Origin of the sequence: Mesorhizobium sp. M1334 (assembly GCF_040317995.1) — a bacterium.
GTDB lineage: Bacteria > Pseudomonadota > Alphaproteobacteria > Rhizobiales > Rhizobiaceae > Mesorhizobium.
In genome coordinates this window covers 1-57,671 of record NZ_JAMYLM010000017.1, presented here as the reverse complement: position 1 = coordinate 57,671, position 57,671 = coordinate 1, and the positions used below count along the sequence as shown (strand labels likewise).

Below are 57,671 nucleotides of genomic sequence, written 5' to 3'. Positions count from 1 at the left end.
GATGCGCTTGACCACGTCGCCGATGGCCGAGCTTTCGGCGCGCTCGCCCTTCATGAATTTGAGCCGCGCCGGCGTGGCGAAGAACAGGTCGCGCACCTCGACCGTGGTGCCGCGATTGGCGGCGGCCGGCCTGACGGCGGAGACGCGACCGCCGTCGATGCCGATCTCGGCGGCGTTGTCACTGGACACGGTGCGCGAGCGGATCGACAGCCGCGCCACCGAGCCGATCGAAGGCAAGGCCTCGCCGCGAAAGCCGAGCGAGCGGATGTCGTGAATGTCGTCGGCGAGCTTGGAGGTGCAATGGCGCGCGATCGCCAGCGCCAGTTCCTTTTCCGGAATGCCCGAGCCGTCATCGCTGACGCGGATCAGGTTCAGCCCGCCGCCGGCGGTGACGATCTCGACTCTGGTAGCGCCGGCATCGAGCGCGTTCTCGACCAGTTCCTTGACCACGCTTGCCGGACGCTCGATGACTTCGCCGGCGGCGATCTGGTTGATCATCGTTTCGGAAAGCTGGCGGATGGGCATGGCAGCACTATAGGCGGATTCGTGGCCGATGCGGGAGGGGGAGAATAGCGTTGATTGTTGCAAGGCAGGGAGACTGCTCCGTTGCGCTCCGTCCCACCCCCCTCTGGCCTGCCGGCCATCTCCCCCGCAAGGGGGGAGATCGGATGTCGCCTCGGCCTCCGCCAGTCTCCAATGTCTCAAAGGTTGGCGGGACGCATGAACCGCCAATCTCCCCCCTTGCGGGGGAGATGGCCGGCAGGCCAGAGGGGGGTGCTGTCCCGCCACGATGTAGAGATAGGAAAATTGTTGAAGTGAATGGGCTTGGCCCCCAATTGACTTAGTGGATTTAGTCGGGCGAAGGCCAAAATCTGAAGCGAATGGCCGTTGGAGGCGACATTTGGACGTCATCCTAGATTACTTAATGGTAAAGTTCGCTCGATGGATACAGCGTCGAAAGAGTCGTATTGCAAGAGTAATTTTGTTCACTATTTGGACGATTATTTCAATATCGCTAACAGTTGTTCTGGTTTACCTCCTGTATATTCGAAATCTTACCATATAGATTATTGTTCAATCGTCGGGTCGTTCTCGAGGAAATCCGCGCAGCTGACCGCGAGCGTGCCTTCAACTCAGGAGCTTGGGCAGCGCTGCCGCCAGTGCATCGACGGCAAGGCGGACTTTCATCGGCAGATGAGGCGTCTGCAACCAAAGGGCATGAACGTCGTAGAGAAACCGGGATTGTTCCGGCAATAGCAGGACAAGCGCGCCTGCCTGGATGCGCCGGCGAACCAGCCAGTACGGCAGCCAGGCGAGCCCCATGCCAGCGGCCGCGGCATCGGCAATGGCATCGAGATCGTCGAGCCGCAATCTGCTGACGGGCCGGATCTCCATCGCGGGCTGGCCGTTGCGCGGAAACAGCCACGGCTGAACGGCGCGCCCGGAACGGCGGTAGATGATCGCGTGATGGCGGCCCAGGTCATCTATTTCCTGCGGCTGGCCGTGCCGGTCGAGATAGGACGGCGACGCGCAGACGACCATGTGCTGGCGCGCGATGCGACGCGCCATTGCCTCGGCCTGGTCCTCCAGGTCGCCCGTTCTAATGGCAAGATCGCAGCCGTCCTCGGCGAGGTCGGCGAGGGTGTCGCTGAACGACAGATCAAGTTCCAGCGCCGGATATTGCTGCGCAAGCCCGAACAGGATCGGGGCAACGCAGCGCCGGCCGAAATGCACCGGCATGAGCACGCGCAGCTTTCCGCGCGGTTCGGCAAGCTGGTCGGCGGCGAGTGCATCCGCGGCCTCCGCTTCGGCAAGCACCAGCCGGCAGCGTTCGTAATAGGCGCGCCCGAAATCCGTCAGGCTTTGGCGGCGTGTGGTCCGGTTGATGAGGCGCACGCTCAGGCGCTCCTCGAGAAACCGGACATGTTTGCCGACCATCGGCCCGGACAGATCGAGAGCGGCCGCCGCGGCCGCGAACGAGCCAAGGTCGACGGCTTTGACGAACACGGCCATGCTCGTAAGGCGATCCATATTCAAAACCTACAGTTTCTGCTGATCTACTCAAGCGGCTATTTATCCGCCTGATCGCCGCTGGCATAGCTGATTCAGTTCAAATATTTTGGAGTTGTGACCGATGGCGCGTGTCGTTCGTTTTCATGAGCTTGGTGGTCCCGAGGTTCTGCGCATCGAGAATGTCGACATGCCTGCGCCCGGGCGAGGCGAGGTCCAGATCCGTGTCAAGGCGTTGGGTCTCAACCGGGCCGAGGCGCTGCTCCGTTCAGGCAGATACATCCAGACCGCGCCCTTACCTTCGGGTCTTGGGCTTGAGGCGGCGGGGATCGTCGAGGTGGTCGGCCAAGGCGTGAGCGGTTTTGCGCCGGGCGATGCCGTCAGCATCGTGCCGCCATTGTCGATGGTCCGCTGGCCTGCCTATGGTGAGATTGCCACATACCCCGCCGAGCTCGTCGTCAAGCACCCGCCGGCGCTGAGCTGGGAAGAGGCCGCCGCCGCGTGGATGCAATATCTCACGGCCTATGGTGCGCTGATCGACATTGCCCAACTTGGCCGGGACGACTTTGTTGTTATCACTGCGGCCTCGAGCAGTGTCGGACTTGCGGCGATCCAGATCGCCAACCTGGTTGGCGCGACCCCGATCGCGGTCACACGGACGTCTGCCAAGAAGCGGGCTTTGGTTGCATTCGGCGCGGCCCACGTCATCGCTTCGGCGGAAGAAGATCTGGAGGCCAGGCTGAAGCAAATCGCCGGCCCGGACGGCGTGCGCGTGGTGTTCGACGCCGTCGGCGGTCCGATTTTCGAGCCTCTGACGGCAGTGATGGCAGCGGGTGGCATTCTCATCGAATATGGCGGCTTGAGCCTCGACCCGACACCCTTTCCGCTACCTGCAGTGCTGGCGAAGACACTGACGCTGCGCGGTTATCTCATGCATGAGATCGTGCGCGATCCGGTCCGGCTGCAGGCCGCCAAGGCGTTCATCCTTGACGGACTAAGCTCGGGTTCGCTGAAGCCGGCAATCGCCAGAACCTTTCCGTTCGACCAGATCGTCGAGGCGCATCGTTATCTCGAAGCGAACGAACAATTCGGCAAGATTGTCGTGACGGTTTGACCGGGGCATTGATGGGATAGCCTCATGCTTGCGCCGCCAGCCAGTCCCGTACCTTGCGGGCGTTGTCGCTGAGCTCGCGGTTCCTCGACCAGATGACATGAAAGCCCTTGCCGGTCGTCATCGTGTGGCCGGTGACGCGCACCAGCAGCCCTGATGCCAGCAGCCGCTCGGCGAGGTGACCCCAGCCGAGCGCGATGCCTTGCCCTTCCATGACTGCCTGGATCACCAGCGCATAGTCGTTGATGCGCAAGCCACGTCCGGCATCGGCGATGTCGACACCGGCCGAGGCGAACCACTCGTCCCAGCTCGCGGCCTCGCGAAACGGCTCTTCGAGATGGATGAGGCGGTGCGATTGAAGGTCCGCGACACGCTCCGGCAGCCCGAACCGGGCCACATAACTCGCGCCGGCGACGGGGAATATCACTTCATCGGCCAGCGGCAGGGAATGATAATCCGGCCATTCCCTGGGCTCGCCGCCGCGGACGCCGAGCGGGATGTCCTCGGCGATGATGTCGAGATCGCGGTCGGCGGTCTGGATGCGCAGGTCGATGCCCGGCAATTCGTCGCGAAACTGCTGCAGGCGCGGCATCATCCAGAATGAGGCGAAGGCGGTCGAGGCGGCGAGCGTCACATGCGCGCCGACGGCGATCTGGCGCAGATCCTCCGCCGACTTGCGAATGTGCGACAGGCCGAGCGAGACGTCGGCATGGAAGCGGTCGCCGGCCTCGGTAAGGCTGACTTGCCGGTGGCGGCGCTGGAAGAGTTTGGCGCCGAGCTGTTCTTCGAGCCCGCGGATCGCATAGGACACGGCAGCCTGCGTCATGCCGAGCTCCCGTCCGGCGGCGGTAAAGCTCGACAGCCGCCCGGCGGCCTCGAAAACGATCAGGCTGCCCGCCGACGGCAGCAGGTGGCGCAAGCTTCGCATAAGCTGACCTTATACAAGAGATCAGGATTTTCCAGCGTCACAGCTGCATTTTGTCTGGCTAGATTGGTCGAGACAGGAAGATGGAGCCTCCATGAACGCACCGGCCGTTGAAGTGAGCGAACATACCAATCGTCGCGCGGGTGGCCGCCTGGGGCGCAAGGCGCTGCGAGGCGCACCCGTTGCGTCATTTCCGACCCTGGTCCGCAAGATTCCGGTGTATCAGATGGTTCCGGACGAGGCGGTGGAACTGATCCACCAGGAATCGCTCTCGATCCTCGAAGAGGTGGGATGCGAGTTCCGCGACGACGAGGCGATCGCAATGTGGAAGGCGGCGGGCGCCGATGTCTCGGAGACAAGGGTCCGCATCGACCGCGCCCTGCTCATGGAGCTCATCTCGAAGGTCCCGTCGGAATTTACGCTCAATGCGAGGAATCCCCAGCGTTCGGTACGTGTGGGCGGCAACAACTCCATCTTCGTGCCGATGTATGGCGCGCCATACGTGCGCGACCTCGACAACAACAGGCGCTACGGCACACTCGCCGACCTCCACAATTTCCACAAGCTCGCCTACATGGCGCCGGCGCTGCACTCGTCGAGCTCGATCATCTGCGAGCCGATGGAAATTCCAGTGCCGAAGCGTCACCTCCACATCATCCATTCGGCGCTGAAGCACTCCGACAAGCCGTTCATGGGCATCGTGACGTCCAGGGATCGGGCCGAAGACACGATGGCGATGGCGGGCATCGTGTTCGGCGAGGACTATGTCCGCGACAACCCGGTCCTGGTGGCGATCACCAACTGCAATTCGCCGCTGGTCTGGGATGCCACCATGCTGGACGCGATGAAAGTCTATGCGCGCCACAACCAGCCGCTGATCCTCGCGCCCTTCGCTCTTTGCGGCGCCTCGACTTCGGCCTCTGCCGTCGGTGCGGTCGCGCAGGTCAATGCCGAAGCGCTGGCGGGTGTCGCGTTCACACAGCTGTTGCGTCCGGGTTCGCCGCAGATCTACGGACAGTTCATGGTGACGGTCGACATGAAGACCGGCGCTCCCATGGGCGGCACGCCGGAGGCGGCCCAGATGATGTATCTCATGGGCGCGCTGGCGCGGAAGTATCGGCTGCCGTGGCGCACGTCCGGTTTCCATGTCGGCTCGAAGCTGAACGACGCCCAGGCGGGCTACGAGGCGAACATGCTGATGCATGCCGCCATCCTTGCCGGCGCCAACTACATCTGGCACTCCGCCGGTTGGCTCGAGGCCGGCCTGACCTGCGGCTATTCGAAATTTGCCACCGACTGCGAGCAGCTTGTCGGCTGGTACAAATATGCCGGCGGGCTGCCATTCGACGATTTCAAGGAGGCTATGGCGGCTATCCGCGAGGTCGGACCGCAGGGCCATTTCCTCGGCACCCAGCACACGCTCGAACATTTCGAGTCCGCCTTCTTCATACCGAGCATCATGGACTTCAATTCGTTCGAACAGTGGAAGGCGGAAGGAGCAAAGGACCACGACACCCGCGGCCGCGAGAAAGCGCGCAACATGCTCGCCGATTACGAGGAGCCGAAGCTCGATGAGGGCATCGCCGATGGTCTCAAAGATTTGATTGCGCGGCGCGAGGAGAAACTGCCGGACAGCGTTAGTTGATAACGGGCGAAGACCCGATGGGAACCATAACGGAGGAAAAAATGACACTCTTCAGAAGCAACGGTGATCGGGTGCCGAGCGCCATCGAAGCGATGGCCAGCGAGGCGCGTGCAGGTCGTGTGGATCGGCGCGAGTTTCTGGCTCTGGCAAGCGCCTTCGGCGCATCGACGGCCTTTGCCTACGGCATGATCGGCCTTGCCATGCCGCAGCGGGCTTTGGCTGAAGAGCCGAAGAAAGGCGGCACGCTCCACGTTTCGATGTCGGTGAAGGCACAAAAGGATCCGCGCACCTACGACTGGGTGGAACTCGCGAACATTTCACGCTGCTGGCTGGAGCCGCTTGTCCGCTACACGCGCCAGTTCACTTTCGAGCCGGTTCTGCTCGAAAGCTGGGAGGTCAACGACGACGCCACCGAATATGTGCTGCATGTTCGCAAGGGCATCGCCTGGAACAACGGCGATGCTTTTAGCGCCGATGACGTGGTCTACAATCTGACGCGCTGGTGCGAGAAGGCTGCCGCCGGCAATTCTATGGCCGCGCGCGTCGGTGCGCTGATCGATGCAAAGACCGGCAAGGCCAGGGAAGGGGCGATCACCAAGGTCGACGACAACACGGTGAAGCTGAAGCTGAACGAACCGGACATCTCGCTGATCCCGAACTTCACCGACTATCCGGCGCTGGTGGTCCATCGCAACTTCGACGCCGACGGCGCCAATCCGATCGAGAAGCCGGTTGGCACCGGGCCGTTCGAGCTGGTGTCTTATGCGGTCGGCCAGAAAGCGGTCGTCAAACGTCGCGAAAATGGCAAATGGTGGGGCGGTGAAGCGCTTCTCGACGGCGTCGAATTCATCGACTACGGAACCGATTTCAATGCGTCCGTAAACGCATTCGACTCCGGCGAAATCGATCTCAACTTCGAGACGCCTGCCGACTTCATAGACATCCTCGACAAGATGGGGCTGGTGAAATCGGAGGTCGCGACAGCGACCACGCTCGTTGCCCGCACCAACATCACGCACAAACCCTACGATGACAAGCGGGTCCGCAACGCCCTCCAGATGGCCGTCGACAACAATGCGGTGCTCGAACTTGGCTATGCCGGGCGAGGCACCGTCGGTGAAAACCACCACGTCAGCCCGATTCATCCGGAATACTACGCGCTGCCCAAGAAGACACGCGACGCAGCGGGCGCCAAGAAGCTGATGGCGGAGGCCGGGCAGGCCGACTTCGAGCATGAACTGATCACCGTCGAGGACGATTGGCAAAAGAACACCGGCGACGCGATTGCCGGCCAGTTGCGCGATGCCGGGATCAAAGTGAAGCGCACGGTGCTGCCGGGTTCGACCTTCTGGAACGACTGGACGAAATATCCTTATTCCATGACCATCTGGTACATGCGCCCGCTTGGCGTCCAGGTGTTGGCGCTCGGCTATCGCACCGGCGAGGCCTGGAACGAAACCGGCTACTCGAACCCTGATTTTGACGCCAAGCTCAAGCAGGCTCTCTCGCTCATCGACGTCGAGAAACGCCGCGAGGTCATGAAGGACATCGAGCAGATCCTGCAGGATTCGGGCGTCATCATTCAGCCGTTCTGGCAGAAGCTGTTCAGCCACATGAACGAGAAGGTGAAGAACTACGGTGTGCACCAAACCTTCGAAATGGATCTCCAGAACGTCTGGCTGAACGCCTGAGTTGCCAGCAGAGGACGCGTTGCAGGATTTCATGGACCGCAAGAAAGCTGACGGGCAAGATGCGTGGTACTGATAGCTTCCGTCAGTGAACAATCGGGGACACGCATGAAACTGCCACTTTTTGTTGCGGCGCTTTCGATGGCCTTGCCGGCGGCCGCGTTTGCCGGCCCTGCTGCCAATGCCGTGAAGTTCTTTTATGTCCCGTCGGTCAAATTCGAGGCCGATGCGCAATATCGCGACCGCTTCACCGCACCGGTGACGAAACTGTTCGAACTGAACGACAATGCGGCAAAGAACCATCCGGATGAAGTTCCCTGCATCGACTTCGCCCCTGGTCTCGATGCGCAGGACTATGACGAGAAGACCGTGGCCAAGACGCTGACGCTGGCCGAAACGCTGGATGGCGACAGCGCCGAGGTGACGGCGACCTTCAACCTTTTTCCGGAAGGGGATGATTCCAAACGCGAAATGGTCTGGTCGTTGAAGAAGATCGACGGCCAGTGGAAGGTCGCCGACATCACCTCGAAGACCAGCGGGTGGACGCTGAGTGCGCTCGAATGCCTGGCCGGGCAGTCGCCGGAGTGATGCCGTGCTCCGCTGTCATCCCTGGCTTTTGGCGACTGCGTGCCTGCTGGCCGGATTGAGCAGCGCCGCCGCTCAGGGCCTGTTCGGCGCGCCGCCCGCAAACGCGCCGGCCGACAGTGCGGCACCGCCGAAGGCAGTTTTGCCGCCGGCAGAAAACGCGCCGGCCGCACCCGTGCAGCCGGGCTCGCCGACCGCGGTGGTGAAGCCGTTCTACGAGCATGCCGGGCTCGAGGTCGATCCGGCTCAGCGGGGCCATTTCACCGACCCGGCAAAGTCGGTGCTCGACAAGAGCGACGCGCTGCGGAAGTCGGGGCAGGGCGAATGCCTCGATCCCAACATGGCGCTCGACAATTCCGAATACGACAAGGCGGAGATCGACAAAAGCCTGAAGACCATCGAAGCGATCAAGGGCGACGAGGCCAAGGTCGTCGTCGCCTTCGTCGTCGCCGGCAACCCGCACCGGCTGGAGTGGAAATTCAGGAAAGTCGACGGCGACTGGAAGATATCGGACCTTCTCTCGGTGACCGGCGAATGGGCGCTAAGCCAATACCAGTGTGAGTGAGAACGGAACCGATGAAGATCACCAACATCCGCGTCACCCACGTCAACGTCCCGCTCGATGCTCCGTTCTGGTGGACGGCTGGTCTCTACGGCGGCGCCTCGAAATCGATCATCGAGGTCGAGACGGACGAAGGCGTGGTCGGACTGGGCGAGGCGCCATGGTGGCATTTCGGCGAGGTGATCAAGGCCGAGATCGCGCCGGCGCTGATTGGCGCCGATCCGCTCGACATCGCCGACTGCGAGGCGCGCTGTGTGCCGCCCTGGCAGATCACCGCCAACACCGGCGAGAACGCAGCCACGGTGGCGTTCGGCGCCGTCGACCTGGCGCTGTGGGATATAAGAGGCAAGGTCTTCGGTATGCCGCTCTATAAGCTGCTCGGCGGCGCGGTGCGCAAGGACATTCCGTTTTCGGAATATTTCGCCTTTCGCCCCGCTCAAGGCGGAGCCGGCGGCGAGATGACCGCCGAAGCGATCGTCGACTACTGTCTCGGCATGCGAGAACAGCACGGCTCGACGATCTTCGAGGGCAAGCTGATCATGGGCGATCCCGAGCTCGAGATCAGGACAGTGCGCATGCTGCGCGAGGCGCTTGGCGACAAGGCGCAGATCAAACTCGATTCCAACATGCAGTGGTCGCTAACCACAGCGCGCTGGGTGCTGCGCGAGATCGAGCCGTTCAACATCCGCAATTACGAGGATCCGGTCGCGACCTTCGAGGAGATGGCGGCGCTGCGCCAGCATTCGCGCATTCCGTTCTCCACGCACATCCCGGATCTCAGGCGGGCAGTCGCGCTCGGTGCGCCGGATTACTTCGTCTGCAATTTCGCAGCACTCGGCGGATTGTCGAAAACTCTGAAATTCATCGCCGCCTGTGAGGCGATGGGCAAGGGGTTCTGGTGCTATTCGAACGATCTCGGCATCATGACATCGGCTTATTTGCACGTCGTGGCGGCGACACCGTGGATCACCGAAGCATCGCAGTCGCTGTTTCGCTGGCAGATCGGCGATGTCATCAAGGACGGCCCATTCCGGCAGACCGGCAATACGGTGCGCGTGCCGGAGGGGCATGGCCTGGGCGTCGAACTCGATCCGGCTTCGATGAAGCGCTGGGCGGGCCACTTCGCCGAACACGGGCCGATGGGCCATTTCAGCGACCCGAACAATCCCAGCCGCTACCGGCGGCTGCCGCTCAACTGATGCGAAGTGCACGTGACCGATCGATGAGAAGAGGTCCTGTCGTGGTTGCTTTATTCGCGGCGGTTTGCGTCCTGGCCTGCGCTGTCAGCTGGGAGGCAGGAAGCCGCGCGGTGGCCCGCGTGCCTCGGCAAAGCTTCACGCTGCCTGTGGGGTTACCGGTGGAGCGCAGCGTTCTGAAGCAGGAGGGCGCGCCCGACCTTGCCGGTTGGGTGGCGGATCGGCAGGACAGTTGCGGAACAATCGTGCTGTTACACGGACGCGGTTCAAACAAGCTGGCCATGGTTCCAAGAGCGAAGCTGCTTTTCGAAAGCGGCTACTCGATCGTGCTGTTCGATCTGTCGGGACATGGCGAAAGCGGCGGCGATATCAGAGGCTTTGGTTACATCGAACGGCAGGACGCCAGTCGCATCCTCGCCTTTGCGCGGCAACGCTTCGCTGGTCGCAAGGTGGCGGCCATCGGTTCGTCGCTCGGTGCGGCTGCTTTTGTGTTTGGCGCTCAGCAGGAGCATGCCGATGCCTATGTCCTGGAGCAGCTCTACGCGACTTTGCTGGAAACCACGGCGTTGCGAGCGCCCTTGCCTATGTTACGCGACGTACAGGCGACCGTCCTCTTGGCGCAGATGCAGCTCCGCCTTGGCTTCGGGGTAGAGGATGTCAGGCCGGTCGATCGCATCGGCACGATTGATCGGCCGATCTTGCTGCTAGCAGGCAATTCGGATCCGTTTGTCGCTCGCAGCCAGACACTGGCGTTGAAAGATGCGGCGGGCGCTCACGCAAAGCTGGTGTGGTTCGACGGCGCGCGGCATGTCGATCTCTATCGCTATGACCAACAGCGGTACCGCGACGCGGTGATGCCTTTCCTGGAGACCAACCTGTGCCGGACCGGGATCAGATGAGCCGCTCCGTCCGATTAGCCGCGTCCACGATAGGGGGCGACGCCGGTGTCGGGCAGCCACACACCTTCCGGCGGCGCGCCGGTTTGCCAGAACACGTCGATCGGAATGCCGCCGCGCGGATACCAGTAGCCGCCGACGCGCAACCACAATGGCTTGGTCGTGGCGATGATGCGGCGGCCGATCATGACGGTGCATTCTTCGTGGAAGGCGCCATGGTTGCGAAACGAGGTCATGAACAGCTTGAGCGACTTCGATTCCACCAGCAGCGCATCGGGTGCGTAGTCGATGACGATATGGGCGAAGTCCGGCTGGCCGGTGACCGGGCAGAGCGACGTGAATTCCGGGCAGGTGAAGCGAACGATGGCCGGCGGGCCGTCGCCGCGCGAAAACGGCACGGTTTCCAGGACTGCCGCTTCAGGGCTCTGTGGCGCCTCGACGTTGGTGCCGAGCTGGGTGAGGTTTTTCGTATCGGTCATGAGCAGGTTCCTTGCTGCATGTCGCCCAAAACTGCGCAGCGATTTTGGGACAGCGACATGCGTAAAAACAAAAATTTGCCGCTCATTAGCACAATTTGAAACAGCAGGAAGACGATGACTAGCAACGACCCGCTCCTCCAGCCCTATCAGCTCAAGCATCTGACGCTGAAGAACCGGGTGATGTCGACCAGCCATGAGCCGGCCTATTCAGAGGACGGCATGCCGAAAGAGCGGTACCGGCTCTACCATGCCGAAAAGGCCAAGGGCGGCATGGCGCTGACCATGACCGCCGGTTCGGCGATCGTCTCGCGCGACAGCCCGGCCGCTTTTGGCAATCTGCATGTCTATGACGACCGCATCGTGCCGTGGCTCGCCGAGCTGACCGACGCCTGCCACGAGCACGATTGCAAGGTGATGATACAGATCACCCATCTCGGCCGCCGCACCGGTTGGAACAAGGCCGACTGGCTGCCGGTCCTGTCGGCTTCGCCGGTTCGCGAACCGGCCCATCGCGCCTTTCCCAAGACTATCGAGGACTGGGACATCGAGCGCATCGTCGCCGACTATGCCGCTGCCGCCCAGCGCTGCCAGGCTGCCGGCCTCGATGGCATCGAATTCGAGGCCTACGGCCACCTGATGGACGGCTTCTGGTCGCCGGCCACCAACCAGCGCGACGATGATTTCGGCGGCTCGCTTGACAACCGGCTGCGCTTCACCGGCATGGTGCTCGACGCGGTGCGGGCGGCGGTCGGCCAAAAATTCGTCGTCGGCATCCGCATGGTCGCCGACGAGGATTTCGAGAAAGGCCTGTCGAAACAGGAGGGCGTCGAAATCGCCAGGCGGCTGGCCGGATCCGGCAAGGTCGATTTCCTCAACATCATCCGTGGTTCGATCGAGACCGATGCCGCGCTGACCAAGGTCATCCCGGTGACCGGCATGCGCTCGTCACCACACCTCGACTTCGCAGGGGAGGTGAGAGCGGCGACGAAATTCCCGACCTTCCATGCGGCGCGGATTTCCGACGTCGCCACCGCGCGCCACGCCATCGCCACTGGCAAGCTCGACATGGTCGGCATGACGCGTGCCCACATTGCCGACCCGCATATCGTCAAAAAAGTGATGGAGGGCCGCGAGCACGAGATCCGCCCTTGCGTCGGCGCCACCTATTGCCTCGACCGCATCTATGAGGGCGGTGAGGCACTGTGCATCCACAATGCGGCGACGGGCCGCGAGGCGTCGATACCGCATACTATTCCGAAAACCGAGGGACCGAAGCGGAAGGTGGTCGTCGTCGGCGCCGGCGCCGGCGGACTGGAGGCGGCGCGCGTCGCCGCCGAACGTGGGCACCAGGTGACGGTGCTGGAAGCATCGAGCCAGGCCGGCGGCCAGGTGCGGCTGGCAACGCAGAACCCGCGCCGCAAGGAATTGATCGGCATCATCGACTGGCGTCTGGCCGAACTCGACCGGCTCGGTGTCGAGATCCGCTACGATACCTGGGCGGAGAAGGACGACGTGCTGGCGCTGTCGCCCGACGTGGTGGTGATCGCCACCGGCGGCCTGCCGCAGAACCCGCCTCTGACGGCGGGCGACGATCTCGTCACCTCGAGCTGGGACATCATGGCCGGCAGCGTCAAGCCGGCCGAGAACGTGCTGCTCTATGACGACAATGGCGGCCATCAGGGCATGGGTGCCGCCGAACTGATCGCCAATAGCGGCGCCAGGCTGGAGCTGGTTTCGCCAGAGCGCTTCTTCGCCCCGGAAATGGGCGGCATGAACCATGTGCCCTACATGCGCGCCTTCCAGGAAAAGGGTGTCACGGTGACCATCAACACACGGCTGCGTTCTGTGCGGCGCGAAGGCAACCAGTTGATCGCCGAGCTCGCCTCCGACTTCGCCGATGGCTGGCGCGGCGAGCGGCGGGTCGACCAGGTGGTGGTCGAGCATGGCACGCTGCCGCTCGACGATCTCTATCTGGCGCTGAAGCCGCTGTCGAAGAACGCCGGCGCGATCGACTACGAAAAACTGGTCAATGGCGGCGATATCTTCCCCGTGCGCAATCCGCAAAGTGGCTTCGTGCTCTTCCGCATCGGCGACGCAGTTGCCTCGCGTAACATCCATGCTGCAATCTATGACGGCATCAGGTTCGGCTTGCGGATCTGAGGAATATTTTGGATTGATTGGTGGCGCGCAGCCGAACCTCCGTACGGAGAGCCACCACGGTACTTTGGTCCGGGCTGCGCGCCGCGCACGCCGCCGGCCATCGCCGGGCACCGTACGATCTTGCGATTGCGGCAGGACGTTCAAAACATCCTGGCGGTGGCCATGCAGAACACGGTGATGACCAGCAGGCCGCCGGCGATGCGTTCGCCTTTTGTCATCTTGGCGCGCAACTGGGTTTGCTTCGCCGCATCAGCGCCGGCCAGCTGCCTGCTGGCGGAACCCACCAGTGCGCCCTGAACCCCGGCGGCGATCAACGCCGTCAAGATGCCCAGCGCCAGGACTTTTTCCATCGAGCCGAAAGAGCCGTTGTGGAAGAAATACCAAAGCAGCAAACCCGTGAGGAAAACCACGCCGGCCGCGCCCATTTGCGGCCGGAAGAAACGTTCCGCCCTGATCTCCGGTTCGCGGGCAACCGCGATGGTGGTGCCGGCCCAGAACACACCCGCCATGACGTGAAGGCCGAGGACGATGATGTAGACATATTGCATGACCGCATTTCCTCTCTTGCCCACCGCTAGGCACATTGATAGATATCAAATGATTAGATGTCAATGCATAAGCTCGAGCCGGTTCCATCGGCTTCGCCCTTGTTCTAGTGTCCGACCATGACACCCTTTGACCGCCCGCCAATCGGGATGAATCTCGCCCGCACCGCAAAGCTGGTCGCGCAGGCTTTCGACGCTGCCTTGGTCGAGGCCGGCGGCACGCTGCCGGTCTGGGTCACTCTGCTGTCGGTCAAGTCGCGGGAGATGGCCAACCAACGCGAGCTCGCCGGCATGATCGGCATCCGGGGCGCAACGCTGACCCACCATCTCAACGCCATGGAGACGCAAGGCCTGCTGATGCGACGCCGCGATCCCGAGAACCGCCGGGTTCACCAGGTGGAGCTGACCCAGGCCGGAGAGGCGTTGTTCCTGAAATTGCGCACGGCCGCGTTAGCCTTCGACAAACGGCTGCGGAAAGGGCTGTCCGACGACAGGCTGGCGGAGTTTGCAAAGGTGCTGGCTGCGCTGCGGGCCAATGTCGAGAGCTAGAAATTAGGCTAGGAAGACGCCATGCGCGAAATTTCGCTGAAGGATGCCAGGGCTAAACTCTCGGCGGTGCTCGATCAGGTCATCGCGGGAGAACCGGCCGTCATCACCCGGCGTGGCCGCAAGCAGGCGGTCATGCTGTCGTTCCAGGACTATGAAAAAGCTGGCGCGTGTGCCCAGCTTTGGACAATTGCTGGCAGCATTTCCCGGTGATGAGGATGACCTTCCGCCTCGGCCCATCAGGTCGGTTCGCAAGGCCGAACCATGACGGATCTACGCCCGGCTGCCCTGCAGCACTGTCAGCCTGGCCTTTTTCGGCGTCCGTGCCACCAGCCATTCACGCACCCTGTCCGGCGGCATCGGAAAAGCGATGGAATATCCTTGCACCTGGTCGCAGCCGATCGCCATCAGCGAGTCGAGCTCGGCTTCGGTTTCGGCGCCCTCGGCAACGATCGAGATGCCGAGACCGCGGGCGAGCTCGGTGAGGGCACGCACGATCTTTGTGTTGCCGCTGTTCTCGTTGATGTTCTGGACGAAGCGGCGGTCGATCTTCAGCCGGTCGATCTCGTTTGGATTGACATGGCTGAGCGATGCGTAGCCGGTGCCGAAATCGTCGAGCTCAAGATGGATGCCGGCGGCGCGGATGTGCCGCAGCTTTGCCGCGATACCGGTCTTCTCGTCGTCGAGAATGACGGATTCGACGATCTCCAGCGATAGTTTGTGCGCGGGCAGGCCGGTCCTTTCCAGCGTCCCGAACAGGAAGACTTCGAAATCTGTCTCGCGCAGCTCCGAACCGGACACGTTGACGGCGATCCGGCCGAAGCCGATGCCTGCGCGGTTCCATTCGGCTGCTTCGTTGATCGCCTTGGCAATGACGATGCGGCCGATCTCGGGCATCAGGCCACATTTTTCCGCGACCGGAATGAACTCGCCCGGCGCGATCATGCCGCGCTCGGCATGTCTCCAGCGAACCAGAGCCTCGATGCCACTGATGGCGCCGTTCGACAGCGACACCTGCGGCTGGAAATAGACCTCGAACGCTTTCTCCGAGATGGCGGTCCTGATATCCAGCTCGAGCTGCTTGCGATAATCGAGTTCGCGTCTCAGCTCCTCGGAGAAGAACGACAAGCTGCCGCCGCCGTGCTTCTTGGCGGAATACAGCGCCAGATCGGCATGGACGAGCAGATCCTGCGCATTGTCGGCGTCGACAGGATAGACCGCAATCCCGGCACTTACGCCCGGATGGATCGTCGTGCCTCGAAAGACGATCGGCTTGTTGAGCTTGGTCAGGATGCGCCTGGCGACGGTATCGATGTCCTCGGTGTTGCCGGCGCGTTGAGAATCATGACGAATTCATCGCCGCCGAGACGCACGTTGAGATCCGACGTACGGCACGAATCACGCATGCGTTGCGCAGCCGCCACCAGCACATAATCGCCGGCGGCGTGGCCGAACGTGTCGTTGATCTGCTTGAACCGGTCGAGATCGAACTGCACCACGGCAACCCGTTCACGCCGTCGCTGCGCGGCATTGATCAACGTATCGAAATGCTCGGTCAGGAAGGTGCGGTTGTGCAGGCCGGTCAGCCCGTCATGCACGGCAATAAAGGCCATGGAATTGCGCGCATCGACCAGCTCGCGGGTCCTGCGCAAGATAGCATTCGACATCGGCCTGAAAATGAAAAGCGCCACCAGCACGATGACGCCGATGGTCGAGTAGAACAATGTGCGGTTAAGCTCGAGAAGTGTTTCGGATCGCTGGTCTGCAAAGGCGCTGATGCGCTGGCCAAGTGCGGCATAGCCCGACAATGTTGCGTTGGCAACGGAAGCGTTCAGGTTGACGCGCTCCTCTCCACCTTTGTAGCCACCATTGCCGGCCATGTTGAGCCGCGATTCGAACGACGAGATCAGGCGTTCGCCGTTGGCAATAAGCCCGACCGAGAAATAGTCGAGATGGAACGGCTTGGCGAAAAGCACGCTCTCGATCGATTTAGGATCGAACCTTGCAGGCGACGCCGGGTCGGCGGCGGTCCGCTCGAGCAGCAGATCGTAGTTCTTCTCGAACTCCACCGTCGCTTGCTTGAGCGCGGTAACCAGGGCGCGCTGTTGATCGCGCTGCGCGCTGCCTGTCGCGCCGGCAAGGAAGACGATGCGCTGCGACAGGGCTTTTTGTGTGCTGACAATATCGAGCAGCGCCTGATTGTGCCGTTGGGTCGCCATCACCTGTTGCAGCAGGATGAAGGAGGCCACGACCATGGCGGCGATGATCAGCAGAGCCAGCCAGTAGCCGGACTTGATCAGGAGTATGAGCCTGCCTGAAACGGCGTGCGCCGGCTGCTGCGACATTTTCTGATGCGGCCCTCTCGCCAACGAATTCTTGTGCGACAACCTTGGCTTCAAAGTGTTAAAGGTTTGGGACGGCAACAGGCCGACAGCGGCGACCGTGGCGGGAAACCCCGCAAAGTGGTTATTGCAATCTTTCGCAGCACCTCCGCATTTGAACATCGTGGCCTCTGCCGTGCCATTGCCGCCACCGAAGCGGTCGCTTTTACGATGGATTTTTCGTCCGCGCGGCGCGACAGTCCTCATCGATCTCAACAGGGCCTGATCATGACCGCAGCATTCCTCTCCCACATCGAAAGCGAGCTTGAAGGGCTGAAATCGGCAGGCCTCTATAAATCCGAGCGGGTGATAACCTCGACCCAATCGGCCGAGATCGAGGTGGGCGGCGAGAAGGTGCTGAATTTCTGCGCCAATAATTATCTCGGCCTCGCCGACAGCGCCGAACTGCGCGAGGCGGCCAAGCAGGCGCTCGACCGCTACGGCTACGGTATGGCGTCGGTGCGCTTCATCTGCGGCACGCAGGAAGAACACAAGCAGCTCGAGGCGACCATTTCTGACTTCCTCGGCATGGAGGACACCATCCTCTACGGCTCCTGCTTCGACGCCAATGGCGGCCTGTTTGAGACGCTGCTCGCCGAGGAGGATGCGGTCATCTCCGATGCGCTGAACCACGCCTCGATCATCGACGGGGTACGGCTGTCGAAGGCAAAGCGCTTCCGCTACGCCAACAACGACATGGCCGATCTCGAAGCGCGGTTGAAAGAGGCGCGCGACTGTCGGTTCCGGCTGATCGCCACCGACGGCGTGTTCTCTATGGATGGCATCATCGCCAATCTGAAGGGCGTCTGCGACCTCGCCGACAAATATGACGCAATGGTCATGGTCGACGACAGCCATGCAGTTGGTTTCGTCGGCAGGAATGGCCGTGGCTCGGCCGAACATTGTGGCGTCGAGGGCAGGGTGGACATCATCACCGGCACGCTCGGCAAGGCGTTGGGCGGCGCGTCGGGCGGCTACACGTCGGGCAAGAAGCAGGTGGTCGACTGGCTGCGCCAGCGCTCGCGCCCCTATCTGTTTTCCAACACGCTGATGCCGGCGATCGCCGGCGCTTCGATCCGGGTGTTCGAGATGATCCGCAATGGCGATGCGTTGCGTCAGCACCTATATGCCAACGCAGCGCGGTTTCGCTCCGAGATGGGCAGGCTCGGCTTTACACTGGCCGGCGCCGACCATCCGATCATCCCGGTGATGCTGGGCGACGCGACGCTGGCGCAGGAGATGGCGGCGCGCATGCTGAAGCGCGGCATCTATGTCATCGGCTTCTCCTTCCCGGTGGTGCCGAAAGGCCAGGCGCGCATCCGCACGCAGATGTCGGCCGCCCATTCCAGCGCCGACATTGACCGTGCGATTGAGGCGTTCGCCGCAGTCGGTCGCGAGCTCGGCGTGATTTCCTGAATGACCGGCAGTCGAAAAGCGATTCCGGATCAAGACCTTCAAGGGACTGCAGAATGTCGAACATGATGAAGGCCCTCGTCAAAGCCAAGGCCGAGCCGGGCATCTGGATGGAAGAGGTGCCGGTGCCGGAGATCGGCCCCAACGACGTGCTGATCAAGGTCCGGAAGACGGCGATCTGCGGCACCGACGTCCACATCTACAATTGGGACCAGTGGGCGCAAAAGACCGTGCCGGTGCCGATGGTGACCGGGCATGAATTCGTTGGTACGGTCGCCGATTTCGGCGCGGCGGTGACCGAATACAAAGTCGGCCAGCGCGTTTCGGGCGAGGGTCACATCGTCTGCGGCCATTGCCGCAACTGCCGGGCGGGCAGGGGGCATCTTTGCCGCAACACGCTCGGCGTCGGCGTCAATCGCCCCGGCGCCTTCGGCGAATATCTGGCTATCCCGCAGCACAATGTCGTGCCGATCCCCGACGACGTGCCGGACGAGATCGCCGCGATCTTCGATCCCCTGGGCAATGCGGTTCACACCGCACTATCTTTCGACCTCGTCGGCGAGGACGTGCTGGTCACCGGCGCCGGGCCGATCGGCATCATGGGCGCATTGGTGGCGCAATGCGTCGGCGCGCGAAAAGTGGTCATCACCGACATCAACCCGGTGCGCCTGGCACTGGCAAAAAAGCTCGGCGTCCAGCATGTCGTTGACGCCTCGAAAGAAAAGCTGCGCGATATCATGCCGGCGCTCGGCATGACCGAGGGTTTTGACGTCGGTCTTGAAATGTCCGGTGCCGCACCGGCATTCCGCGACATGATCGATACCATGAACAATGGCGGCAAGATCGCCATTCTCGGCATCGCGCCGACCGGCTTCGAGATCGACTGGAACAAGGTCATCTTCAAGATGCTGCATCTGAAGGGCATCTACGGCCGCGAGATGTTCGAGACCTGGTACAAGATGATTGCGCTGGTGCAGGGTCCTCTCAATGTCAGCGGCCTGATCACCCACCGCATCGGCATCGACGACTATATTTTCGGCTTCGAAGCGATGAAGAGCGGCAATTCCGGCAAGGTGGTCATGGACTGGTGAAGGCCCGAAGGAACACGGTGCGAACTGAAAGCTGTTCCGCCAAGGTGCCTGTAATTCTGGCAGGAACCTAGCTTTTCCCCAATGCCGCCTCCAGTGCTGCCACTCCGCCGACAATGGCCACACGCTCGGCGGGGCTCAATCTTGCCAGCAATTCCCGTTCGAACTCCTTCGCCAGCGGCACCATCTCGCGATAGGCGGCAACGCCAGCCTTGGTCAGCGCCAGATGCTCGACACGGCGGTCTTTTTCGTCAGGCGTCCGGCTGAGCCAGCGGCGCCGTTCGAGCTCGGCGACCGCGCGCGAAACCTTGGTCTTGTGCATGGCCGATTGCTCGCCGAGCGCCGTCGCCGTCATCGTGCCGTGCTGTCCAAGCCCGGCCAGCGTGCGCCATTCGGGCCGGGTCAGTCCGTGACGGTCCTTGTATATCCTTGAGAATTCGCGGCTGACGGCATCGGCAAGCCGATAGAGCCGGTAAGGCAGGAAGGATTCCAGCTCAAGGATTTCCATGGTTGGCCCTGACTGGGGATGCTGGCGGCTCATGGCGAAATCACCGTTGATGGTTACATTTTCAATGGTTACAAATGAAACCGGTATGGTCAACCCGGAGCATCTTTGCGGATGCGCAAACGATGCTCCGAGACCATGAATTCGGGAGGGTTCCATGGCCTACTCCTACATGCCGGGTTTCGGCAATGACTTCGAAACCGAGACTTTGCCGGGCTCGCTGCCGCAAGGGCGAAACTCGCCGCAGCGGCCGGCCTACGGCCTCTATGCCGAGCAGCTTTCGGGCTCTCCTTTCACCGCGCCGCGCGGCACCAATGAGCGCTCCTGGCTTTATCGGATAAGGCCGAGCGTGAGGCACACCGGTCGCTTCAAAGCGGCGAATTATCCGCTTTGGAAAAGCGCGCCGAACGTCGGCGACCACCAGCTCGCACTCGGCCAGTATCGCTGGAGCCCGGTGCCGATGCCCAAGGAGCCGACCGATTTCATTGCCGGCATGCGCTCGATCACCACCGCCGGCGACGTGCTCGGCCAGACCGGCATGGCGGCACACGTCTACGTCGCCAACCGCTCGATGGTCGACGATCATTTCTTCAACGCCGACGGCGAGTTGCTGGTCGTGCCGCAGGTTGGAGCCTTGCGCTTCGTCACCGAGATGGGGGTCATCGAACTCAGGCCGGGCGAGATCGCCGTGCTGCCGCGTGGTCTGGTGTTCAAGGTCGAACTGGTGGATGCCGAAGTGCGCGGCTATGTCTGCGAGAATTACGGCGCCAAGCTGACGCTGCCGGATCGTGGCCCCATCGGCGCCAATTGCCTGGCCAATCCGCGCGATTTCAAGACGCCCTGTGCTTGGTTCGAGGACAAGGAGACACCGTGCCGGCTGATCGCGAAATGGTGTGGCCAGTTCCATGTCACCGAGATCGACCATTCGCCGCTGGATGTCGTGGCGTGGCACGGCAATTATTCGCCCTACAAATATGATCTTGCGACCTTCTCGCCGGTCGGCGCAATCCTGTTCGACCACCCCGATCCGTCGATCTTCACCGTGCTGACCGCGCCGAGCGGCGAGGAAGGCACCGCCAATATCGATTTCGTCATCTTCCCGCCGCGCTGGCTTGTGGCGGAAAACACTTTCCGGCCGCCCTGGTATCACCGCAACATCATGAGCGAGTTCATGGGCCTCATACATGGTCAGTACGATGCCAAGGAAGAGGGCTTCGTGCCCGGCGGCATCAGTCTGCACAACATGATGCTGGCTCACGGACCCGATGCATCTGGCTTCGAAAAAGCCTCGCGCGCGGAGCTGAAACCGGTCAAGCTCGACAACACCATGGCCTTCATGTTCGAGACACGCTTTCCGCAGATGGTGACCCGCTATGGCGCCGAGCTCGAAACCCGGCAGGACAATTACATCGACTGCTGGGCCGGCCTGAAGAAGCGCTTCAACGGCACGCCCGAGGGCGACTGGTCTTGAGCGCCGTCGCGTGACGGATCGTCTGGTGCTTCTTGGCTCGAAGGGTGGTCCCGCGCTGCGGCCGGGCGGGCCGTGGCCGAGTTCGTCACTGCTGGAGATTGGCGGCCGCACCATCGTCGTCGATTGCGGGCTGGGCGTAACGCGCGGGCTGACCGGTGCCGGCATCAGCCTTCAGGCGCTCGAACTGATCTTCATCACGCATTTGCATTCCGACCATGTGCTGGAACTCGGACCGTTGATCCACACTGCATGGACGGCCGGCCTGGCAACAAAGGTCACCGTATTCGGCCCGCCCGGCACCGGCTACTATTGGCAGCGCTTTTGCCAGGCGATGGAGTTCGACATCGAGATCCGCATCGCCGATGAAGGCAGGCCGGATCTCCGCGACCTGGTCTCGATCGTCGAGTTTGGTGAAGGCCAGGTGGCGGAAGAGCGCGGTCTCAAAATATCGGCGCTGCGCGTCGACCACCCGCCGGTGACGGACTGCTTTGCGCTGCGCTTCGACCATGCGGGGCAAAGCATCGTCTTCTCGTCGGATACGGCGTTCTTTCCGCCATTGGCGGATTTCGCCCAAGGCGCCGACGTGCTGGTCCACGAGGCCATGCTGGAAGAGGGTATCGAGCGGCTGGTCGCGAAGACCGGCAACGGCGCAAGGCTGAGGGAACACCTGCTCGCCAGCCACAGCTTTGCCGAGGAAGCGGGCCGCATCGCCAGTGATGCAGGCGTCAAAAGACTGGTCCTCAACCATCTCATTCCCGCCGACGATCTCGAGATCGACGAGGCCGACTGGATTGCCGCCGTCAGGAAAACATGGGCCGGCGACTTGACGATCGCACGCGACGGCCTTGTTGTGGGGCTGGAGCATGATCCCGAAAAGTGGAAACCGGTTTTCGGAAGAGATCATGCGTAGAACAAAAAATCAAAGCAGCACCAAAGCTGCGCCAGGAGAGGAAACCGCATGAAGCTTGCCACCTTGAAGGATGGGACGCGCGACGGAAGGCTTGTCGTCGTCTCGCGCGACTTGACGCGGTTCACCGATGCTTCGTTTCTGGTGCGGACGCTGCAGGCCGCGCTTGACGACTGGCTTCGGATCGCGCCGCATCTCGCTGCCATGGCCGAATCGCTGGAGAATAATGCGGTGCCGTCTGCCCGCTTTCACGAGCATGACGCCCATTCGCCGCTGCCGCGCGCCTACCAATGGGCCGATGGTTCGGCCTATGTGAACCATGTCGAGCTGGTGCGGAAGGCGCGCGGCGCCGAGATGCCGGCAAGCTTCTGGACCGATCCGCTGATCTACCAGGGCGGCTCGGACGCTTTCCTCGCACCGCGGGACCCAATCCGCATGACCGACGAGACCCTTGGCATCGACATGGAAGGAGAGGTCGCGGTCATAGTTGACGATGTGCCGGTGGGCGCAAGCCTCGAAGAGGCGCGGGCAGCGATCCGCCTGGTCATGCTGGTCAACGATGTGACGCTGCGCGGCCTGACCGGACCCGAGCTCGCCAAGGGGTTCGGCTTCTATCAGTCGAAGCCGTCATCGGCCTTTTCGCCGGTTGCGGTGACGCCGGAGGAACTGGGCGATGCCTGGGACGGCGGCAAGGTCAGCCTGCCGCTGCTGGTCGATCTCAACGGCAAACCGTTCGGCCGGGCGAACGCCGGCATCGACATGACCTTCGACTTTCCGGCGCTGATTGTTCACGCCGCAAAAACGCGGCCGCTGGCCGCCGGCACCATCGTCGGTTCGGGCACCGTCTCCAACAAGCTCGACGGCGGGCCGGGCAAGCCTGTCTCGGCAGGCGGCGCCGGCTATTCCTGTATCGCCGAGTTGCGGATGATCGAGACTATTGAGACTGGCGAACCGAAAACGCCCTTCCTGCGCTTTGGCGATACCGTGCGCATCGAGATGAAGGACAGGGGCGGGCATTCGATCTTCGGTGCCATCGAGCAGAAGGTCGAGAAATACGAGGGGGCAAGAGAATGACGGGCGAGACATTCTACCTGCTGTGCGGTGTCTGGGCCCTTGTCATGCTGGCGATCTTCATCCAGGCAATCAGACTGAGCTACCGCATCGAGGCTCGCTCGCCCTACCTGACCAACCGCAGCGGCTTTCCGCGCAAGGCGATGATGTTTCACACCGTCACCAACACGAATGTCGCGCTGGACCAGGAAACGCAAGCCATGCGGCGGCACATGATCCGGCTTCTGCTGATCGTCATCGCCGGATTCGCGCCCATGTGGGCGGGCTTGTATTTGGTCCGGTCAGCGGCGTGAAGTCATGGACCTGCTGAACCATTTCCGCCGCATGGCAGCTAACAATCTGTGGTCCAACGACCGGCTCTATCGTGCCGTGCTGCAGCTTGAGCCCGGCGAATTCGAAGCTGAAAGGATAAGCTTCTTCCCATCGATCAAGGCAACGCTGAACCACATTCTGGCGGTCGATCACCTCTATCTCGATTTTCTCGAAGAGAGCGGCGTCGGCGCCGCCGCCCATGACGATTTTGTGCCGTTCAATGATGCCAAGGCGCTTTTTGTTGCACAGGCGGAGGCCGACCGGCGGCTGATCGCCTTTTGCGACCGCCTGTCGGCGGACGATCTCGAGCGCCGCGTTCTCACCGACCGGCGCGAGGACGGCATGATACCGGAGCGGATCGGCGATTTGCTCGCCCATCTCTTCATCCACGACATCCATCATCGCGGCCAGGTGCACGCGATGCTGTCCGGCACCTCGGTGAAACCGCCGCAACTCGACGAGTTCTTCCTCGATTATGATCTGAAACTCAGGAAAGCGGAGGTTGAGCGGCTGGGCTTGCGAGACCAACTGCTTGGATAATCATGCCAAAGCCACATCGTAACGGGCGAAATACGGGTTGGATGTCAGGATGGTGAGGTTCTCCACTTGCGCCTGCGCAATCAGAAGCCTGTCGAACGGATCACCATGGTGGTGGGGTAGGCCGCCGACGGCGTTCGCGTGCTGGAAGGTTACGGCGAGCGGCTGAAATTGCATCCTTGGAAGCAGCGTTGGCAGATCGTCCGGCGCATTAAGTTTTCTGATCGAACGTTTGATGGCAATTTCCCAGACGCTTGCCGCGCTCGCGAACACCACCGCTTCCGAAGCCAGAATAACGCGGTGGTGCTCGCTGAGACGGCGATCGTCCGAAATCGACCAGAGGATGATGTGTGTGTCGGCGAGAAACGGGCCGACCGTCATTTCACGTACTCATCCCACTCGGGACCGAGTTCATCAAAATCGTCCGCAATCCAGATCTTGCCCTTCAACGCGCCTATCCGCGGCAGGGGTTCGGCCACTGCCGGAGCTACGATACGCGCCGCCACCTTGCCGTGGCGTGTGAGCACGATCTCCTCGCCGGCTTCCGCGCGGCTGACGAGTTCCGACAATTTGGCCTTGGCTTCGGCAATAGAAACATTCATGACTCGATCCTTTATGACCATAATTTAGGTCATAATTGATCAAATCACAAGGCGCCTCGGCCGAACTGGCTACGCTGCCTTGCCGTCCACCTTCAGCACGCCGCGCTTGATCTGGTCCTGCTCGATCGACTCGAATAAAGCGCGGAAATTGCCCTCGCCAAAACCTTCGTCGCCCTTCCTCTGGATGAACTCGAAGAAGATCGGGCCGATCACTGTCTTGGAAAAAATCTGCAGCAGGATCTTGGTCGTGCCGCCGTCGACCACGCCTTCGCCGTCGATCAGGATGCCGTGCCTCTTCATCCGCTCGATAGGCTCTTCGTGGCCGTTTACGCGGGCAAAGGACATATCGTAATAGGTCTCCGGCGGGCCTGGCATGAACTTCAGGCCGTTTTCGGCCAGCCTGTCGGTGGCGTCGTAAATGTTATCGGTACCGACGGCGATGTGCTGGATCCCTTCGCCATTGTACTTCTTCAGATATTCGGCGATCTGGCTTGTCTCGTCCTTGGACTCGTTGAGCGGGATGCGGATCTTGCCGCAGGGCGAGGTGATGGCGCGGCTGACCAGGCCGGTGATCTTGCCGTCGATGTCGAAGAAATGGATCTGCTTGAAACCGAACAGGTCGCGGTAGAAATCCCACCATTTGTCCATGTTGCCGCGATAGACATTGTGCGTCAGGTGGTCGAGATAGTAGAAGCCGACGCCTTCCGGCCTAGGGTCGCGCTCGCCCAGCCAGTCGAACTCGGCGTCATAGGCCGAGCCCTTCTCGCCGTAGGCTTCGATGAAATAGAGCAGCGATCCGCCGATACCGACGATCGCCGGCACATCGAGCGTCTTGTCGTTGCCTCCATAGGGCGTCGCGCCCTTGGCTACCGCATGGTCGAAGGCATGCCTGGCATCGACCACCCGCCACGCCATCGAGGCGGCGCAAGGGCCGTGCTTGTCGACGAATTTCATGGCATGCGAGCCGGGTTCGGCATTGACGACATAATTGATGTCGCCTTGCCGCCAGACGGTAATGTTCTTGCTGCGGTGCCTGGCGACCGGCACATAGCCCATACGGGTGAACAGTTCGGCGAGCTTTTCTGGCTCGGCATGCGCGAATTCGACGAATTCGAAGCCGTCGGTGCCGGCGGGATTGGTCTTGCTGATCTTGGCGGGCGGTGCGTCGTGCGGGAAGGGACCCATGGCAGTGTCCTCCAAAACTGTTTGGCCTGGAAAGGCCATCTCAACCTAATGATAGCAAGGACGCAGTGCATGGTGCTTGCATTCAAACGCTTGAAATGATCAGGTAATGCGTGAATTGTGCATGTATGGAGAGAAACCCATGGATGAGGCGCGCATCGACCAGTTTGACCGCAAGATAATGGCTCTGCTGCAGGGCGATGCACGCCTGACCAACAACGACCTCTCGGAACGGGTGAACCTGTCCGCTTCGCAATGCTCGCGCCGTCGCCAGCGGCTGGAGGAGGACGGCTATATCAAGGGCTACCGGGCGGTGCTCGACCGCGGCAAGCTCGGCTTTTCTCTTGTCAACGTCATCTCGGTGACGCTTGCCACTCACAACCGCGACAATGCGCGGCGTTTCGGCGAATTGGTGGCGCGGCTGCCGCAAGTGCAGGAAGCGCACGCGCTGACGGGCGAGATGGACTATATATTGAAAGTGGTGACGCCCGACCTGAAGTCGCTGTCGGAATTCGTCAACAGCGTGCTGCTGCCGCACGAATCCGTACAGCACGTGAAGACGGCGATCGTGCTGGAGACGCTAAAGGAAACCGGCGCGCTGCCGATCTGAGGGCGAATATCACCCCTTCGATTGCTGGATCAGCCCATAGAGATTGGTGCAGCGGGCGCCGGACCGGCAGTAGGCGAAGACCGGGCCTTCGAGTTCCTCAAGCGCCTCGGCCTGGTCCTCGACATTCTCGGCCGTGATCTGGCCGCTGATGACGGGGATGTAGCGGAAGGCGAGCCCGGCGCCCTCTACCGCCGCCTTGACGGTGTCGGCCGATGGCTGGCCGGGCTGCTCGTCGTCCGGCCGGTTGCAGATCACGCTCTTGAAGCCGGCGGCCTTGATGGTCGCGACATCCTCGGGCTGGATCTGGCCCGAGACCGAATAGTCCTCGCTGATCTGACGGTATTCCACGGCGGTGTCCTCGCAATCTGGTTAGCGGCAGTCTTGCCACTCCCTGACCCGGTCGGCAATCCGCGCGAAAAGAAATCCCTCCGCGCAGATAGAGATTTCGATGCCGGAAATCCAGCCGGACGGCGCCGCGTGTGCTTGGATGCGCCATACGCCAGCCCGGCTGGATGAACGAGGTCGATCGCTCAGCTGCCGAGGATCGCGCCTTTGATCTGGGCGATGTTGTTGTGCATCAGGTCGATATAAGTCGCGGCCGGGCCGTCGGGCTGCGACAGCGCATCGGAATAGAGCGTGCCGCCTACCTTGATGCCGGTCTCGCTGGCGATCTGCTCGATCAGCCGCGGGTTGGTGATGTTCTCGACGAAGATCGCCGCCGCCTTGTCCTGCTTCACCTGGCTGACCAGCTTGGCCACGTCGGCGGCGGAAGGCTCCGACTCGGTCGATACGCCCTCCGGGGCCAGGAAGGTCAAGCCATAGGCCTTCTCGAAATAGCCGAAGGCGTCATGCGAGGTGATGACGACGCGCTTCTCTTGCGGGATCGACTGGATTGCCGCCTGCACTTCGCCCTCGAGCGCATCGAGCTTTTGCGCATAGGCGGCTGCATTGGCCATGTAGCTGTCGCAACCCGCAGCGTCGGCCGTGCAAAAGGCGTCGGCGATGTTCTTCACATAGATCTTGGCATTCGCGATCGACTGGAAGGCATGCGGATCGGTGACCGTCTTGCCGCCATCGGTTTCCGCGCCTTCGGCGGCGTCGGCCTCGGCGAATTCGGGTTTGAAATTGATCGGCGTGACCCCCTTGGTCAGCACGGCAATCGAAGCCCTGGTGGCGCTGGCGTCGACCAGGCGCTGCAGAAAACCTTCGAAATGCAGGCCGTTGACCAGCACGATGTCGGCCTTGGCCATGGCCACCGCATCGGCGGGGCTCGGTTCGTAGACGTGGGCGTCGCCGTCCGGCCCGACGATGGTGGTCAGATCGATGCGGTCGCCGCCGACATTCTTGGCGAAATCGGCGATGATCGTGAAGCTGGCGACCACTTTCAACGGCTCAGCAAAGGCCGACGAAGCGCCAAGGGCGGTTAATGTTATAACGCTCACGGCCAACGCGGCGCGGATCGATTTCAGCATGGACAGTTTCTCCTTGTTGGGATCAGGCAGTTCTGTGGCGGTGATGGACGATGCGGGCGCGCAGGATGCCGCGCGTGCCGAACAGGATCGAGGCGAAATAGACGACGCCGGCGGACAGGATGATGGCCGGGCCGGAGGGCAGTGACGCATGGTAGGACAACAGCAGCCCGGCAATGCAGGAGGCAAAGCCGATCACTGTGGCCAACACGCACATCGGCTCGACGCGCGACGTCCAGAAGCGGGCCGCCGCCGCCGGCAGCATCATCAGCCCGACCGACAGCAAGGTGCCGAGCGCCTGGAAACCACCGACGAGATTGAGCACGACGAGGCCGAGAAAGATGAAATGCACCGGGCTGCCCATCCGGCTGACCGAGCGCAGGAACAAAGGGTCGAGGCATTCCGCGACCAGCGCCCGCCAGAAGATGGCGAGGCTGGCCAGCGTCACCACGACGATGCCGCCGATCAGCGTCAGCGCCTCGTTGTTGAGCGCCAATACGGTGCCGAACAGCACATGCATGAGATCGACGCTGGAACCGCGGATCGACACCATAAGCACGCCGATGGCCAGCGAAATCAGATAGAAGGCCGCCATCGAGGCATCCTCGCGCTGGATGGTGAAGCGCGAGACGGCGCCGGCGCCGAGCGCCACGATGATGCCGGCGATCAGTCCGCCGATAGTCATCGGCAGGATTTCCAGGCCATAGAACAGGAAGCCGGCGGCAGCACCCGGCAGGATGGCATGCGCCATGGCGTCGCCGGACAGGCTCATGCGCCGCAGCATCAGGAACACGCCGACCGGGCAGGCGCCGAGCGACAGCATCATCGAACCGGCGAGCGCCCGCTGCATGAAGGCGTAGTCGGCGAACGGAGCGACGAACAGACCGTAAAGCACCTCCATCATGCCGCCCTCGGCCCGGAGCCGTGATGATGGTCATGGCTATGCTCGTGGCTGCCGTGATCGTGCACACTGTGATCATGCTCGCCGGGCTCACACCATGGCGCGTTATCCTCCCAGGCTTCGTGGAAACGGCGCGCACGCAACAAATTCTCCGGCCGCAGCGTCTCCTTAGTCTCTCCCCAGGCGATCGGCTGGCGCGCCAGCAGCAGTGTTTCGGGGAAATTCTGCCGCACCAGATCGAGATCGTGGACCACAACCATGATCGTGCGCTCCTCGCCGTGCCAGCGCTTGATCAGCGCGATCAGGTCACCGACCGTCTTGGCATCGACGGCGTTGAACGGCTCGTCGAGCAGGATGAGCTCGGCATCCTGCAACAGCACGCGGGCAAACAGCGTGCGCTGCAGCTGGCCGCCCGACAACGTGTCGATCGGGCGCTTCTCGAAACCGCCGAGGCCGACGGCCATCAGCGCCTCGCTGACCGAGTCGCGATCTTCCCTTGTATAACGGCCGAGCATGCCGCGCCGCGGCCATAGGCCAAGTGAAACCAGGTCGACGACACGGGCCGGAAAGGAACGGTCGAGCTCCGATTGCTGCGGCAGATAGGCGGCGCGTACACCGGGCGCCCGGATCACCGCACCGGCCATCGGCTTCAGGACGCCGACGATGCCCTTCATCAGGGTCGACTTGCCGGAGCCGTTGGCGCCGACGACCGCTGTCAGCGATCCCTTGCGGATCGTACCATTGAGGTGGTGGACCGCAGGGTGGCTGTTGTAGCCCAGCGTCAGGTCGCGGAAGGTCAGGCAGGTTTGGCTCATGTGACGATCCATGGGGCGACGATCGGTGCTGCAGGGGCGGATTCGATATGTGATGTTATTACATTAGTCAACAAGCCAATCGGGCGGAATTGCGGCCGGGCCGTCATGTTGTGTGCTTTGGCTTGGCTCAAGAAGTTCCGCTCGAGCGGCCTTGCTCCCGGCGAACCCGGCCCCTAAACAGGCGCAGCTGACAAGAGGAGAAGGAATATCCAATGAGCATTCGTCGCATCGATGTAGGCCCACGCATGAGCCAGATCGTCATCCACGGCAACACCGTCTATCTGGCCGGTCAGGTCGGCAAGCCGGGTGGAAACGTCGGCGCCCAGACCAGGGACATTCTGGCGGCGATCGACGAATTGCTGGCCAAGGCCGGCACCGACAAGACCAAGATCCTGCAGGCGATCATCTGGCTGGCCGACATGAGCACCTTTGCCGAGATGAACGCGGAATGGGACAAATGGGTGCCGCAGGGCAACACGCCGGCCCGCGCCACCGGCGAAGCGAAACTTGCCGGACCGGAATATCTGGTCGAGATCATTGTTACCGCGGCGATTTGAGAATGCGGCTCTAACCCTCCCCCTCGAGGGGAGGGTCGGCGAGTAGTCGAAGCGAAGCGGAGACTGCGAGACGGGGTGGGGTCGGCGAGGTTGCTCCGCCCCCACCCCGCGTCACAAAATGCCGCCGCGCGGCAATTTGCTCCGCGACCCTCCCCTCAAGGGGGAGGGTTAGGAGCTCACCCCTGCGACGGCGTGAACCGCGCCACCAGCGTGTGGTTCTCTGCCGCATAGGTAAAGCGGACATGGGTGACGGGGTGCTCGGCGCTCCATGTCCGCCGCTCGATCACCAGGCACGGCGCGCCGGTCTCGATGTCGAGCGCCGCCGCGATGTGCTTTTCGGCGGCGACCGCGCGAATGCGATGCTCGGCGGCACTCCACGGCACGCGCCCGATCAGCCACGGACCGGGCGCGGTCTCGAAAAAGGCCTCTTCGGCGGCCTCCGGCACGGCAACCAGATTGATCAGCCGCTGCTCGTGGGCAAACGGCCGCTTGCCGGCGAAATGCAGGCATTCCAGCGCCAGCACCGGCCCGGCGACGTCGAGTTCCAGCAGGGCTCGGTCGTCGGCGCTGCTGCGCCTTCCGCTTCGCGCCATGCGCTCATAGCGGTAGGGCAGGCCAAGTGCCTCGACCTCGATCCGGATGTCGTGGATTTCGAGAACGGCCGCCTGCGATTGCGGCCGGCGGACAAAGCTGCCCGAACGACGCCGGCGCTCGATCAGCCCAGCCTTGGCCAGTTGCGACAGCGCCTTGTTCACCGTCATGCGCGAACAATTGTATTCGGCCGTCAGTTCATGCTCGAACGGAATGCGGTGGCCGGGCGCCCAGGCACCCGACAGGATCCGTTCGCTGATGTCCGACAGGATGCGCTGGTGCAGCGAAAGAACCTCGCCGCCGTCCGCGCTTCCAGAATCCGCGCTTATTGTCCCGATCATGCTCATGCGGAAAGCGCCGTCATCACCTTGCGGAACCGCTCGGCGATAGCATCGCGCCTGGCATGCATGCCGCCGCTGACCAGTTTCCTGCCATGCACCCAGACGCAATCGATCTTGGTGCCGTTGGCAAAAATCCAGGCGTCAAGGATTGTATCGCCCGTCTTGCCGGCCAGCGATGGATGCTTGCCGTCGAGCGAGACGAAATCGGCCGAGGCACCTGCTGCGATCTGCGAGGGGCCGGCGCCCAGCGCGGCACTGCCACCATCGAGCGCTGCATCGAACAAAGCACGGCCGGTCGAGCCACCGGCCACCGCCAGCACGTTGCGGGCGCGGTGGGCGAGGCGCTGCGAATATTCGAGCTGCCGCAACTCGTCCGGCAGGCCGATCAGGACGTTTGAATCCGAGCCGATGCCAAAGCGGCCGCCATGCTGCATGAACAAGGACGCGGCAAAGGTGCCGTCGCCGAGATTGGCCTCGGTGATCGGACAAAGGCCGGCAACGGCGCCGCTTTTCGCCATTTGCACCGTCTCTGTGTCGGTCATGTGGGTGGCGTGGATGAGACACCAGCGCCGGTCGACCTTGGCATTGGCAAGCAGCCACTCGACCGGCCGCGCCCCGGACCAGGCAAGGCAGTTCTCGACCTCCTTCATCTGCTCGGCGATGTGGATGTGGATCGGCCCCTCCGGCGCCAACACCGTGATGTTTTCCAGTTCCTCCGGTGTCACGGCACGCAGGCTGTGCGGGGCGACGCCGACGACACCTTGATTCAAGCTGCGAACGGATTCGCGGCATTTCTCAACAAGCCGCGAGAACTGGTTCACATTGTTGATGAACCGCCGCTGGCCTTCATTTGGCGCAGCGCCGCCGAAAGAGGAATGCGCGTAGAACACCGGCAACAGCGTCAGCCCGATGCCCGTCTCGGACGCTGCGGCAATGATGCGCTCCGCCATCTCGGCGATGTTGGCATAGGGCCGGCCGTCGCGGTCGTGGTGTAAATAGTGAAACTCGCCGACACGCGAGAACCCGGCCTCCAGCATCTCGACATAGAGCTGGGCCGCGACCGCCTCGACCTGGTCCGGCGTCATCGACAGCGCGAAACGGTACATCACCTCGCGCCAGCTCCAGAAACTGTCGGCGGAAGGCCCGCGCAATTCGGCAAGCCCGGCCATGCCGCGCTGGAAGGCGTGGCTGTGCAGGTTCGGCATGCCGGATAGAAGGATGGCCTGGCGCTCGTCGCCAGGCAGGAGCGAGGTATTCGCCTCGACCGCGGCGATCCTGCCGTCGGAGATGACGATCCGCACATTGCTGTGCCAGCCGTCGGGCAGAAGTGCCTGTTCCGCGAAGATTGCCGTCACGTTTTTCTCCAAATCCCGGTCTGCCATGCGATGATAGTGCTTGCAGTGCCTTTTGATATGTATATACATAATCGTCACCGATTGAAACGGAAAAGATGATGGCTGCAGAGAGCAAAAGCCGGGCAGGGGAGGTTCGCCTGTGGCGCAATGCGCGCCTCGCGACCCTGGTGGATAGCAGCACCGGGTCAGGCGTCGTCGAGCACGGTGCAATCGCCGTGCGCAATGGCCGGATTGTCTATGCCGGGCCGGAAGCCGACATGCCGGCAGCGCTCCGCGAAAGCGCCGAGGCGATCGACTGCGACGGTCGCTGGATCACGCCTGGCCTGATCGACTGCCACACTCATCTTGTCCACGCCGGCAACCGTGCCAATGAATTCGAGATGCGGCTGGCCGGCGCCACCTATGAAGAGGTTGCCAAGGCCGGCGGCGGCATCGTTTCCTCGGTCAAGGCGTTGCGCGCCGCCAGCGAGGACGAGCTGGTCGCCCAGTCGCTGCCGCGCCTCGATGCGCTGGTCGCCGAAGGCGTCACCACAGTCGAGATCAAATCCGGCTACGGTCTCGACCTCGAAAACGAGAAGAAGTCGTTGCGCGCCGCGCGACGGCTGGGCGGTGAGCGGCCGGTGACGGTCAGGACCACTTTCCTCGGCGCCCATGCGCTGCCGCCCGAAGCAAAAGGTGACAAGGACGCCTTTATCGATCTTGTCGCCAACGAGATTTTGCCGGCCATCGCTGCCGAGGGCCTGGCCGATGCCGTCGACGGCTTTTGCGAAGGCATTGCATTTTGGCCGGAGCAGATCGCCCGCGTGTTCGATGCCGCGAAGGCGGCGGGCCTGCCGGTCAAGCTCCATGCGGACCAGCTGTCCAATCTGCACGGCGCCGAACTTGCGGCGCGCTATCGTGCGCTATCGGCCGACCACCTCGAATATACCGACGAGGCAGGTGCGGCGGCGATGGCGAAGGCCGGAACCGTGGCGACCATCTTGCCCGGCGCCTACTACTTCATCCGCGAGACCAAGAAGCCGCCGATCGCCCTTTTTCGCCAGCATGGCGTCAGGATGGCCGTTGCCACCGATAACAATCCCGGCACGTCGCCGCTGACCTCGCTGCTGCTGACCATGAACATGGCGGCGACGTTGTTCGGCCTGACCGTCGATGAATGCCTTGCCGGCGTCACGCGCGAGGCTGCCCGCGCGCTCGGGCTGCTTGGACAGACCGGTACGCTGGAGGCCGGAAAATCCGCCGATCTGGCGATCTGGGACGTCGAACGCCCGGCCGAACTCGTCTACCGCATGGGCTTCAACCCGCTGCATGCCCGCATCTGGAGGGGACAATGACCGAACTCAAGCTAAGGCCAGGCAATGCCACGCTGACCGATTGGCGCGCCATCTATCGCGGCGCCGCACTGAGGCTCGACGATGCCTGCCGGCCGAAGATCAAGGCCAGCGCCGAGGCTGTCGCCAGGATCGTTGCCAAAGGCGAGCCGGTCTATGGCATCAACACCGGCTTCGGCAAGCTGGCCAGTGTTCGCATCCCCGCCGCCGACCTGGAAACGCTGCAGCGAAACATCGTATTGTCGCATGCCGCCGGCGTCGGCGAGCCGATGCCCGTCGCAATTTGCCGGCTGATGATGGCGCTGAAGCTGGCCAGCCTGGCACAGGGCGCCTCCGGCGTGCGGCCGCGGACCATCGAACTGCTCGAGGCGATGCTGGCCAACGACGTGATCCCCGTGGTGCCGGCGCAAGGCTCGGTTGGCGCTTCCGGCGACCTTGCGCCGCTGTCGCACATGACCGCGGTGATGATCGGTGTCGGCGAGTGCTTTACCCCGCATGGCCGCTTTCCCGCCAAGGTCGCCTTCGTTTCGCACGGCCTGGAGCCGGTGATACTGGGCGCCAAGGAAGGCCTGGCGCTGCTCAACGGCACCCAGTTCTCGACCGCGTATGCGCTTGCCGCTTTGTTCGAAGCGGAGGTGCTCTACCAGTCGGCACTGGTCGCCGGCGCGCTGTCGACCGATGCCGCCAAAGGCTCCGACGCTCCGTTCGATCCACGCATCCATCTGCTCCGGAAACATCGCGGCCAGATCGAGACGGCCGAGGCGTTGCGCAATTTGATGGCCGGCAGCGCCATCCGTGAATCGCACCGCGTCGGCGACGAGCGCGTGCAGGATCCGTACTGCCTGCGCTGCCAGCCGCAGGTGATGGGCGCAGCGCTCGACGTGCTCCGCAAGGCCGCGGACACGCTCGCCACCGAGGCCAACGGCGTCACCGACAATCCGCTGATCTTTGCCGAGGATGATTCAGCACTTTCGGGTGGCAATTTCCACGCCGAGCCGGTGGCCTTCGCCGCCGACATGATCGCGCTCGCCGTCTGCGAAATCGGCTCGCTGTCGGAGCGGCGCATCGCCATGCTGGTCGACCCGGCGCTGTCGGGCATGCCGGCCTTTCTCACGCCCAAGCCGGGTTTGAATTCCGGTTTCATGATCCCTCAGGTCACGGCCGCGGCACTGGTTTCTGAAAACAAGCAAAAAGCCTATCCGGCCAGCGTCGATTCGATCCCGACCTCGGCCAACCAGGAAGACCATGTCTCGATGGCGGCGCATGGGGCGCGCCGGCTCATCGGCATGGTCGAGAATGCGACGGCCGTCATCGGCATCGAATTGTTGGCCGCCGCACAGGGCTGCGATTTCCATGCGCCTCTGGCCTCGAGCGCGGCACTGGAGGCGGTGCGCCGGCTGGTCAGGGCAGAGGTGCCGCATCTCGACAACGACCGGCACTTCCACCCGGACATGGAGAAGGCCATCGCCATGGTACGCAGCGGCGCGGCGGTGGAAGCGGCAAGCGCGGTGAAGCTGCCGGGGATTACGTCATGACACTGTTATCGCTGCGTTACGCCGCGATGGGTCGTGTTCCGTCGCGCCCCCCTCTGTCCTGCCGGACATCTCCCCCTCCAGGGGGGAGATTGGCAGCTTCGGGGACTGCGCCCTTTCTGCATTCTACGAGATTGGCGAAAGTAGAGATGATAGCCAATCTCCCCCCTGGAGGGGGAGATGTCCGGCAGGACAGAGGGGGGCGCTGTCTCGCCAACCTCAGCCCGGCAACACCGAAACTTTCAAGGCCAGAAACAAAAAACCCGCCTCGAGGGCGGGTCGTCGGGCTGAATCAGCACCATAGGCAAATTATTAGCATAGCTGCCGGCACAAAGCAAGAACAAAATACGTCGCAACCAGCAAAAAGCGAGATCGGTGTTCAAAGACGGTCGCAGAGTTGCGTTCTGTTACGGGGAGACTTCCGATGACCTCGCCCTCCTGGCTCACCGTCACCCAAGGCACGGCACCCTTGCTGGTTTCGATCCCGCATACCGGCATCGATCTCGCCGGCCTCGACAGCCGGCTAATCTCGCCCTGGCTCGGCCGCCGTGACGCCGACTGGTGGATCGACAAGCTTTATGACTTCGCAGAAGACCTCGGCGCGACCGTTGTGCATACGGCGATTTCGCGCACCGTCATCGACGTCAACCGCGATCCGTCCGGCGCCTCGCTCTATCCCGGCCAGACGACGACTGGGCTCTGTCCGACCGAGACCTTTGACGGCGATCCACTCTACCGCAAAGGTGAAGAGCCGGGACCGTCGGAGATCGACGAACGCCGCGAGAAGTTCTTCGTGCCTTATCATGCCGCGCTGCAGGCCGAGATCGACAGGCTGCACGCTTTGCATGGGAAGATCGTCGTCTATGACTGCCATTCGATCCGTTCGGTGCTGCCGCGCCTATTCGAAGGCAAATTGTCGGTCTTCAATCTCGGCACCAACGACGGCAAGAGTGCCGATCCGACACTGCAGGAGAAAGTCAGGCAGATTCTGGGCGAGACCGGCGAGAGCTTCGTCGTCAACGGCCGCTTCAAGGGCGGCTGGATCACGCGCCATTTCGGCCAGCCGCAAAACGGCGTCCACGCGCTGCAGATGGAGCTGTCCAACCGCGGCTATCTGCGCGAGCCCGAAGGCAAGGGCATGCCCGGCAATTGGCCGGTGCCTTACGATGCCGAATTCGCGGCGCCAATCCGCGTCACGCTGAGAAAGATCCTGGAAACCGCGATCGCCTGGGCCGAGCGCTGACGCGCGGCGCGCTTCATTCGAAAGGGACAATCATGACCGATCCTCGCCACAACATCCGTGAAGTGCGCAGCCCGCGCGGCAGCGAGCTCAACGCCCGCACCTGGCTGACGGAAGCGCCGTTGCGCATGCTGATGAACAATCTCGACCCAGAGGTCGCCGAAAACCCCAACGAGTTGGTCGTCTATGGCGGCATCGGCCGGGCGGCGCGCACCTGGAACGATTTCGACCGCATCGTTGCCTCGCTGAAGACGCTCGGCGACGACGAGACGCTGTTGGTGCAATCGGGCAAGCCGGTCGGCGTGTTCCGCACTCATCCTGACGCCCCGCGCGTGCTGATCGCCAATTCCAACCTGGTGCCGCACTGGGCGACATGGGAGAAATTCAACGAGCTCGATAGAAAGGGCCTGATGATGTACGGCCAGATGACGGCCGGCTCGTGGATCTACATCGGCACGCAAGGCATCGTGCAGGGCACCTATGAGACCTTCGTCGAGGCCGGCCGCCAGCACTATGGCGGCAATCTCAGGGGCAAGTGGATACTGACCGGCGGCCTTGGCGGAATGGGCGGTGCCCAGCCGCTCGCCGCGGTCATGGCCGGCGCCTGCTGCCTGGCCGTCGAATGCGATCCCGACCGCATCGATTTCCGGCTGCGCACCCGCTACGTCGACGAACGCGCCGACACGCTCGACGAGGCTCTGGAAAAGATCGAGCGCTGGACCAAAGCCGGTGAGGCGAAATCGGTCGGCCTCGTCGGCAACACCGCCGACATCCTGCCGGAACTGGTGCGGCGCGGCGTGCGCCCCGACATCGTCACCGACCAGACCTCGGCGCATGACCCGCTCAACGGCTATCTGCCCAAGGGCTGGTCGCTGGCCGAGTGGCGCGAGAAGCGCAGCAGCGACCCGAAGGCCGTCGAAAGAGCTGCCCGCGCGTCGATGCGCGAGCACGTCGAGGCGATGGTGGCGTTCTGGAACGCCGGCGTGCCGACGCTCGATTACGGCAACAACATCCGCCAGGTGGCGAAGGAGGAGGGCTTCGAGAATGCTTTTGCCTTCCCAGGTTTCGTGCCGGCCTATATCCGTCCGCTGTTTTGCCGCGGCATCGGCCCGTTCCGCTGGGCGGCACTTTCCGGCGACCCCGCGGATATCTACAAGACCGACGCCAAAGTGCGCGAACTCACGCCCGGCAACACCCATCTGCACAATTGGCTCGACATGGCGCGCGAGCGCATCGCCTTCCAGGGCCTGCCGGCGCGCATTTGCTGGGTTGGGCTCGGCGATCGCCATCGGCTCGGCCTCGCCTTCAACGAGATGGTCGCCAGGGGCGAACTGAAGGCACCGGTGGTCATCGGCCGCGATCACCTCGATTCCGGCTCGGTCGCCTCGCCGAACCGCGAGACGGAGGCAATGAAGGACGGCTCGGATGCCGTCTCCGACTGGCCGCTGCTCAACGCCCTGCTCAACACCGCGTCCGGCGCCACCTGGGTGTCGCTGCACCATGGCGGCGGCGTCGGCATGGGCTTTTCGCAGCATGCCGGCATGGTCATCGTCGCCGATGGCACGCCCGAGGCGGCGAAGCGCCTGGAGCGGGTTCTGTGGAACGACCCGGCGACCGGCGTCATGCGCCACGCCGATGCCGGCTATGACATCGCGATCGAGTGCGCCAGGGAGAACCAGCTCAACCTGCCCGGCATTTTGGACTGAGCCGCGCCTTGCGCATCCTTCGGGCAGCGGAATACCGGTCGATGCCGTGGAAGAACGGCGGCGGGGTGACGACGGAGATTGTCGTGTCGCCGCCAGGTGCCGGGCTCGACGATTTCGACTGGCGTGTCTCGATGGCGCGCGTCGAGGGCAGCGGCCCGTTCTCCGGCTTCGCTGGCGTCGACCGGACCTTGGCCTTGCTGGAAGGCGAGGGCATGGTCCTCGATATCGCCGGCCGGCCGCCGGTCGAAATCACCAAGGCTTCCGGCCCCCTTACCTTTCCGGCCGACGTGCCGACGCAAGCTACGCTGATCGCCGGCCCGATCATCGACCTCAACGTCATGACCCGCCGCGCCCGGGCGACCCACACGGTTGAGCGCCTGCTGATTCCGGCTCCGACGGAGATCCAGGCCGAAGCCGATGAAACACTTATTCTGTGCGTCGACGGCGAACTCAGCGTGGCCGGCGCGGCGCCCATGCAACTTGGGCCGCTCGACGCGCTGTTGCTCGGGGCGCAAGCGCCGGAACTGCGCCTGGATGCGGTCCGGCCGGCGATGCTGTTCGTGATCCGCATCGACCGCACTGCCGGCAACGATTAACGTCTGTTTCCAAACATGATCGTGACGCCGGCCAAATATCGCGTAAGCTGGTCGCTGCATCACGAAAAAGCCTGAATCTTCCGCCGATCAGAAGCCGAAACGATGCTCATAGTGCTCGCCTGGAAGTTGTCGAGAGACGGCATCTTGTCGTGGTGCGGAAACAAACTTTCGGCCAAGTGTTGCGATGCAACCAATTGCATTTGGACCGGTTTTAGGGACATTGCCGTGGCGGTGACGCCGCACTGCGTCCCCAACACGGAACCTTAGATGAATATCCAGACCAATCTCGCACAGATCGAAAAGACGAGCGCCAGCTTCCCGGCTGTCACCGACGAGCCGATACGCTCCCATTTCCTGCCAGAAGATCGGCTCCGAGCGTTGGGCGCAGCCCTTGCCAATGGCGATGCCAAGGATTTGTTCGGTCTGACGCCTTTCGATTTTCAGGCGCGCATCCGCGACAGCGCCAGGAAGATTCTCGATGTCTACCGTTCCACCAACGCTGCCCAGGCGAGGGGCGAAACGATCACGCCCGCGGCGCAGTGGCTGCTCGACAACAACTACCTGGTCGAGGAGACCATTTTTCAGGTCAAGCGCGACCTGCCGCGCCGCTTCTATCGCCAGTTGCCGACGCTGAAACTGTCGGATGGATCCAGCGTGCCGCGCGCACTGGCGGTCGCGTGGACCTATGTCGCGCATTCCGACAGTTCCGTCTCGTCGGCCATGTTCAAGGCGATCGTCGAAGGCTTCCAGTCCGTCGAGCCGCTGAAGATCGGCGAATTATGGGCGCTGCCGTCGCTGCTGCGCTTCGTCCTGATCGAGAACCTTCGCCGCATCGCGGTCCGCGTCAATCGCACGCGGGAACTGCGCCAGATCGCTAACGAGGTCGCCGACCGTGTGCTGGCGACGGACGACAGCGCCGACCGGCAGGCGATACTTTCCCACTACAGCGCCCATGCGCAGGACACCACCTTCGCCACCCAGTTGCTCTACCGGCTGCGTGACGGCTCGCAAAATGCCGGCAGGGCGCTGGAATGGCTGGAGGGCGAGCTGGAAAGGACCGGCTCCGACGCGGAGGAGATCATCCTCAGCGAGCACCACACGCTGTCCAGCGGCAACGTGACCACCGGCAACATCATCCGCGGCCTGCGCCTGATCAACGACGTCGACTGGACGGTGTGGTTCGAGGGCGTCAGCCGCATCGACACCTTGCTGCGCGAACGCACCGATTTCGCCGCGCTCGATTTCTTTTCGCGCGACCAATACCGGACTGCGATCGAGGAGCTGGCGCGCCGTTCCGATCTCTCCGAATTTCGCGTTGCCGAAAGGGCGATCGAGCTCGCCGGCCATGCTGCCGATGCACCGGGCTCCGAAAGCGGTCCGATCGCTCACACCGACGTCGGCTTCTTTCTGGTCGGCCCGCGCCGGCAGGAGCTCGAGCGGTCGATCGGCTACCGGCCGACCATCGGCAAGACGCTGAACCGGACGTTCCGCAAGACCGGATGGCTGGGCATCGTCCTGCCGGTGTTTGCGCTGACGGTCCTGCTTCTGGTCGTTTCCGGCAATGCGCTTGCCAATCTCGGCCTGTCGGTGCCGTCGATCGTCCTGATGCTGGCCCTGTTCGCGGTGCCGGCCAGCGAAGGCGCGCTCGCATTCTTCAATACCGTCGTCTCGCTGTTTTTGAAACCGACGCGTCTCGTCGGCTATGATTTCAGGCACGGTGTGCCGCCCGAGGCGCGCACGCTGGTGGTGGTGCCGTCGCTGATCGGCTCGCGCGACGATGTCGAGGAGAACATCCGCAACATCGAGGTGCATCACCTCGCCAACACGGCGGGTGAGGTCTATTTCGCGCTGCTTTCCGACTGGCCGGACTCGAAGACCGAGATCGATACGGCGGATGTCGAAATCCTCGAATTCGCACGTGCCGAAATCGCCAGGCTGAACGCCCGCTATCCGTCGGAAGGCGCACCGCGCTTTTATCTGCTGCATCGGCGCCGGCTCTACAACGCATCGCAAGGCGTCTGGATGGGCTGGGAGCGCAAGCGCGGCAAGCTGCACGAATTGAACCTTCTGCTGCGCGGCGACAGCGACACCACCTTCCTGCCGTTGGAAGTGCCATTGCCGGAGAGCGTCGTCCACGTCATGACCCTGGACGCCGACACCCGCACCACCCGCGACGCCGTCGCTGCGCTGGCCGGCAAGCTTTGCCACCCGCTCAACCGTCCGCATTTCGATGTCGCACGGCGCGAGGTTACTGCAGGTTATTCCATCCTGCAGCCGCGCATCACCGCGTCGCTGACCAGCGGCGACGAGGCATCGTTCTTTCAGCGTGTCTTTTCCGCCAATCGCGGGCTCGATCCATACGTCTTTGCGGTGTCGGACCTCTACCAGGACATCTTCGGCGACGGTTCCTTCACCGGCAAAGGTCTCTACCATGTCGACGCCTTCGAGGCGGCGCTGAAGGGCCGCATCGAGGAAAACACCATCCTCAGCCATGATCTACTCGAAGGCGCCCTGGCGCGCTCGGCCTTGGTCACCGACGTCGAACTGGTCGAGGACTATCCGACCCGCTATTCGGTCGATGCGTCGCGCCACCATCGCTGGGCACGCGGCGACTGGCAGCTTCTGGGCTTCATCCTCGGCCCGCGCTCAAACGTGCCGGCGCTGTCGCGCTGGAAGATGGTGGACAATCTGCGCCGCTCGGTGACGCCGATCTTCTGGGTGATGGCCGCGATCGCCGGCTGGACGCTGCTCCCCTTCACGCAGGCGGCGCAATGGCAGGCGCTGCTGATCCTCACGCTGTTCATGGCGCCCACTTTCGACATCGTCAACGCCATCCTGCCGAAGAGCGGCGATCAGACGCCGCGCGGCCATTTCTCGGCACTGGCACGCGATGTTGCCTTCGGTACCGCCCTGGTGGCGCTGAAGATCGTCCTTATGGCGCACCTTGCGTGGATGATGGGCGACGCAATCATCCGCACGCTTTACCGCCTGTTCGTCAGCCGCCAGAACCTGCTCGAATGGCGCACCGCCTCGCAGGCACACAAGGGCAGCGACAACGATCTCGGCTCCTACTACAGCATCATGCACGGCGCCGTGATCATCGGCGTCGTCGGCCTCGCCGTCCCGGTGCTGGCCGATTCCACCGGCGCCTTCGTCGCCTTCTTCTTTGCCTTGTTCTGGATCGGCTCGCCCGCCATCGCCTGCTGGATCAGCCGTTCGGCCGAAACCGAGGACCGCCTGCGCATATCGGCCGCCGACATCCACGCGCTGCGCACGGTGGCGCGGCGTACATGGCACTATTTCGAGACTTTCGTGACGGCCGAGCATCATCATCTGCCGCCGGATAATTTCCAGGAAAGCCCGGCCCCCGTTGTAGCGCCCCGCACCTCGCCGACCAATATCGGCGTCTACCTGCTGTCGGTGATTTCGGCACGCGACTTCGGCTGGATCAGCCTCTCCGACGCCGTCAACCGCATCGACGCGACCATGTCGACCATCGAGAGCATGCCGCGCGATCGCGGTCATCTCTTCAACTGGTACGACACCACGACGTTGAAGCCGCTCTATCCGCTTTACATTTCTGCAGTCGACAGCGGCAATCTCGCCGGCCATCTGGTGGCTGTGGCCGCAGCCTGCGCCGAATGGGCCGAAGCGCCGTCGGTGCATGTGCAGGGCGACTTCGAAGGCATCCTCGATACTGTCACCATCCTCGACGAAAGCCTTGAGGAACTGCCCGACGACCGGCGTCAATTGCGGCCCTTGCGCCAGCGGCTCGCCGACCGTCTCGACGGCATGCGGCGGGCGGTCGAATTGATCAAGGCGCAGCCGGAGATGGCGTCGATCCGTACCATCAACCTGGCCGTCCTGGCCGGCGAGATACGCAAGCTCGCGACAGCCATCCACACCGAGGCCGCGTCGACCCAGAGCGACACCATCGCCGATTGGGCGGCCAGGCTCGAAGCCACCTGCGAGGCGCATGTGCACGACGCGCACAGCGACGAAAACGCCGTCGCGGCGTTGCGGGCCAAGCTTCTGACGTTGCGCGAGCGCACGCGCCGTTTCGCCTTCGAGATGGATTTCTCGTTCCTGATGCGGCCCGAACGCAAGCTCCTGTCGATCGGTTACCGGGTCGAGGAGCATCAGCTCGACGAAAGCTGCTACGATCTTTTGGCCTCCGAGGCGCGGCTGACCAGCCTGTTCGCCATCGCCAAGGGCGATTTGCCGACCGAGCACTGGTTCCGGCTCGGCCGGCCGATCGTCGAGATCGGCTTCCAGGGCGCACTGATGTCCTGGTCCGGCTCGATGTTCGAATATCTGATGCCGCCCCTGGTGATGAAGGAACCGCAAGGCAGCATTCTCAACCAGACCAGCAAGCTCATCATCAAGCGCCAGATCCAGTATGGCCGTTCGAAGAACGTTCCTTGGGGGATTTCGGAAGCGGCCTACAACGCCCGCGACCGTGAACTGACCTATCAGTACACCAATTTCGGCGTGCCCGGGCTCGGCCTGAAACGCGGCCTTGGCCAAAATACGGTAATCGCGCCTTACGCGACCGTGCTGGCAGCGCAGTTCACGCCGCATGAATCCGTGCAGAACCTGGCCAGGCTGAGGCGGCTGGGCGCGTTGGGCCGGCACGGCTTTTACGACGCGGTGGATTTCACGCCGCAACGCGTCCCCGAGGGCACCGACCACGCCGTCGTGCTCAATTACATGGCCCACCACTCCGGCATGTCGATTGCCGCAGTTGCCGATGCGATCTTCGAAGGGCGCCTGCGCGATCGCTTCCACAGCGATCCGGTGATCGAGTCGGCCGAATTGCTGCTGCAGGAAAGGGCGCCGCGCGACATCCCGACTGCGACCGTCAGAACCGAGGCCGACGAGCGCTCGAAGGACGAGACCGAGCTGGAAAGCCCGGACACCCGCATCGTGCTCGATCCGCTGAGGGCGCTGCGCTCGACCAGTGTCATGTCCAATGGCCGCTACTCGGTCATGGTCACCGCCACCGGCTCCGGCTACAGCCGCTGGGGCGACCTTGCCGTCACGCGCTGGCAGCCGGATCCGACCGAGGACCGCCTTGGTTCCTATATTTTCCTGCGCGACGCCAGCAACGGCGACTGGTGGTCGGCCACCGCCGAGCCGAAGCGCGCCGCCGGCGAGCGGGCGCAGACGCTGTTTTCTGACGACAAGGCGAGCTTCGTCAAATCGGTTGGATCGCTGCGTTCGGAAGTCGAGTGCATCGTCATCTCGGAAGGCAATGGTGAGGGCCGACGGGTGACGCTCCACAATGATGGCCCCGCCGACCGGCATATCGAAGTAACCTCGTTTGCCGAACTGGTGCTGGGCTCCGAGCCCTCCGATAATGCCCATCCGGCTTTTTCGAAGATGTTCGTGGAAACCGAGATCGCGCCGAACAACGGCGCGATCTTCGCCACCAGGCGCAAGCGCGAAAAGGATGAACCCGACGTCACCGTGGTGCACTTCGTCACCGACCCGTCTGGATCGGCGCGCGACGCCGAGGCGGAAACCGACAGGCGCGCCTTCATCGGCCGTGGCCGCACTATCACCGAGGCGGCTGCCTTTGATCCCGGCGCCAAGCTTGGCGGCCATTCCGGCTTCACCCTGGATCCGATCGCCTCGCTTCGCCGGCAGGTGCGCGTGCCGGCCAACAAGAAGATTTCGCTGACCTTCTGGACCGTCGTCGGTACCCATCGCGCCGAATTGGATGCCGCCATCGCCCGGCTCGACCATCCCGAAAGCTTCGCCCGCCAGGCGATGCTCGCCTGGACGCGCTCGCAGGTGCAGACCCGGCACCTTGGCCTCAGTCTGTCGGACGCCGCCAATGTGCAGAAGCTGGCGCGCTATCTGATCTATCCCGACCCGTTCCTGCGCCTTCCCGGCGAATCCATCGTCTCCGGGCTCGGCAGGCAGTCCAGCCTGTGGCCGACCAGCATATCCGGCGATTTTCCGATTTTCCTGGTCAGGATCGCCGATGTCGCCGATCTGGAGATCGTCGCCCAGGCGCTTCGCTTCCAGGAATACATGCGCGCCCGCGGCATGATGATCGATTTTGTCGTCGTCAACGAGCAGGCGTCATCCTACGTGCAGGACCTGCAGCGTGCGGTGGAGACGCTGTGCGAAAACAGCCGGTTGCGCGGCAAGGAGCTCGGACCCCGCCAGCACATCTTCGCAGTGCGCCGCGATCTGATGGAGGAAACGACCTACAGGACCTTGCTCGCCGTCGCTCGGGTGGTGCTGCATACGCGCAACGGCACCATCTTCGACCAGATCGAGCGCGCCGAGGCTGCGGCACTGCAGGCGCGGGACGCCGCCCTCCAGCCGGCAGACCTTGCAGCGCTTCGCGAGCCGTCCTTGCCGGTGCCGACGTCGCAAGCATCTGCCGCCCAGGCACTGATCGAGGGCCGCGTCGACGGCAGCGGGCTCGACCAATGGAACGGTTTCGGCGGCTTCGACGGCGACGGACGCCACTACGTCGTGCGTCTTGCCGGCCGGCGCACGACGCCGCAGCCGTGGATCAACGTGATCTCCAACCCATCGTTCGGGTTCCACATTTCGGCTGAAGGCGCTGCCTTCACCTGGAGCCGCAACAGCCGCGACTATCAGTTGACGCCATGGTCGAACGATCCGGTCACCAACCGGCCGGGCGAGGGCATCTATATCTACGATCATGCCAGTGGCAGGGCGTTCTCGCCAATGGCTGCCGTGGTGCGTGATCCGACAATGACCTACGAAACCTGGCACGGACAGGGTTTTTCGACGTTCCGCTCACAACGCGGGCCGCTGTCGATGGACCTGACCCATGTCGTCGATCCCGTCGATCCGGTGAAAATATCGCGGCTGCGCATCCAGAATTCGGGTTCGGTGCCGATGCGGCTGCGCGTCTACGCCTATGCGGAATGGGTTCTTGGCGGCCATCGCTCGCGCACCGCTGCAAGCATCGTTCCGTCGAGGGATGCCGCAACCGGCGCATTGCTGGCGCAAAATCCCTATGGACTCGATTTCGGCGAGCGAATCGCCTTTCTGGCCGCCGACGGTGCGGTGCATTCGGTCACCGCCGACCGCGGCGAGTTCATCGGCAGGCAAGGCACGAGCGAGTTTCCGCATGCGGTGCTGAGCGGCGCCGACCTGTCGGGCCGCGTAGAGGCCGGCGACGATCCCTGCGCGGCCATCGCACGCGACATCGACATCGCTGCCGGTGGCGACGTCACGCTGCTCTGGCTGCTCGGCGACGCGGCCTCGCCCGACGAGGCCAGCGCGCTGGTGCAGACCCATCGCTCCAGGGATTTCGATCAGCGGCTGGCCGACAACGAGCGCACATGGCGCGGTTTTCTGGACACCATCCAGGTCGAGACGCCGGACAAGGCCCTCGACGCCATGGTCAATCACTGGCTGCCCTATCAGAGCCTGGCCTGCCGCATCCGTGCCCGCTCTGCGTTCTATCAGGCGAGCGGTGCCTTCGGCTTCCGCGATCAGTTGCAGGACACGTTGGCTTTGCTGGCGCACGACCCCAAGCTGGCGCGCGATCAGATCCTCAACGCGGCGCGGCGGCAATTTCCCGAAGGCGACGTGCAGCATTGGTGGCTGCCGCGCACCGAGGCCGGCGTCCGCACCATGATCTCTGACGACGTGGTCTGGCTGGCCCACGCTACCGCGCGCTACCTGCTGGTGACCGGTGACACCGCGATCCTGAAGGAGCAACTGCCCTTCATCGAAGGGCAGGCGCTGAGCGAAGGCGAGCACGATGCGTTCTTCATCCCGGAAATCTCGAAGAAGACAGCCTCGCTCTACGACCACTGCGCGCGGGCGCTCGATCTTGCTGTCAAGCGCAGCAGCCCGGCCGGGCTGCCGCTGATCCTCGGCGGCGACTGGAACGACGGCATGAACCGCGTCGGCGAGCACGGCAAGGGCGAGAGCGTATGGCTGGGCTGGTTCCTGCTGAAGACGCTGGGCGAATTTGCCGATGTCGCCAAGGCGGAGCGCGATGCAAAGCGCGTGCAAGCCTGGACGAAGCACGCCGAGGTGCTGAAGCGGGCGCTGGAAAGCACCGCCTGGGATGGCGAGTGGTATCGGCGCGGCAGCTTCGACGACGGCACGCCGCTCGGCTCGCGCAAGTCGGATGAGTGCAAGATCGACTCGATCGCCCAGTCCTGGAGCGTGCTTTCGGGCGAGGGCGACCCGGCGCGGTCGACCACGGCAATGGGGCAGGCGATGAAAGCGCTCGTCGACGACGAGCTCAAGATCGTCAAACTGTTCACCCCGCCCTTCTCGAAGACGGAAAAGGACCCGGGCTACATCAAAAGCTATCCACCGGGGGTCCGTGAAAACGGCGGCCAATACACGCACGCCGCGACATGGTTCGTTATTGCGCTCGCCGAGATGGGTCGCACCGACGATGCGTACCGTTGCCTTTCGATGCTAAATCCGGTCAACCATGCGCTCGATGAAGCCGCGGCAGAGCGCTACCGCGTGGAACCCTACGTCGTCGCGGCCGACGTTTATTCCGGGCAAGACAAGGGCGGCCGAGGCGGCTGGACCTGGTATACCGGGTCGGCGGGCTGGCTTTATCGCGCTGCGGTCGAGAGCATTCTCGGCATAGAGCGCCGCGGACAGCGCCTCCAGTTCACGCCGCGACTTCCCAGCCATTGGGACGGCTATTCGGCAACCCTGAAGATGCTGGGCGCCGAGATCAAGGTACGCGTCGTCCGCGACAAAAAGGCCCGGGCCATCTCACTTGAAGTGAATGGCACGAAGACCAAATCTTCGTCCTTCGAGCCAAAAGCCGGAGACAATGCCGAGGTGGTCGTTAGAATACCGACCTAGATTCAAGGACTTGGAGCGTCGCTCAGGGTTGCCCAGGGCACGCGCGGGCGCTCCAAGTGCCTCTACCGGTTATATTTGCGTTTGACCTTGCTGAATGCCTGCACACGACTTTAGACGTCGTGCCTGGGGTCTTGCTGATTAAAAATGTGGCAGTGCTTTCCAGTTGCCATGATTTTGCCGCAACGCTGACATTTCACCTTTTATCTCAAACTGTTAGACGATCACGGCAAATTTCGAAGCGTCGTCATCTTTTGTTCGCGGAATGGGAACGGAAGAGGTAGACGAGCATTGTTTTGCGACGCGTCAACCGATACGAGTCAAAAAATGACGCACTGCACCATAAATAATTGGCGGAGTAGCTGAAGTGTCACTTCTGCAAATCTACTGGCGAGCCCTTGGTTATCTCGCTGCCGACAGGAAACGCGTTGCGTTTATCTGCGGGGCGAATGTCGCGCTTGCCATTATCGCCATTCTCGAGCCGATTATGTTCGGCCGGGTGATCGATGCCATTTCGGACCGCGGCTCGGTATTCGCGACACTCGCAATGTGGGCCGGCCTCGGCGCGTTCAATATCATCGCCTTCGTTCTAGTAGCGCGCGGCGCCGACCGCTTTGCCCACCAGCGGCGCAGCGAGGTTCTCTGCCAGTCGTTCGAGCGCGTGATCACCATGCCGCTTGCCTGGCATCATCAGCGCGGCACCTCCAATTCCCTGCACACGCTCCTGCGCGCGGTCGAGACCCTGTTCAGCCTCTGGCTCGAATTCATGCGGCAGCATCTGTCGACCGCGGTTGCGCTGGTTCTGCTGGTGCCCACCGCGCTCAGCATGGATATCCGCATGTCGATGGTGCTGCTGGCGCTTGGCGCGCTCTATGTCGGCATCGGACGGCTGGTGATGCGGCGCACCAAGGAAGGCCAGGCGGCCGTAGAGCGGCACTACCACAAGGTGTTTGCGCATGTGACGGACTCGGTCAGCAACGTCGCCGTCCTGCAGAGCTACAACCGCATCGGCCATGAGACCGAGGCGCTGAAGCGCTACGTCAAGAACCTGCTCGACGCACAGAATCCGGTGCTCGACTGGTGGGCGATGGCCAACGCGCTGCACCGCCTGTCGTCGACGATTTCGATGATGGTGGTGCTCTTGATTGGCGCCTATCTGGTGACGCACGGCCAGTTGCGGATCGGCGACGTCATCGCCTTTACCGGCTTTGCCACGCTGCTGATTGCCCGGCTCGACCAGATGTCGGCGTTCGCCAACCAGATTTCCGAGGCGCGCGCCAAGCTCGAGGAATTCTATCATCTCGAGGACTCTGCATCCGACGCCGCCGAACCCGATGGGCTGCGCGAGCTCGTCAACGTCACGGGGCACGTGCGTTTCGAGAATGTCTGCTTCGAGTTCGGCAACTCGGGGCAGGGCGTCGACGACGCGTCGTTCGAGGTCCAGGCCGGCCAGACGGTCGCCATCGTCGGCCCCACGGGCGCCGGCAAGACGACGCTCATCAACCTTCTGCAGCGCGTCTTTACCCCGTCCAGCGGCCGTATCCTGATCGACGGCATCGACACCCGCACGGTGACCCGCAAGTCGCTGCGCCATTCGATCGCCACCGTGTTCCAGGATGCCGGCTTGCTCAACCGCTCGATCGAGGACAACATCCGCGTCGGCCGTGCGGAGGCGACCTATGACGAGGTCCATGCCGCGGCCAATGCCGCCGCCGCGCAGGATTTCATCCTGTCGAAGAGCGAGGGCTACGACACGGTCGTCGGCGAACGCGGCGGACAGCTGTCCGGTGGCGAGCGCCAGCGCATCGCGATCGCCCGCGCCGTGCTGAAGGACGCGCCCATCCTGGTTCTCGACGAGGCGACCAGCGCGCTCGACGTCGAGACGGAAGATCGCGTCAAGGACGCCATCGACGAGTTGCGGCGCGGCCGCACCACCTTCATCATCGCCCACCGCCTGACCACCGTTCGCGACGCCGATCTGGTCGTGTTCATGGACAAGGGCCGGGTGGTCGAGATGGGGGGGTTCACCGAACTGTCGTTGCGCAACGGTCGCTTCGCCAGCCTGCTGCGCGCCGGCGGCCTGCTCAACGACGAGGAGGTTCGCCGCCTCAGCCGCCCGGTGAACGAAGCCGCCTGAACGTGGCGCGGTTCTCCTTCTCGCCTTGCGGGAGAAGGTGGCCTCGCGAAGCGAGGTCGGATGAGGGGTGCTCCGGCTTGGCTCAAATCTTCATCCAAAATCCAGACTGAGGCGCATTGCGATAAAGACACTAGCGCCTCATTTCTTCGAGCACCCCTCATCCGGCTCGGCGCTAACGCGCCGATCCACCTTCTCCCACAAGGGGCGAGGGAGAGACGCGTCTCGCCGCTGGTTGCCGCAACTCCGCCGGCGGTCTATGTAAGGCCGCATGAGCGACACGACTTCACGCCCCTCCGGCTGGATGGATATTGCCAACCCGACGCGGTTCGTCGGGCTTGCCGACAAGATCGTGCCGTGGCTGGCGAGCGTCGCCGCCGTCGTCCTCGCTGTCGGTCTCTATATGAGCTTCACGGCGCCTGAGGACTTCCAGCAGGGCATCACCGTTCGCATCATGTATATCCACGTGCCTTTCGCCTGGCTTGCCATGATGTGCTACACGCTGATGGCGGTCTCGGCACTGGGCACGCTGGTCTGGCGCCATCCGCTGGCCGACGTGGCGCTGAAATCGGCGGCACCCATCGGCGCCGTCTTCACCGCCCTTGCGCTGATCACCGGTTCGATCTGGGGCAAGCCAATGTGGGGCACCTGGTGGGTGTGGGACGCGCGGCTGACCTCCGTCTTCATCCTGTTCCTGATGTATCTCGGCATCATCGCGCTGACCCGCGCGCTAGACGATGCCGGGCGCGCCGCCTGGGCAGCGGCCATCATAACCCTGGTAGGCTTCATCAACATCCCGATCATCAAATTTTCGGTCGACTGGTGGAACACGCTGCATCAGCCGGCGTCGGTGTTCCGGCTTGGTGGGCCGACGATAGATCCAAGCCTGTTGTGGCCCTTGCTTGTGATGGCACTCGGCTTCACCGTGCTTTTCTTCGCGCTGCACCTGACGGCGATGCGCACCGAGATCCGGCGCCGCCGGGTCATTTCGATGCGCCGGGTTGCCGCGAGGCAGGCTGAACGGTAACTAACGATAGGATCAAGCCATACGCCCGCGTGCTGCCACCGGCAGCGTCTCGATCACCTTGTCGCCTTCGATCAGATGCACCTCGTCGAACAGGTTGGTGACGACGCAGCAATGGTCGGGTACGACGCGCACGCGCTCGCCGATGCGAAGCTCTGCGCCGCCTGACAGCGTGACGTTGCCGTGCTCTTCGCTGAGGCTGGTCACCCTTGCGCCTGAAATGCCCAGCAGCTCGCCGAAATCGGCGAGCCCCAGCGTATCGCTGGAGAGCGCCTTGCTGCCGGCGTCGAGGATGGCGCGTGTCGGCGTTGGGTGGCTGACCACCGTCGACAGCACGGTCAGCGCGCAATCGTCGAGGCTGCCGACGCCTTTGGCGACCTGGTAGCGGTCGAGATAGATGTAGGTGCCGGGCCGGTATTCGGTAACGACGCTATGCTCGCCGGAACGCCACATATCGGGTGTGCCGCCGCTGGAGATGCGCTCGCAAGCAAGGCCGGCTGCGGCAAGTGCTTGCTGCGCATCGGCGAGCCACGCCTCGGTTTCGGCGGCGCGGCCCGCCCCCGGGTAGGTCATCAGGCCGCCGAAGACGAGCCCCCGGACCTTGTCGATCTCGCTCGCCAGCGCGACTGCCTCGCCGGCCGACTGCACACCGCAGCGGCCCATGCCGGTGTCGCATTCGACCAGCACCGGCAGGCGGTGGCCGGGATCGGTAAAGGTGGCGGCAAGCCCCATCAGCGTGTCCATGCTGTCCGTTGTCACCGACAGCGTTACGCGGCCGTGCAGCGCCTTGAGGCGTTCCAGCTTGGCCCGCCCGAAGATATTGTAGGGCAGAAAGATGTCGGTCAGTCCGGCATCGGCCATGATTTCGGCCTCGCCGATCTTCTGGCAGGTGATGCCGATGGCCCCGGCCGCGACCTGCTTTTTCGCCCAGTAGGGCAGCTTGTGGGTCTTGATGTGCGGCCGGAGCTTCAGCCCGTGCCGGTCGGCATGGGCCTGCGCCCGGGCGATGTTGGCTTCTGCGCGGCGGGCGTCGATCAGGATCGCCGGCGTATCGAGGTCGTCTATGCTGCGCATGGAATGTCACCTTTGGGAATTTGTCGGGACTTATGGCCCTGATCGTCGCCGATGTCATGAGGCCAGAATGCGGTTTACGTCGACACCGGATCGGTGTTCGGTTATGCGCTGTAGGTGCCGCCTGAAGAAGGGATCATGATCATGAAACGCTCCGCCATCAACGACATCATCCGCGACGCCGACGCCTTCATCCGTTCGTTCGGCTACATCATGCCGCCCTTCGCCTACTGGTCGCCGGAAGAGATGAAGGCGCACCGGCAGGATTCGTCGGCCATCTTCTCGTCGCGGCTTGGCTGGGACATCACCGATTACGGCCAGGGCAAGTTCGACGAGCTCGGCCTGTTCCTGTTCACCGTACGCAACGGCCGCTACGAGGACATGAAGAAGGGCATGGGCATGCTCTATGCCGAAAAGATCATGATCTCGCGCAAGGATCAGCTGTCGCCGATGCACCGCCACAATATCAAGGCCGAGGACATCATCAACCGTGGCGGCGGCAAGCTGGTGCTGGAGCTGTTCATGCATGACCGCGATGGCGGCATCGATCCGAAGGCCGAAGTATCGGTGCCTGTCGACGGAACCATCTACAGACTGCCTGCGGGTGGAGTGCTGAAGCTCGACCCAGGCCAGAGCGTGACGCTGCTGCCGGGCGTCTGGCACGCCTTCTGGGCCGAGGGCAAGGACGTGCTGATCGGCGAGGTCTCGACCGTCAATGACGATCTCACCGACAACGTTTTTCGCGAGCCGATCGGCCGCTTCGCGGACATCGACGAGGACACAGCACCGCTGCATCTGCTGGTGTCCGATTACGAGAAGTGGGTGGGCTAGGGCAGGAGGTGGCGCTGGTCGGAAATGCCGAAACCGATAGCTAGGAGTCCCAATTCAGCTGCTGCAAAAATGTCCGAAAACCGATTGTGCTGTCACTGAATTCGCTCGTGCTATGCAGTAAAAAAACGATATCCACCGTGGGCGGCGCTTCTATTCTCACTATTATTAGACGCACTCCGTCATCCAGGATCTCAACGCCCGTTTCTCGTTTCCAATTTCCGCCCACTTGCTGAAGTCTGGGGGAGGAATCGTCGAATTGCTCTCGCATCGATTCGTCGTTTGGAAAGGGAGTGTCGGTGAGGCTGCTGAATTCTTCCCAGGACCCAGAGACCGCCGCCTGAATTGCGCGATCTATCCTGGATTCCTCAATCGCGCTAATTTTGACCTGCATCTCGTCCCTCCTCCGGTCTAACGCTGATGCTTGTCGGCCCTGCGGTTGCCCAGCAGGAGCTTGCGTTCGAGATGCGCCCGCAACTCCCCATAATACGCCGTCAGGAATGCGCGTGCGTCATGGGCTTGTGGTGCCGCGCCGATCTTGTGTCCGATCGTTTCGGCCACCGTCCGCAGGGCGAAATAGTCGTCGCGGCGCAGCACCTCCTCCAGCTTGTGGAGTTCGGCAATCCCGTAGGCATCGAGCTGGGTGTGGCTGAACCGGAACGCGCCGGCCGCCGAATCCTGTCGTGCCGACAGGTCTTCAAGCAAGGCGCGCTTCGGCGCCTCGACCACCCAGGTCCCTGCCAACAGGTCGCCAATCCGCATGCGGTCTCGATTGAACAGCGGGAACAAGGCAAACAGCAGCGTCCACACCAGTCCGAAGATTGTCGTCAGTGTGTCGGCAAGGTCGGTCCCGCTGCGTCCGGCGATGATCGACAGCGGCAGGAACACCTCGATCTCGCGCATCAGGTTGCGGGCAATGACCTGGTCGATCGACAGGCCGTCGCCACTGCGCGACGCGACCCGGATGCCGACGATCCGCTTGCCGGGCGTAGCCGCGCGCCGGCCTGCTTCGAAGGCGATGAAGTAGGCGTTGCGCAGAAAGAAGATCAGGATGATCCAGACGACGAAGAGCGGCTGAAATCCCTCGCTGCCAAGGCCTCCCACCCCGAACAGCGCGACGATCGTGATCACGATTGCAGCCACGGCGATGAACGCGACGTCGAGAAGGAAGGCGGAGGCCCGCGTGCCGGCGTCGGCCAGCCTTATCCGGAGATCGACGCCTTCGGGCGTGATCAGCGGCCGTACGGCCGCGAAGGCGGCGCGCCTACCGATCGCCATGCCGCACCGCCCGGAACAGATAGAAATAGCCGAGCCACAGCGCCAGCATGCCACCGCCAATGGCGTAGCGCGTGACGTCGCTGGTGATGGTCTGCCTGCCAATGCCCTCGAGCAGCCCGGCAAACAGCAGCATGACCGAGACCCCGACCATGGCGTTCGCGGCGATGCGACCGGCGCGAGCCGCTGCCGCCATGCGTGTCAATTCGCCGGGAAAGGCGATGCTGGTGCCGATGCGCATGCCGGCCGCGCCGGCCAAAGCGATCGCGAACAATTCGGTGGTGCCGTGGATGGCCAGCCAACCGCCGAGCTCCATGCCAAGTCCCTTGGACCAGTAGACTTGGAACAACGCCCCGATCATGCAGCCGTTGAACAGCATCAGCAGCACTGTCGGCACCGCGAAGGCGAAGCCAAGGGCAAAGGCCAGGATTGAGACCTGGACGTTGTGCGTGAACAGATAGGCGGCAAAGCCTGAGAGAAAGCCATTGTCGCCATCATAAAGCATATTGCGCAGCAGTTCGGCCGAGGTGTCGGGGCCGCGGCCTCCTGCCAGGCCGGGCGGGATGATCGCGTCGAACCAGCTCTTGTCGGATGCCACCAGCCAGGCGCCTGCACCAATGCCGATCACCATCAGCGCGACCGACGCCAATGTCTCGCGCCACAGGTCGCGAATGGCCTCGGGCCAGTCGTGCAGGAAGAAATCGGCCAGGCGCTGCCGCAGCCCGCGACGCGCGCCGTAGAGATAGAAATAACCGCGCAGCGACAGCGCTTCGAGATAGCCGACCAACGCATTGTCGAGCGAGGTTGCGCGCGCCACCGACAGGGAAGACAACGCGGATCTATAGAGCAGGGGCAGCGACAGCAGCTCCTCTTCGGAAAGCGTCCGCGGCGCACGCTTCTCGACACGCGCCAGCAGCGCCTCGAATGCCTTCCAGTCGGCCTCGCGCTCGCGGCGGAAGCTGGCCAGCGACTGGCGTACCGCGTCGCCACGTGCAGCATTGTCGACGACTGGCGCCGTCACAGCAAATCCTCCTGCTTGAACTGCAGATAGCGCTCGACCAGCGCGGGACCCAGCCGATTGTGCTCAGCTTCAATCACATGCGCCCCGAGCAGGCGCAGCCGGCCGATGACGACCTGCCTTTCGCGCAAAAGCCCTCCGGCGACGACCGCGCGGGCAACGTCCTCGCCGGAGCGTGGCGGCATATCGGCCAGGCCCTCCAGTTCGGTGTCCTTCATCAGCATGAACAGCACGAGATGCCGTTCGGTGAGCCGGCCCACGGTGCGCAGCATCAATTCCGCGCTGATCGGATCGACGAAATCGGTGAAGATGATGACGAGCGAGCGGCGGTCGAGCCGCGCCGCGAGCATCGTCAGCGCCAGCGTGAAATTGGTCTCCTCGCTGGAATAGTCGATCTCCGCCGCTCGTTTCTGGATCATCGCAAAGTTGGCGGGGCCGCGCACCGCGCCGCTCGAAACGCGCGGCCTTGCATCGAAGCCGAACAGGCTGACCATATCGCCGCCCTTCAGCGCGATGAACGCCGACAGCAAGGCGGCCGTCACGGCCCGGTCCACCTTAGGCATACCGTCGACCGGCTCGCACATCAGGCGTCCGCTATCGATGGCCAGCACGATGTTGTTGTTCTCCTCGATGCGGAACTCGCGCGCCAACAGCTTGCCGTGGCGGGCGCTGCGCTTCCAGTCGATCATCCGCCGGCCCATGCCCGGCTGGTAATCCTTGAGCGCGTCGAACTCGCGGCCTTGACCGGCGCGGCGCTGCGCATGGCCTTCGGCAAGCGCCGCATGTTGCAGAAGCGTGATCGCTTCGCCGCGAGCGCTGCTGACGTCGGGCAGCACCGCAACCTTGCTTTCCACCGGCAGCACGACCTGGTTCCAGACCAGCCCAAACGGCCCGCGCCAGCGCACCCAGAGACGGTCGAAGCTGGCGACGCCGCGCCGCAGCGCCTGGAAGCGGAGGTTGAGCGACCCGCCTCTGGCGGTCGGCTGCAAGGCCCCGCCGCTGCCGCTCACCGGCGCCAGACGCGCATCGTGGCCGACGCGAGCCTCCGCGGCGCGCGGCCCCGAGTGACGGGCGGTGATTTGCACGCCGAATTGCCTACCGACACCGACCTGCTGCGGCGCATCGATGCTGGCATTCAGCGATGCCCGTCCGCGTCCCGCCGCGGCATCCACCGCCAGGAAGGCAAGCAGCAGGCAACTCCACAGCAATCCCAGATACCAGAAGGACGGCAATGCCAGCGCGACCAGGAAGGCCGGCACCGCGCCGGCAGCGGCTGCCCACACCGCTCGGCCGCTGGGATAGATCAACGTGGTGCTTCCGTCTGGTCGACCAGGTCGGAGACGATCTGCTCGACCAGGCGGCCGTCGATCTGGGCGGCAGGCGAAAGGATGACGCGATGGCGCAGTGCCGGCACCGCCAGCGCCTTGACGTCGTCGGGGATCACATAGGCGCGTCCGTCCAGCGCCGCCCGGGCACGCGCCGCCCGCGCCAGCATGGCGCCGGCGCGCGGGCTGGCTCCGACTTCCAGATCGGCATTTTCGCGCGTAGCCCGAACCAGCGCCGCTATGTAGCCGACGACATCGTCGACAAGGGTGACGGAGCCGACGACTTCAAGGGCCTCCTGCAGCGTCTCGCGGTCCGTCTGCGCCTTGATGCCGTATTGCGCGATGTCGTGCGAGGCGGAGCCGCCGCCGTGATGGACGATGATGGCCCGTTCTTCCTCGGGGCCGGGATAGCTGACGCGGTGCTTGAACAGAAAGCGGTCGAGCTGCGCCTCCGGCAGCGGATAGACGCCCTGGTGCTCGATCGGATTCTGGGTCGCGACGACCATGAAGTTGCGGCCGAGCGAATGCGTGGTGCCGTCGAAGGTGACCGCGTGTTCCTGCATCGCCTCGAGCAGTGCGGCCTGCGTCTTGGGCGGCGTGCGGTTGATTTCGTCGGCAAGCAGGAGATCGCAGAAGATCGGGCCGCGCGTCAGCGTGAACTGCCCGGTCTGGAAGTTGTAGATGTTCGACCCGACGATATCGCCGGGCATCAGGTCCGGCGTGAACTGGATCCGCCCGTAGGCGATCCCAAGCGCCTGGGCGAAGCAGCGCGCGGTCATCGTCTTGGCCGTGCCGGGAGGACCTTCGAGCAGGATATGCCCGCCCGCAAACAAGGCGGTCAGCATCAGGTCGACTGTATCGTGCTGCCCGGTAATCGCCTTGGCAACTTCTTCCCTGATCCGTGTCGCCAGGGCCTTCACATCATCGACGTTCACCGAGCCTCCTTGCCGTCCAGTCGTGCAGCCGTTCTGCTGCCTGTTGCATCTGCGCCAGGTTCTTGGCCTCGCCGGCGGCTTGCGAACGCGTCGTGAAGCCGCCAGCTTGCTCCTTATCGCGAGAGTCGAGCCAGCGGTCGAGCGCTTTGCCTTGCAGTCCGTGCGGTGCCCCGAGCAGCGCGCCGGCGCGCACCCGCATCAAGGCCGCATAGCGGCCTCCCAGCTCATCCAGCCGGCCGGCACGCCGCATGAGCATCGCCGTGGGGTGGTAAACACCCCCCCGGGGGGCGGGGGGGGCGGGCGGGGGGGGAGGCGGCGGGGGGGGCCCGCCCCCCCCCACCGCGGCACCCCCGCGGGGGCCGCGA

At 63.3% G+C, this 57,671-nt stretch carries 50 protein-coding genes and 2 pseudogenes (1 of these 52 running past the window's edge); 28 read left to right on the top strand and 24 right to left on the bottom strand.

Going from position 1 to position 57,671, the window contains the following annotated elements:
* Positions 1 to 525, bottom strand: partial view of a DNA mismatch repair endonuclease MutL gene (gene mutL / locus NKH17_RS24170; RefSeq protein WP_352479969.1) — the 5' end (the start) only. It extends 1,326 nt beyond the left edge of the window; only the first 525 of its 1,851 coding nucleotides appear in the window; the start codon lies at positions 523 to 525; its stop codon lies off the left edge, out of view.
* Positions 526 to 1,128: 603 nt separating this feature from the next.
* Positions 1,129 to 2,031 carry a LysR family transcriptional regulator gene (locus NKH17_RS24165; RefSeq protein ID WP_352479942.1) on the bottom strand — a complete coding sequence of 301 codons (903 nt, stop codon included), beginning with the start codon at positions 2,029 to 2,031 and terminating at the stop codon, positions 1,129 to 1,131.
* 103 nt (positions 2,032 to 2,134) lie between these two features.
* On the opposite strand from NKH17_RS24165, the gene NKH17_RS24160 reads away from it, so the two are divergent.
* Complete coding sequence (locus NKH17_RS24160; protein WP_352479943.1) at positions 2,135 to 3,124, top strand: zinc-dependent alcohol dehydrogenase family protein; 990 nt, start codon at positions 2,135 to 2,137, stop codon at positions 3,122 to 3,124.
* 22 nt (positions 3,125 to 3,146) lie between these two features.
* On the opposite strand, the gene NKH17_RS24155 is transcribed toward NKH17_RS24160, so the two are convergent.
* Positions 3,147 to 4,049, bottom strand: a complete 903-nt coding sequence (locus NKH17_RS24155; RefSeq protein WP_254817464.1) for a LysR substrate-binding domain-containing protein — start codon at positions 4,047 to 4,049, stop codon at positions 3,147 to 3,149.
* Between the two features lie 91 nt (positions 4,050 to 4,140).
* Between NKH17_RS24155 and NKH17_RS24150 the strand changes: the two genes are divergently transcribed.
* The 6 genes from NKH17_RS24150 (at position 4,141) to NKH17_RS24125 (ending at position 10,621) form a co-directional block, all read left to right on the top strand.
* Positions 4,141 to 5,691 carry a trimethylamine methyltransferase family protein gene (locus NKH17_RS24150; protein WP_352479944.1) on the top strand — a complete coding sequence of 517 codons (1,551 nt, stop codon included), beginning with the start codon at positions 4,141 to 4,143 and terminating at the stop codon, positions 5,689 to 5,691.
* 41 nt (positions 5,692 to 5,732) lie between these two features.
* Entirely contained in the window at positions 5,733 to 7,382 is a 1,650-nt protein-coding gene (locus tag NKH17_RS24145) for an ABC transporter substrate-binding protein (protein WP_352802677.1), read from the top strand.
* Between the two features lie 105 nt (positions 7,383 to 7,487).
* Positions 7,488 to 7,967 carry a DUF3828 domain-containing protein gene (locus tag NKH17_RS24140; protein WP_352509574.1) on the top strand — a complete coding sequence of 160 codons (480 nt, stop codon included), beginning with the start codon at positions 7,488 to 7,490 and terminating at the stop codon, positions 7,965 to 7,967.
* A 4-nt stretch (positions 7,968 to 7,971) separates the two neighbouring features.
* On the top strand, positions 7,972 to 8,529 hold the full coding sequence (locus NKH17_RS24135; RefSeq protein WP_352479947.1) for a hypothetical protein: 558 nt from the start codon (positions 7,972 to 7,974) through the stop codon (positions 8,527 to 8,529).
* An 11-nt stretch (positions 8,530 to 8,540) separates the two neighbouring features.
* Positions 8,541 to 9,725 carry a mandelate racemase/muconate lactonizing enzyme family protein gene (locus NKH17_RS24130; protein WP_352690799.1) on the top strand — a complete coding sequence of 395 codons (1,185 nt, stop codon included), beginning with the start codon at positions 8,541 to 8,543 and terminating at the stop codon, positions 9,723 to 9,725.
* Positions 9,725 to 10,621, top strand: a complete 897-nt coding sequence (locus NKH17_RS24125; protein WP_352899864.1) for an alpha/beta hydrolase — start codon at positions 9,725 to 9,727, stop codon at positions 10,619 to 10,621. Before NKH17_RS24130 ends, NKH17_RS24125 begins: the two co-directional genes overlap by 1 nt.
* Positions 10,622 to 10,635: 14 nt before the next feature.
* Here the strand turns inward: NKH17_RS24125 and queF are convergent, their stop codons facing one another.
* The gene (queF, locus tag NKH17_RS24120) at positions 10,636 to 11,097 is read right to left on the bottom strand and encodes a preQ(1) synthase (RefSeq protein ID WP_352802684.1); all 462 of its coding nucleotides are present in this window, start codon (positions 11,095 to 11,097) and stop codon (positions 10,636 to 10,638) included.
* Positions 11,098 to 11,211: 114 nt separating this feature from the next.
* Here queF and NKH17_RS24115 point away from each other — a divergent pair, with 114 nt between their 5' ends.
* Complete coding sequence (locus NKH17_RS24115) at positions 11,212 to 13,257, top strand: oxidoreductase (protein ID WP_352899861.1); 2,046 nt, start codon at positions 11,212 to 11,214, stop codon at positions 13,255 to 13,257.
* 140 nt (positions 13,258 to 13,397) lie between these two features.
* Here the strand turns inward: NKH17_RS24115 and NKH17_RS24110 are convergent, their stop codons facing one another.
* Positions 13,398 to 13,805 (bottom strand): hypothetical protein, encoded by a 408-nt coding sequence (locus NKH17_RS24110; RefSeq protein WP_023674396.1) that lies wholly within the window; start codon positions 13,803 to 13,805, stop codon positions 13,398 to 13,400.
* 117 nt (positions 13,806 to 13,922) lie between these two features.
* Here NKH17_RS24110 and NKH17_RS24105 point away from each other — a divergent pair, with 117 nt between their 5' ends.
* Together NKH17_RS24105 and NKH17_RS24100 are read left to right on the top strand one after the other, a co-directional pair.
* Positions 13,923 to 14,351, top strand: coding sequence for a MarR family winged helix-turn-helix transcriptional regulator (locus NKH17_RS24105; protein ID WP_352899859.1), 429 nt, complete (start codon positions 13,923 to 13,925; stop codon positions 14,349 to 14,351).
* 21 nt (positions 14,352 to 14,372) lie between these two features.
* A pseudogene (locus tag NKH17_RS24100) lies at positions 14,373 to 14,616 on the top strand (type II toxin-antitoxin system Phd/YefM family antitoxin).
* Positions 14,617 to 14,621: 5 nt separating this feature from the next.
* On the opposite strand, the gene NKH17_RS24095 reads toward NKH17_RS24100, so the two are convergent.
* Positions 14,622 to 15,476 carry a putative bifunctional diguanylate cyclase/phosphodiesterase gene (locus NKH17_RS24095; RefSeq protein ID WP_352899883.1) on the bottom strand — a complete coding sequence of 285 codons (855 nt, stop codon included), beginning with the start codon at positions 15,474 to 15,476 and terminating at the stop codon, positions 14,622 to 14,624.
* Positions 15,477 to 15,542: 66 nt separating this feature from the next.
* Positions 15,543 to 15,961, bottom strand: a pseudogene (locus NKH17_RS24090) (diguanylate cyclase domain-containing protein); the annotation flags it as partial.
* Positions 15,962 to 16,957: 996 nt separating this feature from the next.
* On the opposite strand from NKH17_RS24090, the gene NKH17_RS24085 reads away from it, so the two are divergent.
* Together NKH17_RS24085 and tdh are read left to right on the top strand one after the other, a co-directional pair.
* Entirely contained in the window at positions 16,958 to 18,145 is a 1,188-nt protein-coding gene (locus NKH17_RS24085) for a glycine C-acetyltransferase (RefSeq protein WP_352802696.1), read from the top strand.
* A 53-nt stretch (positions 18,146 to 18,198) separates the two neighbouring features.
* On the top strand, positions 18,199 to 19,233 hold the full coding sequence (tdh, locus tag NKH17_RS24080) for an L-threonine 3-dehydrogenase (protein ID WP_352802699.1): 1,035 nt from the start codon (positions 18,199 to 18,201) through the stop codon (positions 19,231 to 19,233).
* Positions 19,234 to 19,300: 67 nt separating this feature from the next.
* Here the strand turns inward: tdh and NKH17_RS24075 are convergent, their stop codons facing one another.
* Positions 19,301 to 19,738 carry a MarR family winged helix-turn-helix transcriptional regulator gene (locus NKH17_RS24075; protein ID WP_352802663.1) on the bottom strand — a complete coding sequence of 146 codons (438 nt, stop codon included), beginning with the start codon at positions 19,736 to 19,738 and terminating at the stop codon, positions 19,301 to 19,303.
* A gap of 154 nt (positions 19,739 to 19,892) precedes the next feature.
* On the opposite strand from NKH17_RS24075, the gene hmgA reads away from it, so the two are divergent.
* From hmgA to NKH17_RS24050, 5 genes are read left to right on the top strand one after another with little or no spacing between them, the layout of a single operon-like run.
* Positions 19,893 to 21,206: a homogentisate 1,2-dioxygenase gene (gene hmgA / locus NKH17_RS24070; RefSeq protein ID WP_352509591.1), complete on the top strand. Its 1,314-nt coding sequence runs from the start codon at positions 19,893 to 19,895 to the stop codon at positions 21,204 to 21,206.
* Positions 21,207 to 21,216: 10 nt separating this feature from the next.
* Positions 21,217 to 22,116 (top strand): MBL fold metallo-hydrolase, encoded by a 900-nt coding sequence (locus tag NKH17_RS24065; RefSeq protein WP_352802703.1) that lies wholly within the window; start codon positions 21,217 to 21,219, stop codon positions 22,114 to 22,116.
* A 48-nt stretch (positions 22,117 to 22,164) separates the two neighbouring features.
* Positions 22,165 to 23,187, top strand: coding sequence for a fumarylacetoacetate hydrolase family protein (locus NKH17_RS24060; protein WP_352899855.1), 1,023 nt, complete (start codon positions 22,165 to 22,167; stop codon positions 23,185 to 23,187).
* The gene (locus NKH17_RS24055) at positions 23,184 to 23,477 is read left to right on the top strand and encodes a hypothetical protein (RefSeq protein WP_352802709.1); all 294 of its coding nucleotides are present in this window, start codon (positions 23,184 to 23,186) and stop codon (positions 23,475 to 23,477) included. The genes NKH17_RS24060 and NKH17_RS24055 overlap by 4 nt, the downstream gene beginning before the upstream one ends.
* Positions 23,478 to 23,481: 4 nt before the next feature.
* The gene (locus NKH17_RS24050; protein ID WP_352802712.1) at positions 23,482 to 24,036 is read left to right on the top strand and encodes a DinB family protein; all 555 of its coding nucleotides are present in this window, start codon (positions 23,482 to 23,484) and stop codon (positions 24,034 to 24,036) included.
* Here the strand turns inward: NKH17_RS24050 and NKH17_RS24045 are convergent, their stop codons facing one another.
* The 3 genes from NKH17_RS24045 to hppD all read right to left on the bottom strand — a co-directional run bounded on the left by NKH17_RS24045 (position 24,037) and on the right by hppD (position 25,820).
* Positions 24,037 to 24,414: a type II toxin-antitoxin system VapC family toxin gene (locus NKH17_RS24045; protein WP_352802715.1), complete on the bottom strand. Its 378-nt coding sequence runs from the start codon at positions 24,412 to 24,414 to the stop codon at positions 24,037 to 24,039.
* Complete coding sequence (locus NKH17_RS24040; RefSeq protein ID WP_254817725.1) at positions 24,411 to 24,635, bottom strand: type II toxin-antitoxin system Phd/YefM family antitoxin; 225 nt, start codon at positions 24,633 to 24,635, stop codon at positions 24,411 to 24,413. The genes NKH17_RS24045 and NKH17_RS24040 overlap by 4 nt, the downstream gene beginning before the upstream one ends.
* 69 nt (positions 24,636 to 24,704) lie before the next feature.
* Entirely contained in the window at positions 24,705 to 25,820 is a 1,116-nt protein-coding gene (hppD, locus tag NKH17_RS24035; RefSeq protein ID WP_352899852.1) for a 4-hydroxyphenylpyruvate dioxygenase, read from the bottom strand.
* A gap of 139 nt (positions 25,821 to 25,959) precedes the next feature.
* On the opposite strand from hppD, the gene NKH17_RS24030 reads away from it, so the two are divergent.
* Positions 25,960 to 26,427, top strand: coding sequence for an Lrp/AsnC family transcriptional regulator (locus tag NKH17_RS24030; RefSeq protein ID WP_352899850.1), 468 nt, complete (start codon positions 25,960 to 25,962; stop codon positions 26,425 to 26,427).
* 9 nt (positions 26,428 to 26,436) lie between these two features.
* On the opposite strand, the gene NKH17_RS24025 is transcribed toward NKH17_RS24030, so the two are convergent.
* The 4 genes from NKH17_RS24025 to aztA all read right to left on the bottom strand — a co-directional run bounded on the left by NKH17_RS24025 (position 26,437) and on the right by aztA (position 29,612).
* On the bottom strand, positions 26,437 to 26,775 hold the full coding sequence (locus tag NKH17_RS24025) for a protein tyrosine phosphatase family protein (protein ID WP_254817489.1): 339 nt from the start codon (positions 26,773 to 26,775) through the stop codon (positions 26,437 to 26,439).
* Positions 26,776 to 26,957: 182 nt separating this feature from the next.
* On the bottom strand, positions 26,958 to 27,899 hold the full coding sequence (aztC, locus tag NKH17_RS24020; protein ID WP_352899848.1) for a zinc ABC transporter substrate-binding protein AztC: 942 nt from the start codon (positions 27,897 to 27,899) through the stop codon (positions 26,958 to 26,960).
* A 22-nt stretch (positions 27,900 to 27,921) separates the two neighbouring features.
* Complete coding sequence (gene aztB / locus NKH17_RS24015) at positions 27,922 to 28,797, bottom strand: zinc ABC transporter permease AztB (protein WP_352899881.1); 876 nt, start codon at positions 28,795 to 28,797, stop codon at positions 27,922 to 27,924.
* Entirely contained in the window at positions 28,797 to 29,612 is an 816-nt protein-coding gene (aztA, locus tag NKH17_RS24010) for a zinc ABC transporter ATP-binding protein AztA (RefSeq protein ID WP_352739217.1), read from the bottom strand. The genes aztB and aztA overlap by 1 nt, the downstream gene beginning before the upstream one ends.
* A 212-nt stretch (positions 29,613 to 29,824) precedes the next feature.
* Between aztA and NKH17_RS24005 the strand changes: the two genes are divergently transcribed.
* Positions 29,825 to 30,169, top strand: a complete 345-nt coding sequence (locus tag NKH17_RS24005) for a RidA family protein (protein ID WP_023674415.1) — start codon at positions 29,825 to 29,827, stop codon at positions 30,167 to 30,169.
* 176 nt (positions 30,170 to 30,345) lie between these two features.
* On the opposite strand, the gene hutC is transcribed toward NKH17_RS24005, so the two are convergent.
* Both hutC and NKH17_RS23995 read right to left on the bottom strand, forming a co-directional pair.
* Positions 30,346 to 31,107 carry a histidine utilization transcriptional repressor HutC gene (gene hutC, locus NKH17_RS24000; RefSeq protein ID WP_352738219.1) on the bottom strand — a complete coding sequence of 254 codons (762 nt, stop codon included), beginning with the start codon at positions 31,105 to 31,107 and terminating at the stop codon, positions 30,346 to 30,348.
* On the bottom strand, positions 31,104 to 32,456 hold the full coding sequence (locus tag NKH17_RS23995) for a formimidoylglutamate deiminase (protein ID WP_352899844.1): 1,353 nt from the start codon (positions 32,454 to 32,456) through the stop codon (positions 31,104 to 31,106). Before NKH17_RS23995 ends, hutC begins: the two co-directional genes overlap by 4 nt.
* A gap of 98 nt (positions 32,457 to 32,554) precedes the next feature.
* On the opposite strand from NKH17_RS23995, the gene hutI reads away from it, so the two are divergent.
* The 8 genes from hutI (at position 32,555) to NKH17_RS23955 (ending at position 50,857) form a co-directional block, all read left to right on the top strand.
* Positions 32,555 to 33,790, top strand: coding sequence for an imidazolonepropionase (hutI, locus tag NKH17_RS23990; protein ID WP_352899842.1), 1,236 nt, complete (start codon positions 32,555 to 32,557; stop codon positions 33,788 to 33,790).
* Positions 33,787 to 35,322: a histidine ammonia-lyase gene (hutH, locus tag NKH17_RS23985; protein ID WP_352899840.1), complete on the top strand. Its 1,536-nt coding sequence runs from the start codon at positions 33,787 to 33,789 to the stop codon at positions 35,320 to 35,322. The genes hutI and hutH overlap by 4 nt, the downstream gene beginning before the upstream one ends.
* A gap of 421 nt (positions 35,323 to 35,743) precedes the next feature.
* Complete coding sequence (gene hutG / locus NKH17_RS23980; protein WP_352899837.1) at positions 35,744 to 36,562, top strand: N-formylglutamate deformylase; 819 nt, start codon at positions 35,744 to 35,746, stop codon at positions 36,560 to 36,562.
* Positions 36,563 to 36,594: 32 nt separating this feature from the next.
* Positions 36,595 to 38,265 (top strand): urocanate hydratase, encoded by a 1,671-nt coding sequence (gene hutU, locus NKH17_RS23975; RefSeq protein ID WP_352820758.1) that lies wholly within the window; start codon positions 36,595 to 36,597, stop codon positions 38,263 to 38,265.
* A gap of 8 nt (positions 38,266 to 38,273) precedes the next feature.
* On the top strand, positions 38,274 to 38,861 hold the full coding sequence (locus NKH17_RS23970) for a HutD/Ves family protein (protein WP_352899834.1): 588 nt from the start codon (positions 38,274 to 38,276) through the stop codon (positions 38,859 to 38,861).
* A gap of 267 nt (positions 38,862 to 39,128) precedes the next feature.
* Positions 39,129 to 47,699 carry a glycoside hydrolase family 94 protein gene (locus tag NKH17_RS23965; protein WP_352899832.1) on the top strand — a complete coding sequence of 2,857 codons (8,571 nt, stop codon included), beginning with the start codon at positions 39,129 to 39,131 and terminating at the stop codon, positions 47,697 to 47,699.
* A gap of 364 nt (positions 47,700 to 48,063) precedes the next feature.
* Positions 48,064 to 49,833 (top strand): glucan ABC transporter ATP-binding protein/ permease, encoded by a 1,770-nt coding sequence (locus NKH17_RS23960; RefSeq protein WP_254817502.1) that lies wholly within the window; start codon positions 48,064 to 48,066, stop codon positions 49,831 to 49,833.
* Positions 49,834 to 50,101: 268 nt separating this feature from the next.
* Complete coding sequence (locus NKH17_RS23955) at positions 50,102 to 50,857, top strand: heme ABC transporter permease (protein ID WP_352899830.1); 756 nt, start codon at positions 50,102 to 50,104, stop codon at positions 50,855 to 50,857.
* A 12-nt stretch (positions 50,858 to 50,869) separates the two neighbouring features.
* Here the strand turns inward: NKH17_RS23955 and NKH17_RS23950 are convergent, their stop codons facing one another.
* Positions 50,870 to 51,928, bottom strand: coding sequence for a D-TA family PLP-dependent enzyme (locus NKH17_RS23950; protein WP_352899828.1), 1,059 nt, complete (start codon positions 51,926 to 51,928; stop codon positions 50,870 to 50,872).
* A gap of 141 nt (positions 51,929 to 52,069) precedes the next feature.
* On the opposite strand from NKH17_RS23950, the gene NKH17_RS23945 reads away from it, so the two are divergent.
* Entirely contained in the window at positions 52,070 to 52,756 is a 687-nt protein-coding gene (locus NKH17_RS23945) for a D-lyxose/D-mannose family sugar isomerase (RefSeq protein WP_352899827.1), read from the top strand.
* A 40-nt stretch (positions 52,757 to 52,796) separates the two neighbouring features.
* Here NKH17_RS23945 and NKH17_RS23940 read toward each other — a convergent pair whose 3' ends face one another.
* From NKH17_RS23940 to NKH17_RS23915, 6 genes are read right to left on the bottom strand one after another with little or no spacing between them, the layout of a single operon-like run.
* Entirely contained in the window at positions 52,797 to 53,147 is a 351-nt protein-coding gene (locus NKH17_RS23940) for a hypothetical protein (RefSeq protein WP_352899826.1), read from the bottom strand.
* A 17-nt stretch (positions 53,148 to 53,164) separates the two neighbouring features.
* Entirely contained in the window at positions 53,165 to 54,031 is an 867-nt protein-coding gene (locus tag NKH17_RS23935) for an RDD family protein (protein WP_352899825.1), read from the bottom strand.
* A complete protein-coding gene (locus tag NKH17_RS23930) occupies positions 54,018 to 55,049 on the bottom strand; it encodes a stage II sporulation protein M (protein ID WP_352972471.1) in 1,032 nt (343 codons plus the stop codon). Before NKH17_RS23930 ends, NKH17_RS23935 begins: the two co-directional genes overlap by 14 nt.
* Positions 55,046 to 56,353, bottom strand: coding sequence for a DUF58 domain-containing protein (locus tag NKH17_RS23925; RefSeq protein WP_352899820.1), 1,308 nt, complete (start codon positions 56,351 to 56,353; stop codon positions 55,046 to 55,048). Before NKH17_RS23925 ends, NKH17_RS23930 begins: the two co-directional genes overlap by 4 nt.
* Positions 56,350 to 57,306, bottom strand: coding sequence for an AAA family ATPase (locus tag NKH17_RS23920; RefSeq protein ID WP_352480604.1), 957 nt, complete (start codon positions 57,304 to 57,306; stop codon positions 56,350 to 56,352). The genes NKH17_RS23925 and NKH17_RS23920 overlap by 4 nt, the downstream gene beginning before the upstream one ends.
* Entirely contained in the window at positions 57,293 to 57,556 is a 264-nt protein-coding gene (locus NKH17_RS23915; protein ID WP_352480605.1) for a hypothetical protein, read from the bottom strand. The genes NKH17_RS23920 and NKH17_RS23915 overlap by 14 nt, the downstream gene beginning before the upstream one ends.
* Positions 57,557 to 57,671: the final 115 nt, after the last annotated feature.

Coding starts and splice junctions, on each gene's coding strand:
- NKH17_RS24165 (WP_352479942.1), bottom strand. CDS start 2,031: ATGGATCGCCTTACGAGCATGGCCGTGTTCGTCAAAGCCGTCGACCTT.
- NKH17_RS24160 (WP_352479943.1), top strand. CDS start 2,135: ATGGCGCGTGTCGTTCGTTTTCATGAGCTTGGTGGTCCCGAGGTTCTG.
- NKH17_RS24155 (WP_254817464.1), bottom strand. CDS start 4,049: ATGCGAAGCTTGCGCCACCTGCTGCCGTCGGCGGGCAGCCTGATCGTT.
- NKH17_RS24150 (WP_352479944.1), top strand. CDS start 4,141: ATGAACGCACCGGCCGTTGAAGTGAGCGAACATACCAATCGTCGCGCG.
- NKH17_RS24145 (WP_352802677.1), top strand. CDS start 5,733: ATGACACTCTTCAGAAGCAACGGTGATCGGGTGCCGAGCGCCATCGAA.
- NKH17_RS24140 (WP_352509574.1), top strand. CDS start 7,488: ATGAAACTGCCACTTTTTGTTGCGGCGCTTTCGATGGCCTTGCCGGCG.
- NKH17_RS24130 (WP_352690799.1), top strand. CDS start 8,541: ATGAAGATCACCAACATCCGCGTCACCCACGTCAACGTCCCGCTCGAT.
- NKH17_RS24125 (WP_352899864.1), top strand. CDS start 9,725: ATGCGAAGTGCACGTGACCGATCGATGAGAAGAGGTCCTGTCGTGGTT.
- queF (WP_352802684.1), bottom strand. CDS start 11,097: ATGACCGATACGAAAAACCTCACCCAGCTCGGCACCAACGTCGAGGCG.
- NKH17_RS24115 (WP_352899861.1), top strand. CDS start 11,212: ATGACTAGCAACGACCCGCTCCTCCAGCCCTATCAGCTCAAGCATCTG.
- NKH17_RS24110 (WP_023674396.1), bottom strand. CDS start 13,805: ATGCAATATGTCTACATCATCGTCCTCGGCCTTCACGTCATGGCGGGT.
- NKH17_RS24105 (WP_352899859.1), top strand. CDS start 13,923: ATGACACCCTTTGACCGCCCGCCAATCGGGATGAATCTCGCCCGCACC.
- NKH17_RS24085 (WP_352802696.1), top strand. CDS start 16,958: ATGACCGCAGCATTCCTCTCCCACATCGAAAGCGAGCTTGAAGGGCTG.
- tdh (WP_352802699.1), top strand. CDS start 18,199: ATGTCGAACATGATGAAGGCCCTCGTCAAAGCCAAGGCCGAGCCGGGC.
- NKH17_RS24075 (WP_352802663.1), bottom strand. CDS start 19,738: ATGGAAATCCTTGAGCTGGAATCCTTCCTGCCTTACCGGCTCTATCGG.
- hmgA (WP_352509591.1), top strand. CDS start 19,893: ATGGCCTACTCCTACATGCCGGGTTTCGGCAATGACTTCGAAACCGAG.
- NKH17_RS24060 (WP_352899855.1), top strand. CDS start 22,165: ATGAAGCTTGCCACCTTGAAGGATGGGACGCGCGACGGAAGGCTTGTC.
- NKH17_RS24055 (WP_352802709.1), top strand. CDS start 23,184: ATGACGGGCGAGACATTCTACCTGCTGTGCGGTGTCTGGGCCCTTGTC.
- NKH17_RS24050 (WP_352802712.1), top strand. CDS start 23,482: ATGGACCTGCTGAACCATTTCCGCCGCATGGCAGCTAACAATCTGTGG.
- NKH17_RS24045 (WP_352802715.1), bottom strand. CDS start 24,414: ATGACGGTCGGCCCGTTTCTCGCCGACACACACATCATCCTCTGGTCG.
- NKH17_RS24040 (WP_254817725.1), bottom strand. CDS start 24,635: ATGAATGTTTCTATTGCCGAAGCCAAGGCCAAATTGTCGGAACTCGTC.
- hppD (WP_352899852.1), bottom strand. CDS start 25,820: ATGGGTCCCTTCCCGCACGACGCACCGCCCGCCAAGATCAGCAAGACC.
- NKH17_RS24030 (WP_352899850.1), top strand. CDS start 25,960: ATGGATGAGGCGCGCATCGACCAGTTTGACCGCAAGATAATGGCTCTG.
- aztC (WP_352899848.1), bottom strand. CDS start 27,899: ATGCTGAAATCGATCCGCGCCGCGTTGGCCGTGAGCGTTATAACATTA.
- aztB (WP_352899881.1), bottom strand. CDS start 28,797: ATGGAGGTGCTTTACGGTCTGTTCGTCGCTCCGTTCGCCGACTACGCC.
- aztA (WP_352739217.1), bottom strand. CDS start 29,612: ATGAGCCAAACCTGCCTGACCTTCCGCGACCTGACGCTGGGCTACAAC.
- NKH17_RS24005 (WP_023674415.1), top strand. CDS start 29,825: ATGAGCATTCGTCGCATCGATGTAGGCCCACGCATGAGCCAGATCGTC.
- hutC (WP_352738219.1), bottom strand. CDS start 31,107: ATGAGCATGATCGGGACAATAAGCGCGGATTCTGGAAGCGCGGACGGC.
- hutI (WP_352899842.1), top strand. CDS start 32,555: ATGGCTGCAGAGAGCAAAAGCCGGGCAGGGGAGGTTCGCCTGTGGCGC.
- hutH (WP_352899840.1), top strand. CDS start 33,787: ATGACCGAACTCAAGCTAAGGCCAGGCAATGCCACGCTGACCGATTGG.
- hutG (WP_352899837.1), top strand. CDS start 35,744: ATGACCTCGCCCTCCTGGCTCACCGTCACCCAAGGCACGGCACCCTTG.
- hutU (WP_352820758.1), top strand. CDS start 36,595: ATGACCGATCCTCGCCACAACATCCGTGAAGTGCGCAGCCCGCGCGGC.
- NKH17_RS23965 (WP_352899832.1), top strand. CDS start 39,129: ATGAATATCCAGACCAATCTCGCACAGATCGAAAAGACGAGCGCCAGC.
- NKH17_RS23955 (WP_352899830.1), top strand. CDS start 50,102: ATGAGCGACACGACTTCACGCCCCTCCGGCTGGATGGATATTGCCAAC.
- NKH17_RS23950 (WP_352899828.1), bottom strand. CDS start 51,928: ATGCGCAGCATAGACGACCTCGATACGCCGGCGATCCTGATCGACGCC.
- NKH17_RS23945 (WP_352899827.1), top strand. CDS start 52,070: ATGAAACGCTCCGCCATCAACGACATCATCCGCGACGCCGACGCCTTC.
- NKH17_RS23940 (WP_352899826.1), bottom strand. CDS start 53,147: ATGCAGGTCAAAATTAGCGCGATTGAGGAATCCAGGATAGATCGCGCA.
- NKH17_RS23935 (WP_352899825.1), bottom strand. CDS start 54,031: ATGGCGATCGGTAGGCGCGCCGCCTTCGCGGCCGTACGGCCGCTGATC.
- NKH17_RS23915 (WP_352480605.1), bottom strand. CDS start 57,556: ATGCGGCGTGCCGGCCGGCTGGATGAGCTGGGAGGCCGCTATGCGGCC.